The organism is Bacillus sp. FJAT-45066 (assembly GCF_002335755.1).
Classification (GTDB): domain Bacteria; phylum Bacillota; class Bacilli; order Bacillales; family Bacillaceae_I; genus Bacillus_CD; species Bacillus_CD alkalisoli.
Genome location: NZ_NISQ01000001.1, coordinates 2,997,815 through 3,055,485, shown reverse-complemented (window position 1 = coordinate 3,055,485; position 57,671 = coordinate 2,997,815). Strand labels below are relative to the sequence as shown.

Sequence of the window (57,671 nt, the reverse complement as noted above, 5' to 3'; positions counted from 1 at the left end):
CTATGTTCATATTCTTCCTATTTATAGGTGTAATAAGCTTTCTTATATCAAGTGTTTTTGCAGGCGCTTGGACTTCTGAACAACAAAAACAGAAATATTACACTGAAGCTGCAGAAAAAAGAAAGTTTAGGAATAAGATAGCTTTCATTTTTGGCACATTTGGAATAGTTTCATTTATTATGTGTGCAGTTTCTTTCTTCTTGTAATAGTAAGTTTATCGTGTAATATGGGGTAGCACATGCTGCCCTTTTTTTGCATGTGCATTTTATACATTACAAAAAATTCCTTCATTAATAAGAGTAATACAAGTTGAATGTTTGTAAAGGTAATACTTTACTTTCGTAAAGGCTGTGTTAAAGATAGCTGTTGATTTCCGTGCAAGGCTTCGCTTTCTGCGGGCGGTAAAAAAGAAGGTTATTTTCACACTGTCGTGAAAAAACCTACTCCTCGGCGCAAGCGCCTGTGGGGTCTCCCGTTCCCCGCTTCTCTCGCAGGAGTCTCAGCCTTGCACGGAAATCAACAGGTATTAGTATTTAATTATCAACACTAAGCTATAACATAGCTTTAGTAAACGGAGGGAATTTCACAATGAAATTCCTTATTTATTTAATCTTTACTATGCTATTTAGTTTCGTAACTTTTTTCGGATTGGGTCCAGTATTAATGGCAGATGGATTGACAGGCGAGCGAATGCTTACGCTGTTAATAGTTATCTTTATATATGTAGTACTAACTTTTGTGTTTATAAAATGTAGAAATAAAATCAAGCACAAGAATTAACGGAGAAGGTACAAAAGTCGGTTATCGACTATTGTACCTTTTTTTCAATGGTAACGTTAATATTTTTTTAACTTAACCATCATTGTGTCGTTCTCTCCTACAATCAGTTAGTTTACATAAATTATATATTTTTTCACTTCAAGACAAACACAGACTAGTAGGAGTTACATACACTAAGAATAAGACTTTTGACGAGAAGATGAAAATTTAAAATATTGTATACAAATTCAAATGTCAGGGCAAAATAGTGGATGGAGGTGGGGAAATGAAGTCAACCGTTCATTCATCAGTTGGGGAGATATGTATTGTCTGTGAGATTGAAAAACAGAGAGGGATTCATCTCTATACAGAGTTTATTTGCACAGACTGTGAGAAAGATATGATTAATACAAATACAGATGACCCAAAATATCATTATTACTTAAAGCAATTAAAGAAAATAACTATACCTAGAATATATTCGTAGAATGAGAGAATAACTATTGCCTTCGGCTCATAGAGGGTAGTTATTCTCTTTTTCTATTGAAAATTACATGATAATTCATTTAGACAGTAGGGTATTAGTTGTTATAACTTCTGGCACAACCGTCTTTATCTATGCCTGCCCTTTTGTTCTTTCATCTCTTGTTGAGGATTGGTAATATAGAGAAAGATATATACTATGTGTAAATAAGAAGGAAGAAAAAATGAGATCATTAAATCAGAAGGAAATACCTTTATATACAACATTATTAAACCACTTTTCGAAAAGTCCAATATCCGGTCATGTCCCAGGGCATAAATATGGGTCAAATCTTCCAAACAATAAGGAAATACGACACAGTTTTAGTGAAATCCTAAAACTAGACGTGACAGAAATTACAGGCTTAGACGATTTGCATGATCCAACAGGTGCCATTCAAGATGCACAAATATTGGCAGCGGAACTTTATAAGGCTGATGAAACATTTTTTTTAGTAAATGGGTCAACAGTAGGGAATTTAGCTATGATATTAGCTACATGCTCTTCTGGAGGCAAAGTATTAGTGCAACGTAATTGCCATAAATCTATCATGAACGGAATTGAGCTGGCTGGTGCCGATCCAATATTTTTATCACCGCAAGTCCATGAAGAGATTGGAGTACCTACTTCTATTAGTAAAGAACAAGTGAAGTTAGCTCTTCATCAATTCGAGGATGTTCAAGCAATAATCATTACGAATCCTAATTATTATGGAATATCCAGTTCCCTTGAAGCAATAATTCATTACGCACATAGCAAGAAAATACCTGTACTGGTTGATGAGGCTCACGGAGCACACTTCGTAGTAGGAGAACCTTTTCCAAAGTCTGCTTTATTGATGGAAGCAGATGTTGTTGTTCATTCCGCTCATAAAACATTGCCTGCGCTGACGATGGGGTCCTATTTACATGTGAAAAGTAATTTAGTAGATAAAGAAAAAGTAGCATATTATTTAAGGATGTTACAATCAAGTAGCCCTTCCTACCCGATAATGGCTTCTTTAGACATTGCAAGGTATTATTTAGCCAGTTTTTCAGAACAAGATATTAAAAATGTTAATCAGAATATAGAAAGATTAGTCTTGGAACTAGATACGATAGAGGAAATCGAAGTAGTTGGAAACGGAAAAAATAAAGACCCATTAAAGTTAATTTTACGATCTACAACCGGATTAAGTGGTTACGAACTTCAACAAAAATTAGAAGAGCAGAATGTTTTCGTCGAATTAGCAGACCCATTAAATGTACTTTTTATTTTGCCATTGAGTCATGATTATTCATTTCATGATATGATAAGTAGAATAAGAAAAGCAGTTCATAACAGCGCAATAAAACCAAATAATTTGAGGATAACAACTGAAATTTTGTTTCCTATGAATATAAATAAATTAACTCTAAATTTTTTAGAGCAAAATGTATATGAAGTAGAAGAAATACAAATAGACAAAGCAGTTGGTAAGATATCCGCAGAAACAATTGTACCATATCCACCTGGGATTCCAGTTTTAATAAAAGGAGAACGTATTTCACAAGAGGTAGTGGAATATATAGGGGGTTTGGCGGCTCTAGGAGCTCGTTTTCAAGGTGTGGATTTTACAAAAAAGAATACTATCCAAATTTTTAAGGTAGATACAGAAAAGGAGTTACAACATTGAGAGGTTTATTTATAACATTTGAAGGTCCTGAAGGGGCTGGGAAAACGACGGTAATTCAACAACTAGCTAAAGAGTTAAAAGACGAGGGAATAGATGTTGTCTTAACGCGAGAACCAGGAGGAATCCAAATAGCTGAACAAATCAGGTCAGTCATATTAGATTGTAATAATACGATGATGGACGCAAGAACAGAAGCACTACTGTATGCGGCAGCCAGAAGACAACATTTAGTGGAGAGAGTTATACCTGCGTTAGAATCGGGAAGTATCGTTCTTTGTGACCGTTTTATTGATAGTTCATTGGCTTACCAAGGCTATGCAAGACAAATCGGTGTGGAAGAAATCTTATCTATAAATGAGTTTGCAACCGAAAAGAGAATGCCTGACTTAACGGTGTATTTTGATATTGCTCCAGAAGAAGGACTTAAACGAATTACAGCGAATAATAAACGAGAAATTAACCGATTAGATCAAGAGGCGATTGATTTTCATCATCGTGTAAGAGAAGGTTATTTAAAGGTATTTGATCGTTTTCAAGATCGCTTTGTAAAGGTAAATGCAGAACGTGAACTAAAGGTTGTCTATAATGATGTAAAGCAGCAAGTACTATCGTTTATTGAGACAAATGTTTCCAATAGCGAAACAATGAAGTAATTATAAAAAAATGGTAAAATGGAGGAGAGGACAATGAAGTTAATTATGGCAGTTATTCAAGATAAAGATAGTAATCGATTATTGAATGCTTTAGTGGAGAATAATTTCAGAGCAACAAAGCTTGCTAGTACAGGTGGATTCTTAAAATCTGGTAATACAACATTCATGATTGGTACAGAGGATGTTCGTGTACCTAAAGCGTTAGAAATAATTAAAGAAAATTGCCAGCAAAGAGAACAACTAGTTGCTCCAGTATCACCGATGGGTGGTAATGCTGATTCATATGTTCCATATCCTGTAGAAGTAGAAGTAGGTGGAGCTACCGTATTTGTTCTACCAGTAGAAGGATTTCATCAATTTTAATAAGAATTAAACCAAATAACCTTATTAAAATGAAAGAAAGGGTAATCAAGGATGAAGATTACATCAGATATTCGCGCAAATTTAGAGAAAGCTCGTATGGATCAGGCAAATACAAAAAACTCAAAAGCTATATTTGGTGATATGGTTCAAAAACATTCCTCCAAATTACAATCACAGCAGTTACAGACTCTCCTAAAAGATATTGATGTTGCTGGAGAAAGGTTAGTAAACTCGAGAACCTTTAAAGATATCGCGAAGTATAAAACGCTAGTAAAGCGTTTTATGGAAGAGGCTGTTGAGTTTGGAATGGAACTAAATCAATCTCATCACTGGACGTATGATGGTCAATCACGCCATTTACAACTCGTTAAAGAAGTAGATGAATCTTTAATTAGTTTAACGGAAGATGTTATGAACAAAGAAAAAAGCAGGCTGGATATTTTAGGGAGTATAGGAGAAATAAAAGGTCTACTTATTAACTTATATACGTAGTAAGGAAGTGTGTGTGTTGAATAGTTGGTTAGAACTGGCAACGCTTCAACCGACAGTCTCAAAGATTGTAACGAATAGTTTAAATAGAAACAGAATTGCCCATGCTTATTTATTAGATGGAATGAAAGGAACTGGCAAAAAGGAAACTAGTCTTTTGTTTGCAAAGAGCTTATTATGTAAAAATAGACAGAGCGTTGAACCTTGCCAAACGTGTTCCAATTGTAAGAGAATTAGTTCAGGGAATCATCCAGATGTTCACTTAGTAGAGCCTGATGGCAATTCGATTAAAAAGCAACAAATTCAACAACTTCAAGAAGAGTTTTCTAAAACAGGACTAGAATCTAATAAAAAGATATATATCATTAATCATGCTGATAAAATGACAACGAATGCTGCAAATAGTCTTTTGAAGTTTTTAGAAGAACCAAGTAAAGGAACGTTTGCCTTTTTATTAACAGAAAATGTGTACCATATATTAGATACAATTGTTTCAAGGTGTCAACCACTTTCCTTCCAAACTTTAACACCTACCAGATTAATAGAAACATTACAAAACGAAGGACACTCAAGAGCTTTATCGCTATCTGTTTCTCAACTTACGAATAATGTCGAAGAAGCTCGAGAATTTTGTCAAAATGATTGGTTTGCAGAAGCGAGAGTTTTAGTGATAAAATTATATGAACTGTTACATGTAAGACCTCAACAAGTTCTATTATTTATTCAAGAAAAGTGGATGCCTCATTTCCAGGAAAGACAACAGTTAGAAATAGGCTTAGACTTATTATTATTTATATATAAAGACATGCTTTACGCACAATTAAATAAACAGGAAGAGCTCCTATTTATTGACGAAGTTACGTTGATTGAGAAATATGCTCTTCAAACAACACAACTTCGATTAATGGAGCATCTATCCTTTATACTACAGAGCAAGTCAAGGTTATCGTCTAACATGAATGCTCACTTGTTAATGGAGCAGTTAGTCCTACACTTGCAGGAGGGATAATAGTTTGTATGATGTAGTTGGAGTTCGCTTTAAAAAAGCGGGAAAAATATATTATTTCGACCCAAATGGGCTTGATATACAAGAAAATGAATTTGTTATTGTCGAAACTGTAAGAGGGATAGAGTTTGGGAAAGCGGTACTTGCACAGAAGCAAGTAGATGAGAACGATGTCGTTTTACCACTTAAGAAAGTAATCCGTATTGCAGATACGAAAGATAAATTGATTGTAGAAGAAAATAAAAAAGCGGCCAAAGAAGCTTTTTATACTTGTACACAAAAAGTAGAAGAACATTCTATTGAAATGAAGCTAGTCGATGTGGAGTATACGTTTGATCGTAACAAAGTAATCTTTTATTTCACAGCTGATGGGCGTGTCGACTTTAGAGAGCTAGTAAAAGACTTAGCTGCTATCTTTAGAACACGAATTGAATTAAGACAAATTGGTGTAAGAGACGAAGCGAAGCTTTTAGGTGGAATTGGACCTTGTGGAAGAATGTTATGTTGTTCAACGTTTTTAGGGGACTTTGAGCCAGTATCAATAAAAATGGCGAAAGATCAAAACTTATCTTTAAACCCTTCTAAAATCTCTGGACTTTGCGGACGTCTCATGTGTTGTTTAAAATACGAAAATGATGAATATGAGTCTGCAAAAGAACAACTTCCTGACTTAGAAGAAATTATTGAAACACCAAACGGTCGAGGGCGTGTAGTAGGCTTAAATATTTTAGAACGTGTTTTACAAGTACAGTTGTTAGAAATAGAAAAAGTAGTAGAATTTACACTAGAAGAGCTAGTTCAAGATGGAGCCGTTTCGATACAAGCCACAGATTAATGAGGTGGGGTTCATTGGATAAGAAACAAATATTCGACTCTGTAACGATTATGGAAGAGCAAATAGGTCATTTATACAAACAGTTAGGTGAACTAAAAGAGCAATTAGCTCTTTTAATAGAAGAAAATCATAATTTAAATGTAGAAAATGGCCATTTGCGCAACAGATTAGATGGACAAGTTTCAGAGAAGAAAAAAGGTAATAAGAAAAAAGTAAAAGATGAGAAAGACATAGCAGAAAAACAAGCAGATATTGGAGAAGGATACGACAACTTAGCACGCTTATATCAAGAAGGCTTCCATATTTGCAACCTTCATTTTGGTAGTCCGCGAAAAGAAGGCGATTGTTTATTCTGCTTGTCCTTCTTAAATAAGAAATGAAAAGTCGCCATATGAAACAAAATGGCGACTTTTTTACGTAAAAGAATATGATGGGCTAACGAGCAATAGAAAGTCAACTAGAGTATAATAAACGTAATCAAAGCTACATTAGAACGAAAGGACATTAAAATAATGGTTAAGTTATACGATGATGAGCGTCTAGATTATCTACTTGCAGAAGATTTACGAATTATTCAAAGCCCATCTGTTTTCTCTTTCTCATTAGATGCAGTATTATTAGCCCACTTTGCATATGTACCTATTCAAAAAGGCAAAATAATCGATTTATGTACAGGAAACGGTATCGTTCCTTTACTACTTAGTAAAAAAACAAATACCAATATTCAAGGCGTAGAAATTCAAGAAAGACTTCATGATATGGCGATAAGAAGTTTTGCCTATAATAAACTTGAACATAAATTACAATGTATTCACGGTGATATTAAAGATATGCCAACTATGTTAGGTCATGGAGAATTTGATGCTTTAACATGTAACCCTCCATATTTCCCTACGACACATATAACGAAACGAAATGAAAATGAACATTATGCTATTGCTAGGCATGAAATACATTGTACGTTAGACGATGTAATTAGGGTAAGTAGTCAATTGCTGCGCCAAGGTGGAAAAGCAGCATTTGTACACCGTCCAAATAGGCTGCTTGATATTGTAACGACTATGAGACAATATCGATTAGAGCCAAAAAGAATGCAATTAATCTATCCGAAAAAAGGCAAGGAAGCAAATACGTTATTAATAGAAGGAATAAAAGATGGACAACCTGATTTAAAAATATTATCCCCTCTTTACGTGTATGGTGAAGATGGAGAGTACACAGAAGAAACAAAAAAGATATTGTTTGGAGATAAGGCATAAACAACACAATATATTGAAAAGGAGGAATCTTTAACGATGGATTTATGGTTACAGAAAAGTTTTGCAGAAGATTACTCTTTTGGAAGATTGTACTTAGTGGCGACACCAATTGGTAACTTAGAAGATATTACGTTTCGCGCTTTACGCATTTTAAAAGAAGTGGATATGATAGCAGCAGAAGATACTAGACAGACAAAAAAACTTTGCAATTACTTTGAGATAAATACCCCCCTCTTTAGTTATCATGAACATAATAAAGAGCAAAGTGGTTGGAAGGTAATTGAATTATTAAGAGATGGAAAAGATGTTGCACTCGTTAGTGATGCAGGAATGCCTTGTATATCTGATCCTGGCTTTGAATTAGTAAGGATGGCATTAGATGAACATTTATATGTTATTCCTATTCCAGGAGCAAATGCAGCACTTTCTGCTTTAATACCTTCTGGATTAGTTCCACAGCCTTTCTACTTTTTTGGATTTTTAAATCGCTCCAAAAAAGAAAAAAAGAAAGAATTAGAGATGTTGAAAAAGATAAAAGATACATTTATTTTATACGAATCTCCGCATCGCTTAAAAGAAACGTTAGCTGTCATGGTTGAAGTATTAGGTGAACGTCAAATTGTAATGAGTAGAGAACTAACGAAGAAATTTGAAGAATTTATGAGAGGTTCCATTACACAAGTGCTATCTTATATAGAAGAAAACGGTGTAAAAGGAGAATGTTGCATTGTAGTAGAAGGTAGTGGCGTAGAAGAAGTAGAGGATGAGGTTTCTTGGTGGACCGATTTATCTGTAGAAGATCACGTTCAACATTATGTAGAGCAAGGACATTCTTCTAAAGATGCTATTAAGGAAGTTTCTAAAGAGAGAAACTTACCTAAACGAGAAGTGTATCAAGCATTTCATATCCATTAATTTTATCATGACGTAAATGAAAAGCGACTACTGTAATAGTAGTCGCTTTTAATATGGGTATATATTATTTTACAAGGTTAGATTGAATCTCAGCCATGATCTTTTCTGCGCCTTCACGACTTAAGATAATTTTTCCTTCTGCTAAAGTTAAGTTAGCATCAGAAACTTCACCAGTCACTTGGCAAGTCATGTTTGGCTTATATTTCTTTAAGATGATTTTCTCTTCGTCCACATAAATTTCTAAAGCATCTTTTTCTGCAATTCCTAAAGTTCTGCGTAACTCGATTGGAATAACTACACGACCTAATTCATCAACTTTACGTACAATACCTGTAGATTTCATTATTTGTTCTCCTCCTAGAATATCTATATATGTTATTTCTATCTTTTTCAGTCGTCAATATTCGACAAAATCACTGTGATTTCATCATATCAGCATTTACAAAATTCGTCAACTTTTTTAATTGATAAAAATTGTATTTTTATAAAAAAATGTTAAATGGAATTAATGTAAACCTAATGATATCAATGATTTACATTTATTGCGAGGTGGATAATTGGTTTTAATATTGGGATAATATTACTTTAAATTTCTGATTTTTTTAATAATTTTCATTTACTTTCGACAAGAAACGACAAGGTTATTATTAAATTTGTCGAATGGATATCTACTAAAAGATACATGTTTTAAATTTTGTAATAATGAAGGTTTTATGAATCAGAAACGCGCATTCCTTCCGCTTTTCTAATTAGTAAGAAACAATGTATAATAAAGGTGGAATTTAGGTTATGATGTTGCTATGATAAATGGATATTTTATTGTGAAAAACACATAAATCCTTATTGGAAATGAGAAATAGAAGGAATACGTTAAAACTATTCGTTTAAAAGGAGGTAATTTTGATGGTAGAAAATAAAAAAACATATTATATTACAACACCAATCTATTATCCAAGTGATAAATTACATATTGGCCATGCGTACACAACGGTAGCTGGAGATGCAATGGCGCGTTATAAAAGAATGCGTGGTTTTGACGTTATGTATTTAACAGGTACAGATGAACATGGTCAAAAGATACAACGTAAAGCAGAGGAGAAAGGGATTACTCCTCAAGAATACGTAGATGAAATTGTTGCTGGAATAAAAGAACTATGGGGCAAGATGGATATTTCCTATGACGATTTTATACGTACAACTGAACCTAGACATAAAGAAATTGTCGAAAAGATTTTTGCACGCTTAGTAGAGCAGGGTGATATATACCTAGATGAGTATGAAGGTTGGTACTCTGTACCAGATGAAACGTATTATCGTGAGCACCAGTTGGTAGACCCGATTATGGAAAATGGCAAGGTTGTAGGGGGGAAAAGTCCAGACAGTGGACACCCAGTTGAATTAGTAAGAGAACAATCCTACTTTTTCAGAATGGGTAAGTATGTAGACAGACTATTAAAGTTTTATGAGGACAATCCAGAATTTATCCAACCAGAGTCTCGAAAAAATGAGATGATTAATAATTTCATTAAACCAGGACTAGAAGACTTAGCGGTTTCCCGTACTTCTTTTGACTGGGGAGTTAAAGTACCTAATGATCCGAAACACGTTGTATATGTTTGGATTGACGCTTTATCTAACTACATTACAGCATTAGGCTACGGTACAGACAATGATGAAAACTACTTAAAATATTGGCCGGCGGATGTTCATTTAGTTGGGAAAGAGATTGTTCGATTCCATACTATTTATTGGCCGATTATGTTAATGGCATTAGACTTACCGTTACCTAAAAAGGTTTTTGCTCATGGTTGGTTATTGATGAAGGACGGGAAAATGTCCAAATCTAAAGGGAATGTTGTGGATCCTGTAACGTTAATTGATCGTTATGGATTAGATGCGCTTCGTTATTACTTATTACGCGAAGTACCATTTGGTTCTGATGGTGTATTTACTCCGGAAGGGTTCGTCGACAGAGTAAACTTCGATTTAGCAAATGACCTTGGAAATTTATTAAATAGAACAGTTGCGATGATAGATAAATACTTTGATGGAACAGTGCCAGCATATAGCGGGTCTGTAACAGAGTTTGATGCAACTTTAAGTAATTTAGCTAAAGAAACGGTAGAGAGATATGAAGAAGCGATGGAAAAAATGGAATTTTCTGTAGCTCTAACTTCTATTTGGCAATTAGTAAGCCGAACCAATAAGTATATTGATGAAACACAACCGTGGGTGTTAGCGAAAGATGAAGCAAAAAAGAATGAATTAGCATCTGTAATGGTTCATTTAGCGGAATCACTTCGTCAAATAGGTGTTTTACTAAAACCATTTTTAACACAAGCACCAAAGCACATCTTCGACCAACTTGGTGTTAAAGAAGAAGCATTAACAAACTGGGAAAGCTTGCAGCAATTTGGCCTTATTCCTGCAGGTGCACAGATTACAAAATCTTCCCCAATCTTCCCACGATTGGATGTGGCGGAAGAAGTAGAATACATTAAAACGGCAATGGCCCCTTCACAACCTAAAGTGGAAGAAGTAAGTGACGTTTCTCCTGTTGAAAAACCAGAAACAGAAGAAATAACAATCGACGACTTCATGAAAGTTGATTTACGCGTCGCTCAAGTTTTACACGCAGAACCAGTGAAAAAGGCTAACAAGCTGTTAAAGTTACAATTAGATTTAGGTTATGAAAAAAGGCAAGTAGTTTCTGGTATTGCCCAATTCTACAAGCCAGAAGAACTTATAGGTAAGAAAGTCATCTGTGTAACAAACTTAAAGCCAGTAACATTACGTGGAGAACTTTCTGAAGGAATGATTCTAGCAGGATCCCATGATGGAAAACTTGCCTTAGCGTCGGCTGCAGAAGGCTTGCCAAATGGAGCAAAAGTAAAATAAGTGAGAGAGTTTCATAATGTACAATTACTATACGAAAAACGAACAGTAATTATGAAATTGATTCAAGCTATAAAAAATGAAAAGGTGTTTCACGTGTAAAAGCGGGATACACCTTTTCTTTTAAATGTATCGGATTGACTTTTGTATTGGGTAACTGCCATGCTGTTGTATTATTAGCCATAATAAAAAGATAGTTAATAATATTAACTGCCATGATGGTTGATTTCAGTTGCAGGTGTGAGACTCCTGCGGGAAAGCGCGTCAAGGGAGACCCCACAGGCGCAAAGCGCCGAGGAGGCTTCCGCGACCGCCCGCGGAAAGCGAACACCTGCAACTGAAATCAACAATTAGTACCCTATTCAAAGCAACAAGATAAACAAATAATTAAGGAGTGCTTTCTATATGTTATTTGATACACATGCACATTTAAATGCGTTGCAATATGAAGAAGACTTACAAGAAGTAATTCAACGAGCACAAGAAGAAAAAGTAACAAACATCGTAGTAGTTGGCTTCGACCGAGAAACAATTGAAAAAGCAATGGAACTAACAAATAAATATGACTTTATTTATGCAGCAATAGGGTGGCATCCAGTTGATGCAATTGACTTAACTGATGAACACTTACATTGGATTGAAGAATTGGCATCACATCCTAAAGTAGTGGCAATTGGCGAAACTGGATTAGACTATTATTGGGACAAGTCTCCAAAAGAAGTACAAAAAGAAGCATTCCGAAAGCAAATTCATTTAGCGAAAAAAGTAAAATTGCCAATCATTATTCATAATCGTGATGCGACAGCAGATGTGGTGGAAATTTTGAAACAAGAAAAGGCAGAAGAAGTTGGAGGAATTATGCATTGCTTCACAGGTAGTGCAGAAGTAGCCCAACAATGTATGGAAATGAACTTTTACATATCATTTGGTGGACCCATTACATTTAAAAATGCAAAAAAACCAAAAGAAGTTGCAATGGAAATACCGTTAGATCGCATTTTAATTGAAACCGACTGTCCATACTTAACTCCCCATCCATTCCGTGGAAAGCGTAACGAACCTAGCTATGTAAAGTATGTAGCAGAACAAATTGCAGAACTTAAAGAGTTAAGTTATGAAGAAGTTGCAAAAGTAACAACTGACAATGCAAAAAGATTATTCGGGATAAAGTGACAAAGAATTTGTAACATTTACTAAAAACATGTCCTATTAGAATCAAATATTTAATAGTTCTACAAGTCTCTTTCTCCACATAGGATAAACTGTCGATAAGTTAGCCTTTACACTTTTCAAAAAATTCTGCATAATAGGCAATACGGTTGACTAAAATGCAAAAGGTTGACAAGTCGAAAAACACTCTATATAATTCCAACGAGGAGAAGGAGGCGTTTTTTACATGTTTCAATACATGAAAAAACTGTTTTCCGGTTCTATGGGAAAAAAGAAACTAGCAGTAATAATTACTAGTTTCATAGTCTTCCCAACCATACTAGGCTTCGGTATCTTTCACGGTACAAAAGCCTCAATAACAGTAAATGCAAACGGTGAAGTAGTAACACTTAACACGCATGCGAAAACCGTTGCAGATGTTTTAAATGATTTAGATATTACTGTTCGATCTGAGGATTATTTATTTCCCGCTAGCGATACAGAGATTAATGACGCTATGGAAATAGTATGGGAACCAGCCAAGCAAGTTCAACTTGTCATCAACGAGAAAGAACACATGGTGTGGACTACGGCGAAAACAGTCAAAGACTTACTTAACGAACAAAGCATTCATTTATCTGAACACGATAAAATTGAACCAGGACTTGATACAACTATTGCAGAGAATTTAACTATTTCTTTACTTGAGGCATTCCAATTAACGCTAGTTATTGGAGGAGAAGAAAAGGAAGTTTGGTCAACTTCGACTACGGTCGCTGACTTTTTAGAAATGCATGAGGTCACACTAAACAAACTTGACCGAGTTGAGCCAGGATTAGAAGAATTGGTTACAGATAGTACACTTGTAGAAGTAATACGAGTTGAAAAGGTCACCGATGTAGTGGAAGAACCTACTGATTTTAGTGTAGTAACAAGGAATGATGGTCAGTTAAATAGAGGTACAGAAAAAATTGTTCAACAAGGGTCACAAGGATTAATAGCTAAACATTATGAAGTTATAATTGAAAATGGCAAAGAAGTTTCCAGAGAGCTTATTAAAACGGAAACGATGAAAGAAAGTTTGGACCGCATTGTAGCTGTTGGTACAAAAGCGCCACAGCCACCACAACAAGTTTCGCGTAGCAATGCTACAACAGCCAAAGAATTTTATGTAAGTTCTACTGCCTACACGGCTAACTGTAACGGTTGCTCAGGAATTACGGCTACTGGCATTAACTTAAGAGCTAATCCAGATGCAAAAGTTATTGCTGTTGATCCGAATGTTATCCCTCTAGGTACAAGAGTTTATGTGGAAGGTTATGGATATGCAATTGCTGGTGATACGGGTGGAGCAATAGTTGGTAATAAAATTGATGTATTCTTCCCAGATAAATCAACTGCATTTCGATGGGGAAGAAAGCGTGTTAAAATCAAAATTCTTAATTAATACTTAAGCAGGGGTAAATGGCCTCTGCTTTTTTCTTTTTTGATTTAGACCGCAATATGTATTTGACTCGATTATAAGGTATAATAAAAATATTAGATTCAACTGATTAGACGTAAGAGGCGATATAAAGTTTCACTCTTTTGGAGGATAAAATGAAAATTAAAGAAATAATTGTAGTCGAAGGTAAAGACGATACAGTTGCTATCAAAAGAGCAGTAGATGCAGACACAATTGAAACAGGTGGTTCTGCTATAAACGATGATGTATTAACGCAAATTAAGCTTGCCCAGGATACAAGAGGTGTCATTGTCTTTACCGACCCTGACTTCCCTGGACATAAAATAAGAAATACAATTTCCGAGCATATACCTGGTTGTAAACATGCATTTATTTCTAAAGATAAAGCAAAACCGAAACGAGGTAAAGGTCTTGGGGTGGAGCATGCTTCTATCGAAGATATTAGAGAAGCTCTAACAGGATTACATCAAGAGTATGAACAGCCAACAGGTGAAATAACTACCGATGTGTTATTAGGGTACCAGCTTATTGGTCATACTACTTCTAAAAAGAAACGGGAAAAGCTTGGGGAAATATTAAAGTTTGGCTACACGAACGGAAAGCAATTGCAAAAGCGATTGCAAATGTATCATATATCTCTGGAGCAGTTGAGTGATGCAGTTGCTGAGATGAATTCGGAGGAACAATAAATGCAAAATGAACTAAAAGATATAGCTACCCCTATACGAACGAAGCAAATACTAGAAAAACATGGGTTTTCTTTTAAAAAGAGCCTTGGGCAAAACTTCTTAATAGATACCAATATATTGAGAAATATTGTAGAGTTTGCAGGGGTAACGGAAGGTACAGCAGCAATTGAAGTCGGTCCCGGTATTGGAGCGCTAACAGAGCAAGTTGCCAAACGTGCAGGGAAAGTTGTAGCCTTTGAAATTGACCAACGACTATTACCGATCTTAGAAGAAACATTAGCACCTTATGAAAATGTGCAAGTTATTCATCAAGATATATTAAAAGCGGATGTAAAAACAGTATTAGAACGTGAATTTGCTGATTTTAACGAAATTAAAGTAGTAGCTAATTTACCTTATTACGTGACCACACCGATTATAATGAAGTTATTAACGGAGCAGTTACCATTAACGAACATTACTGTAATGTTACAAAAAGAGGTAGCAGACCGAATGGCAGCAAAGCCAGGAACGAAAAATTATGGTTCATTATCGATTGCTGTACAATATTATACAAAAGCAGAAACCGTCATGATTGTTCCAAGAACTGTTTTTGTTCCACAACCAAACGTAGATTCGGCAGTGATTCGCCTAACTGTTCGTACAAGTCCAGCAGTTCTAGTGAAAGACGAGGACTTCTTCTTTGAAGTAGTACGTGCTAGCTTCGCGCAAAGAAGAAAAACGATACTTAATAATTTAACGAGCAACCTACCTTCTGGAAAAGAGAAGAAGGCAAATGTGGAACAAGCGCTCTCAGAAGCCAATATAGATCCGAAACGACGCGGAGAGACTTTATCTATCGAAGAGTTTGGATTGCTTAGTGACAAACTTTATAACGTAATTAAAAACTAAAAGGGAGGAACTTCTCTTTTAGTTTTTTTATTTGGCTGTGTTAATGGTTAGTGTTGATTTTTGATATCTATCTAGCAGTTGATTTCCGCGCAAGTCCCCCGCGGAAAACGGAGACTTGCGCGGAAATCAACAGCGGTCTTTAACAGAGTCTTTTATTTAAGGATTAACTTCCTCACATCATTCATTGTTGCTCTAACACATTCTCCTCCTCACCAATGTAATTGTTTTTGCATAATCTACTTTAGGGAAATAGATTGGGTGGATGTATACGTTACCCCTTGTTGGAGGGAAGAGCAATGAGAATATCAATAGGAGATGTTGTTGCACGAAAAAAATATAATTTTGACTTGTTATTTAGGGTGATCGATATTCAGCAACGAGAAAATGACTATCCACTAGTTCTTTTATACGGAGAAGATGTACGATTAATGGCAGATGCATCATACGACGATTTAGTAATCGTTACAGAAGAGAAACAAAAAGAAAGAAAGAAAAAGGAAGACTCTAAAATGCAAAGGTCACTTCACCTTTTTCGTCAAGATTACGCATTAATTCGTGAAAAGAGCGAATATGAAGCGACAGGGGGATATGAGACGAATCAAGATTACTTTCAGCTACCCGGAAAAGTGCTTCATATAGACGGCGATCCTTTATATTTACAAAAGTGTTTAGACTTATATGAAAAACTAGGAGTTCCTGTTTATGGTGTACATTGCCATGAAAAAGAAATGTCGACGAAAGTAGGACCGCTAATTGAGCGCTATCAACCAAACATATTAGTTATTACTGGACATGATGCGTATTCAAAATCAAAAGGAAAAGTATCTGACATTACAGCTTACCGTCATTCCAGACACTTTGTGCAAACGGTTAGGGAAGCAAGAAGGGTTGAACCTAACTTAGACGAATTAGTTATTTTTGCAGGGGCGTGTCAGTCGCATTTTGAGTCATTAATACGCGCTGGTGCTAATTTTGCAAGTTCACCATCAAGAGTAAACATACACGCGTTAGATCCAGTATATATCGTTGCTAGAATATGCTTTACCTCGTTTATGGAGAGAGTGAATGTTTGGGATGTTTTAAGAAATACGCTAACGGGAGACAAAGGCTTAGGCGGGATTGATACAAGAGGATTATTACGAACTGGAATGCCTTACAGACCATATACAGAAGACCAAGATGAGGATGACTCTTAATGAATACATTAGGAGTCTTTTTAAATTAGGTTGTATGAAAGAATATTGTTATTACTCACTCATCTACCTTTTTTAACAGAGCCAAAATTTAAAACAAATTTTTGATTGGTAGTTCTTCCAAATTATTCTCGTACGTAAAAAAAAACAACACATAAAAACCGCTAAAAAGCGCGTAAGAATAAAATAAAACGGTTTAATTTTAATTAATTTACATATATTTTACAGATTAGCGCAAAGTAATTGTAGACAAATGGTGATAATTGTTGAAGAAATTATATTGACGACACGAAAATTCGTTGTTATAATTTTAAGTTTTGCTTGTGAATTTTATCTGGTTGTGTTATACTCATAATAGTGAGGTGGAGTGAAATGGGAAAAACCTTAAATGATATTAAAAATTCGTTAGACGGCAATCTGGGTAAAAGATTGACCCTTCGTGCAAATGGAGGCCGTAGGAAAACCATTGAACGCGTCGGTATTTTAGCAGAAACATACCCTGCTGTATTTGTAATAGAACTAGATCAAGATGAGAATTCGTTTGAACGTGTGTCCTACAGCTATGCAGATGTCCTCACAGAGACGGTACAACTTACATTCTTCGAAGAACAAGGGAGTATGGCATAATCGAGCAGTGGACAATAGTTTACTGCTTTTTACTTTTCCTTAAATTACATATATTAACATATATTAAACAGGAACAACTATCTAATACTAATATTGCCGCTATTACATTAATAGCGGCAATAGCTATTCATAAAGGAGTTGGATTTTTATGGCGAGAAAACGTCGAGGTATCATGTCTTATCAACTCAAAGAAGAATTAGCTAAAGAACTAGGATTTTATGATGTTGTCCAAAAAGAAGGCTGGGGAGCTATCCGTGCTAAAGACGCTGGTAACATGGTGAAATTAGCAATTGAAATAGCCGAAAAACAGTTAGCAACGAAAAATAATCAATAATTATTTAAAGTCGAAGCGGAATTTTACGCTTCGACTTTTTTTATGGCAATATAGTGCATTAGCTTTTTCATCAGTTGGTAACAATAAATAAAAAAGGAAACGAATTTAACCATTTTCTACAATTTTTCAGATTCGTACAAAAATACAAAGATATTTATCAGCAAGAATATGGTACAATACATAAATAAATTGGAGACGACTAAAGTAGGTGAACAATAGTGAGAGTATTAGAAAAAGCACCAGCGAAAATTAATTTATCGCTAGACGTGCTACATAAAAGACCAGATGGCTATCACGAAGTAGAAATGGTCATGACAACGATTGACTTAGCTGACCGAGTAGAATTAACTTCTAGAAAAGATGGAGTGATTCATATCGTGTCTCACAATCGTTTTGTACCAGACGACAACCGCAACTTGGCATATCAAGCTGCACAGCTATTAAAGGATAAATTTTCTATCACAGATGGTGTATCCATTTCTATCACTAAAACAATTCCTGTTGCAGCAGGCTTAGCAGGAGGAAGTAGTGATGCAGCAGCTACGCTAAGGGGACTAAATAGGTTGTGGAAACTAGGTCTTTCTTTAGATGACTTAGCGGAGATTGGCGCACAAATAGGTTCAGATGTTTCCTTTTGTGTATATGGTGGAACAGCTTTAGCAACTGGACGCGGGGAAATAATTAAGCCGATACCAGCTCCACCGCATTGCTGGGTCGTTTTGGCAAAACCTACTATCGGTGTATCAACTTCAGAAATATATGGCAATCTAGACGTTGAAAAGGTTGAGCACCCAGATGTTGCTGGGATGGTACAAGCCATTCAAAATGAAGATTATGACCAAGTGACAAGTTTGTTAGGCAATGCGTTAGAAACTGTTACATTAAAGTTATATCCAGAAGTAGCTAATATTAAAGATCAAATGAAGAAATTCGGAGCCGATGCCGTGTTAATGAGTGGAAGTGGACCTACCGTGTTTGGTTTAGTTCAACATGACTCTAGGATGCACCGAATTTATAATGGTTTAAGAGGATTTTGTGATCAAGTTTTTGCAGTTAGATTGATGGGGGAACAGAATAAGCTTGATTAAATCCGTATGATAATGTTATATTTTATTAAAACATTCGGATTTTAGGAGGAAGAACGATGAAATTACGTCGGAGTGGACGTCTCGTTGATATGACTCATTATTTATTGCAACACCCTCAAGTACTTGTTCCACTATCTTTGTTCGCTGATAGATATGGATCCGCAAAGTCGTCTATAAGTGAAGACCTTGGCATAGTTAAACAGACGTTTGAAGCGCAAGGTGTCGGTACACTTGTAACGATCCCTGGAGCTGCAGGAGGGGTGAAATTTATCCCTTCTGTTTCAAAAGAAGAGGCAGCAGAGGTTGTCAATAGCTTATGTGAGGCCATTGCAAAACCAGAGAGGCTTTTACCTGGTGGTTATTTGTACATGACAGACATATTAGGGAATCCTCGCCTGTTGAATAAAATTGGGAAAGTCTTTGCTACGGCTTTTAACGATAAAAAGGTTGACGTCATTATGACAATGGCAACGAAAGGAATTCCACTTGCTCATGCAGTAGCAAGCTTTTTAGATGTACCGGTAGTTATTGTTAGAAGAGATAGTAGAGTGACAGAAGGTTCCACTGTAAGCATTAACTATGTTTCCGGATCTTCTAAACGAATTCAAACGATGGTGCTTGCAAAAAGAAGTTTAGAAACAGGTGCCAACGTGTTAATTATTGATGACTTTATGAAAGCTGGAGGCACAGTAAACGGCATGGTAAACCTGCTTGGTGAGTTTCAAGCGAATTTGGCAGGAATCGGAGTACTGGTAGAATCGGAAAATATGGAAGAAAAATTAATTCGTGACTACATTTCCCTTGTTCAACTTGATAACGTGAATGAACTAGAAAAAAGCATTGAAGTAAAGCCAGGGAATTTATTAACATACTTAAATCAAAAATAAAGATGAGACAGTAATCTATCTATGGGATTACTGTTTTGTACATAAAAATCCTATACGAGGTGTTCACATTGAAAATTATTAATACAAAACTTGCACCAGAGGCAATTGGACCATATTCACAAGGTATTGTTGTAAATAACTTGTTTTACAGTTCAGGACAAATACCTTTAAAAGCGAATGGAGAATTAGTAACGGGAGATGTTCAAGAACAAACACATCAAGTCTTTGTAAATTTAAAAGCAGTATTAGAGAGTGCTGGAGCATCGCTAGAAACAGTCGTGAAGGCAACTGTATTTATTAAGGATATGAATGACTTTGCATCCATTAACGAAGTTTACGGAGAGTATTTTAGTAAGCATAAACCTGCACGTTCATGTGTGGAAGTTGCTAGATTACCAAAAGACGTACTTGTAGAAATTGAAGTAATTGCATTAGTAAAATAGGTAAAAAAATAAAAATCACCATAAAGTCCTAAATTTTCTAAAAATTTTTTAGAAATAAGAAGGATATTTTCATTTTTCCGAGAATTTATACTATTAAGTTTTTGTATAAGGGAAAAGGTGGTGAACATAATGGAAGTAACTGACGTAAGATTACGCCGCGTTAATACCGATGGTCGTATGAGAGCGATCGCATCTATTACACTTGATCATGAATTTGTTGTTCATGATATTCGAGTAATTGATGGTAATAATGGATTATTTGTAGCGATGCCAAGTAAACGCACTCCTGATGGAGAGTTCCGTGATATCGCTCACCCAATTAACTCTGGTACTCGTGGGAAAATTCAAGATGCGGTGTTAGCTGAATATCACCGAGTTGGCGAGTTAGAAGTTGAATTCGAAGAGGCTGGTGCTTCATAATCAATAAAACAAGCTGTTAGCGACTTGCTAGCAGTTTTTTTATGTTTAAATTTCCTCCATTACTGACTCCTTGCATATATTCAAATCAGTACACACGTCGTCAAAAACTCAAAAAAAATATGTAAAATAAATGTACTTTCATTATGTTTCTTGAAATGCCCTGCTATTTAGGATATATTCGTAATGGATAATTAGGTGATTCAATAGTTACAATGAGTTAGTTTCGGCTAAATTAGAAAACGAATTAAAGACTTTGGAGAACTGAATAGATATTCTTAACGAACTTTATATATTCATGTATAATGGAGGCGTAATATGTCGAAAAAATATGCAGTCATTTTAGCGGCCGGTCAAGGTACGCGAATGAAATCTAAACTATACAAAGTACTACACCCTGTATGTGGAAAACCTATGGTAGAACATGTAGTCGATCATGTCGCATCATTAAATTTCTCCAGTGTCGTAACGGTTGTGGGGCATGGTGCAGAATTAGTTAAAACACAACTTGGTGAACAAAGTGAATACGTTTTACAAGAAGAGCAACTTGGAACAGCACATGCTGTAATGCAAGCGGCTCCAATCTTAGAAGGAAAACAAGGTATTACGCTTGTAATTTGTGGTGACACGCCACTTATTACTCCTGAAACAATGGAAAAACTATTGGCTGAACATGATCGAACAAAAGCGAAAGCTACCATTCTTACATCATATGCCGAAGACCCAACTGGTTATGGAAGAATTATTCGAAACAGCTCAGGGTTAGTCGAAAAAATTGTAGAACATAAAGATGCTTCTGATGATGAAAGAAAGATTACAGAAATCAACACAGGTACGTATTGCTTTGACAATGAAGCATTATTTACAGCGTTAAAAAATGTATCTAATGATAATGTTCAAGGAGAGTACTACTTACCGGATGTAATCGAAATATTAAAGAATGAAGGCGAAATTGTTTCTGCCTACCAAACAATGAATCTAGATGAAACATTAGGTGTGAATGACCGTGTTGCTTTAGCTCTAGCTGAAAAAATTATGCGTGCTCGTATTAACAAAAAGCATATGGTAAATGGAGTAACCATTATTGATTCAGAAAACACTTATATTTCAGCGGATACTCTTATCGGTCGTGACACAATTGTTTACCCAGGTACATCAATAGAAGGAAAAACAGTTATTGGTGAAGATAATGTTATTGGACCTAATACAGAAATTAAAAATAGCAAGATAGGTAACAATACGAACATTAAACAATCCGTTATTCATGAAAGTGAAGTAGGTAATGAAGTAAATATTGGTCCATTTGCACATGTACGTCCCGATTCTGTTATCGGCAATGAAGTAAAGCTTGGTAACTTTGTAGAAGTGAAAAAGGCGACATTTGGTGATGGAAGTAAAGCAAGTCATTTGAGTTATATTGGTGATGCCGAAGTTGGAAAAGATGTAAACATCGGTTGTGGTTCTATTACTGTTAACTATGATGGCAAGAAAAAGTACTTAACAAAAATAGAAGATGGAGTGTTTGTTGGATGTAACTCTAACCTTGTAGCTCCTGTAACGGTAGGAAAAGGTGCATATGTAGCAGCCGGTTCCACTATTACAGAAGATGTTCCAGGGAATGCACTTTCCATTGCAAGAGCACGCCAAGTCAATAAAGAAGACTATGTAACGAAGCTTCATTCTAAATAAAAATTAGTGGAGGATAACAATGCCTTATAAATATGCTGGATCTAATCTTAAAATTTTCACTTTAAATTCTAATATCGCTTTAGCAGAGGAAATCGCTACTCACATCGGTGTTCCGCTGGGGAAATGTTCTGTAGCGCGTTTTAGTGATGGAGAAGTACAAATCAACATTGAAGAAAGTATTCGTGGTTGCGATGTTTTCGTTATTCAATCAACTAGTGCACCTGTTAACGAACATATCATGGAAACGCTTATTATGATTGATGCATTAAAGCGTGCATCTGCTAAAACAATTAATATCGTTATGCCTTATTACGGCTATGGTAGACAAGACCGTAAAGCGCGTGCTCGTGAGCCAATTACAGCGAAATTAGTAGCAAACTTATTAGAAACTGCTGGTGCTACTCGTGTGATTACATTAGATTTACATGCTCCACAAATTCAAGGTTTCTTTGACATCTTAATTGACCACCTGATGGGTGTACCAATTTTAGCGGAGTACTTTGAAAGCAAAGGATTAGAAGATATTGTTATCGTTTCTCCAGACCACGGCGGTGTTACTCGTGCAAGAAAGCTTGCTGATCGCCTGAAAGCACCAATTGCTATTATTGATAAGCGCAGACCTCGTCCAAATGTTGCAGAAGTAATGAATATCGTAGGTCATATTGAAGGACGTACAGCTATTTTAATAGATGATATGATTGATACAGCTGGTACGATTACATTAGCGGCAAACGCACTCATAGAAAACGGTGCAAAAGAAGTGTATGCATGTTGTACACATCCAGTACTTTCTGGACCAGCTATTGAGCGTATTGATAGCTCGAAAATTAAAGAATTAGTCGTTACGAATACAATTGCACTTTCTGAAGAAAAGAAAAGCTCAAAGATTACAGAACTATCTGTAGCCAAACTTATTTCTGAAGCAATCGTACGTGTTTATGAACAGAAATCTGTAAGTACGTTATTTGATTAAACGTATCTAACATATATAGTTGCAAACTTGTATGTTTAAGCTTCCTACATTTAGGGAAAGTTTTATATAGGACAAATCTATATAATGCGTAGGAAGGTGAATAGTATGAGTGCAACGTTACAAGCGGTGGAAAGAACACAGTTCAATAAATCTGCTAGAACAAAAACGAGACAAGATGGACACGTTCCAGCAGTTGTGTATGGGAATAATACTGATAATAAAGCAATCAGTGTGGATGGAATGATGGAAAAGAGTTTCTTAAAACAATCCGAAATGTAGGTCGAAACGGTATTATTACGCTAGAAATTGGATCAGACAAGCGTAAAGTTATGCTTTCTGACTACCAAACAGATCCATTAAAAGCTAGTGAATTTGTTCATCTCGACTTCCAGGTTGTAAACTTTAAGCAAGAAATTGATGTAGATGTGAATGTTGTTTTAACAGGTGAAGCCCAAGGTGTTAAAGATGGTGGAGTATTGCAACATGTATTGCACCAAGTTTCTGTAAAAACTTTACCAAACAATGTTCCGGAAGCAGTAGAAGTAGATATTTCAAACTTAGCTGTTAACGAAACGATAACAGTTGGGGATGTCCAAAGTTCTGGTAAGTACACGCTAAATCATAATGATGAAGAGGTTATTGCTTCCATCCTTCCTCCGAAACAAGAAGAGGAAATTGATAGTGGTGAAGAGCAAGAGCCTGGTGAACCAGAACTAGTAGAAGGTAGAGAAAATAAAGAAGAGGCGTAACCTTTTAGGTTGCGTCTTTTGTCTATTTACAGTAATGTTTTCAATATGGAATAAAACCGATGCTTTTAAAGTACAAGGGAAAAAATAATAAGACTAAAGTAAACATGGAGGTCTTCTTTATGTTCCAAAAACTACGTACCCTTTTTGCCAAAAAGGAAGAAGAAGAAGTAGGAGGAGTAGGAATGAAGCTTTTTGTAGGACTAGGGAATCCAGGTCTACAATATGATCAAACACGCCATAATATTGGATTTATGGTAATAGATGAATTAGCAAAGCGCTGGAACATCCCTTTAACACAATCAAAGTTTAAAGGCGCGTTTGGACATGGAATGGTTCAAGGAGAAAAAGTATTATTAGTGAAACCATTAACGTATATGAACTTATCAGGAGAGTGTATAAGGCCGTTAATGGACTTTTATAAAGTAGATATAGAAGACATATATGTAATCTATGACGATCTCGATCTTCCAGTAGGAAAATTACGACTACGTCAAAAAGGAAGTGCTGGCGGACATAACGGTATTAAATCGCTTTTACAGCACCTACATACGCAAGAGTTTAATCGAATCCGAATGGGGATTTCACGTCCTCAAAACGGTCAATCTGTTTCTGATTATGTATTAGGAAAGTTTACTTCAGAAGAGTTAGCAGTCATGAAGGATTCTATGCAAAAGGCATCTGACGCATGTGAAGAATCACTGAAAACAGAATTTTTACAAGTCATGAACAACTTTAATAAGTGAGTGAATTTTATATTGTTGAAACACTTTTCGTATAACGAATAATAAAACGAATTTCAGTAAACGACCGTAATTATAATGTAATTACAGTAATACAATAACTAATAGCCGTATAACATTGGCTCCTCCTGTTTATACTAATCTTAAAAAGTGCGGGAGGACTAAGATGGCTATTCATTATCATTGTAGACATTGTAGTTGTAAGGTTGGCTCAATTGAAAACTCAAGTATTTATGCAGAAACATTAGGATTTCATCAACTGTCAGCGGATGAAAGAAAAGAAATGATCAATTACCAACAAAATGGTGATATACATGTACAAACAATTTGTGAAGATTGTCAGGAGGCACTCGATAGATATCCTGAGTTCCACGAATACGAATCTTTTATACAGTAAACATTTGCTTTGGTTGAAGCCAAAGCCTTTTTGTGTATCAGCATGTACAAGGTAAGAGAGGGGGAAGAAGCTAAATGAATAATATAATTTCTTATTTTACAGAAAATGATGACTTTCAATCTGTCGTTGTAGGGTTAGAAGAAGGATTAAGAGAGCAACTAATATCCGGTCTATCAGGCTCTGCACGAACGTTGTTTGCTGCATCTATTTATGAGAAAACGGATAAACCGATGTTAATAGTGACTCATAACTTATTTCATGCTCAAAAAATATATGAAGACTTATCTAATTTAATTGAAGATGACAGGCTTTTCCTTTTTCCAGTAAACGATGTGTTAGCTGCTGAAATTAGTATAGCTAGTCCTGAACTGAAAGCGCAAAGAATAGACGCGCTAAACCATTTAGCTTCACGTAAGCGAGGGGTTGTCATTGCACCTATTGCGGGTTTGAAGAGAATACTACCTACAGTGGAACGTTGGAATTCTTCTATTATTAAGTTTGAAGTCGGAAAAGTAATTGATATTGAGAAGTTAACAAATGAGTTAGTTAACCTTGGATATGAGCGAGTATCCTTGGTTGCAACTCCAGGAAACTTCAGTATACGTGGAGGAATCATTGATATATATCCACTAACAGAAGAAAATCCTATTCGAATAGAGCTGTTTGATGACGAAATAGATTCCATTCGTTTTTTTTCTGCAGAAGATCAACGTTCTTTAAAGAGCATAACCTCCATCCAGGTGGGACCAGCTGAGGAAATTTTATTTACACCTGGTGAAATTCAAAATGGAGCGGAAAAATTAAAAGAGTGCTTAGCATCTACATTAAAAAAAGTAAAGAATGAGAAAGTTAAACAACTTTTGTCAGAAAACATTTCCTACGAAATCGAAATGTTCCAAAGTGGCAATGTCATTAAAGAAGTATATAAATATATGTCGTTTTTCTATGAAAAACCAAGTAGTTTACTAGATTACTTATCGACTGGTGGAATTGTTTTATATGACGAAATTGCCAGAATTCAAGAAAGCGCGGATAGTTTAGATAAGGAAGAAGCAGAGTGGCTTGTTGAATTATTAGCAGAAGGAAAAGTAGTACAGGATATTACGTTTTCCCATTCTTTTTCAAAGTTGTTGCAAAATAAATCAACGTTTGCCATTTATTTATCGTTATTTTTACGTCATGTTGCACATACACACCCAGAAAATCTTGTGAATTTCTCTTCTAAGTCGATGCAGCATTTTCATGGTCAAATGCATTTGTTAAAAAGTGAAGTAGATCGGTGGAAAAAATCAAATTATGCGATTCTCGTACTTGGACCTAATTCGGATCGTTTAGAGAAATTATCTACAACTTTAACAGATTATGGATTAGATATGCGAATCATCTCAGCAGATTCTTCTTTTGCACATGGCCAAATTCAGTTGGTAGAGGGAGATTTACAATCTGGTTTTGAACTTCCAATGCAAAAGTTAGCTGTTATTACAGAAGAAGAACTATTTAAGAAAAAAGCTAAAAAACCTCAAAAACGACAAAAGCTATCGAATGCAGAACGAATTAAAACGTATTCGGAATTAAATGTCGGGGACCACGTTGTTCACGTGAATCATGGTATAGGTAAGTATTTAGGTATTGAAACACTTGTCATAAACGGCATTCATAAAGATTACATGCATCTTAAGTATCAAGGTACAGATAAGTTGTATGTACCAGTTGAGCAAATTGACCAAGTCCAGAAATTTGTAGGATCAGAAGGAAAAGAGCCGAAAGTTTATAAACTAGGTGGTAACGATTGGAAAAAAGTAAAGAGAAAAGTTGAGTCTTCTGTACAAGATATTGCAGATGATTTAATTAAACTGTATGCCGAAAGAGAAGCTAGTATTGGATTTGCTTTTTCACCGGATAGCGAACAACAGCGTGAATTTGAAGAAAGCTTTGCATATAAAGAAACAGACGACCAAATGCGTTCCATTATTGAAATCAAAAAAGACATGGAAAATGAACGACCGATGGACCGCTTATTATGTGGTGACGTTGGATACGGGAAAACGGAAGTTGCTATTCGCGCTGCGTTTAAAGCAATTATTGATGAAAAACAGGTGGCAATCTTAGTGCCAACGACTATTCTTGCCCAACAACATTATGAAACAATCCGTGAACGCTTCCAAGACCATGCGATTAATATTGGATTATTAAGCCGATTCCGTTCCCGAAAACAACAAACGGAAACGATGAAAGGCCTAGAACGAGGCACGATAGATATCGTAGTAGGAACACACCGATTATTATCAAAAGACATTAAGTATAAAGACCTAGGCTTGTTAATTGTAGATGAAGAACAGCGCTTTGGTGTGACGCATAAAGAAAAGATAAAAAAAATGAAGGCTAATATTGATGTATTAACCTTAACGGCAACACCAATTCCGAGAACATTGCATATGTCTATGCTTGGAGTGCGTGATTTATCTGTTATTGAAACACCACCAGAAAACCGCTTCCCAGTTCAAACATATGTAATGGAGTATAACGGCTCTTTAGTTAAAGAATCGATAGAACGTGAACTTGCTCGTGATGGCCAAGTGTATTTTCTCTACAATCGAGTAGAAGACATTGAGAGAAAAGCAGAAGAAATATCGATGCTTGTACCTGAAGCGCGCGTTATTGCGGCTCACGGCAGGATGACCGAAAATGAATTAGAATCGGTTATGTTGCAGTTTTTAGAAGGAGAAGCGGATGTATTAGTAAGTACAACTATTATTGAAACAGGCGTAGACATTCCAAATGTAAATACATTAATCGTTTTCGATGCAGATCGAATGGGTCTTTCCCAATTGTATCAGTTGCGTGGAAGAGTAGGGCGCTCGAACCGTGTTGCATATGCCTACTTTACCTATCGTAAAGATAAAGTATTAACAGAAGTTGCAGAAAAAAGATTACAAGCGATTAAAGAATTTACGGAGCTTGGATCAGGATTTAAAATTGCCATGCGAGATTTGTCCATTCGAGGCGCAGGAAACTTATTAGGATCTCAGCAACACGGATTTATTGATTCAGTTGGTTTTGACTTGTACTCTCAAATGTTAAAAGAAGCAATTGACCAACGAAAAGGCATAGACACAGCGGATACTAGACGCCATATAGAAATAGATGTAGAAGTCGATGCTTACTTACCTGATAAATATATTTCCGATAGTCGTCAAAAAATTGATATGTATAAACGATTCCGAGGGGTAAACTCAGTAGAAGATGTGGCTGAGTTAAAAGAAGAGTTAGTGGACCGCTTCGGTGACTATCCGGATGAAGTGGCATATTTACTTGCGATCGCTGAAATAAAAATGCTTGGTCTAGCTGAACAGGTAGACCAAGTGAAGCAAATAAAAGACGATGTTCATATTCTTTTCTCAGAAGAAGTGTCCACACAATTAAATCCATTCATTCGTGAAATCGTCGCTTTAATGGACAAATTTGGTAGAGGTGTTAATCCGAGTTCTGATGGAGCAAAATTTAAAATCGTTATCCAAATAAAAGGGAAAACAACCGGTGAATGGCTTTCTATTGTAAGAGGGTTGCTTGAAGGGGTTGCAAACATTAAGCGTAGGAAAGTTAGTGTTTCTTAAGATAAAAATGTTTAAGTATGTCTAATATTGTCTATATAAATACTGGGGGATTTTACAATTAGAAAAAAACTTTTCCAACATGTATATAAACATTTACTTGTAAGATACTAACTTCAAACAAAGGTGAATTCTTCAATAAAAGGGCAAGTTGATCAATTCCACCAAATTTTACTCATCTCTTTTTATCATCAGATGAAGGAGGCAACCGAAGACAAATGAAAGCAACTGGTATTGTTCGACGTATTGATGATTTAGGTAGGGTTGTAATTCCAAAAGAAATTAGAAGAACATTGCGAATCCGTGAGGGAGACCCTCTTGAAATTTTTGTGGATCGTGATGGCGAAGTAATCTTGAAGAAGTACTCACCAATTAGTGAATTAGGTGATTTTGCTAAAGAGTACGCTGAAGCATTGTACGATAGTTTAGGACAACCTGTTCTAATCTGTGATCGTGATACTTTTATAGCAGTAGCTGGTAGCTCAAAAAAGGAATATTTAAATAAAAGTGTCAGTGACATCATCGAACGTGCTATGGAAGAAAGAAGTTCAATTATAAAAACAGATGAACAGCAAGCAGCAATAGTAGATGGACATGTTGAGACGATTGCATCTTACACAATTGGCCCAATTGTTGCAAATGGAGATCCTATCGGTGCAGTAGTGATTATGTCAAAAGACAAATCACTTGGCGAGGTAGAGCAAAAAGCAGTCGAAACAGCAGCAGGATTTTTAGCAAGGCAAATGGAATCATAGAAATAAAAGCAAAAAAAGATAGCATCCGGTAACCAATAGCCGTGTTGCTATCTTTTTTTGTGGCGAGAAAGTGTTTGGAAATCAACAGAAACCTTTAACACAGCCACAATATTATATCTGCCGAAAAAAATTTATATAAGACTCCACATTTTTCTTAGCCTATAAATATGTAACTTACCTGCTCTTATCTAGGAATGATATAATGAATAAATTGTAAGCTATAAACATCAAGGTTAGGCGGGGAATTTATGGGGAGCATTCAATCCCAGAACGATTTAAAAAATGCATGGCGAGGAGCCATGATTCTAACTGTAGCGGGAATAATAACGAAAATATTAAGTGCCGGTTACCGTATTCCTTTTCAAAATATTGTCGGCGATGTAGGATTTTATATATACCAGCAAGTCTATCCTTTTTATGGAGTCGCCTTAATTCTTTCTATATATGGATTTCCAGTAGTCATCTCTAAATTAGTTGCAGAACAACCTTTAGCAGAAAGAAGAGCAGCCATACATAAAATAATGAATGTATCCTTTATTTTGCTCTCTTTCTTAGGTCTCCTATTGTTTATTAGCCTATACGTTGGGGCACGTGAAATAGCTATCCTAATGGGAGATGTTAGACTAACATCCATCATAAAAGTTACATCCTTTACTTTTTTAATTTTACCGATTGTATCAACGTTACGAGGTGCTTTTCAAGGCGAAAACAATATGACACCTACCGCCGTTTCACAAGTGTCAGAACAGTTTTTTCGGGTGTTGTTTATTATTGGTGCTTCATATTTCTTACTAGTAAAAGGTGAGAGTTTGTATACTATCGGAGCGGGGGCAATGCTCGGATCTGTAGTAGGTGGAATCGTCGCACTGGTTCTTCTGTTATTTTTATGGAGAAAATATAAAAGGAACGAAGAAGGGAAAGAGAAAACGACTCTTACAACGCTAGAAATAAGCAAAGTATTATTCATACAAGGGTTTACCATTTGTATTAGTAGTTTGTTGTTAATATTGCTACAAATGATAGATGCATTTACGATATATGCCATACTCATTCAAACAGGAATCGAAGAAGAGCTGGCGAAACAGTTAAAAGGAAGTTACGACAGAGGGCAACCACTTATCCAGTTAGGTACTGTCGTAGCGACAGCTTTCTCGTTATCACTTGTTCCTTTAATTACCATCGCTAAAGGGAAAAACGATCAACAACTGATAAAGGATAAAGTATCTTTATCTATACGTGTATCCATACTTATTGGCTTAGGTGCCTCTTTTGGTTTAGCGTTGTTAATTGGTCCAATTAACACGATGCTGTTTAAAAATAGCTTTAGTTCGGATGTTTTATTCGTCTTAAGCTTTTCTATCCTTTTTAGCAGTATAGCTCTAACAGCAGCGGCTATTTTACATGGTTTGAACAAACCACTGTTACCAGCAGGTTTTGTATTAATAGGGGTAGGGGCGAAATGGATAATGAATGTAGGGCTTGTTCCAGTCTACGGAACGCTAGGGGCTGCGTTTAGTACGGTTTTGGCCTTGGCGGTTGTTGCCTTCTTATTAATAATGTCGGTTAAAAAGAGGACAGGTGTAGCGATTTGGAACACCTCACATGTTTATACTTTAGGAAAAGCCGTTATACTAATGACTATTCTATTAGTGGCTTACATGCAAGTAACAAGCCTCCTACAATGGGATGGTAGACTTAGTGCAACCATTATTGCATTTATCGGTGTATTCCTTGGTGGAGCAATATATTTAGTTACCATACTAAGAAGTTCATTTTTCCAGGAAAAAGAACTATCACTACTACCACTAGGAAACAAAATCACATTCTTGTTAAAAAAATAAAGAGGGTGTCATAAATGAAACAAATTACAGTCATTGGACTAGGTGCAGGAGACTTAGAACAGCTCCCACTCGGAATATATAAGATATTAAAAGCAAGCACACGACTATTTTTAAGAACAAAGGATCACCCTGTTGTACGTACCTTAGAAGAAGAAGGTATTACATATGAATCATTTGATTCTATTTACGAAATGCATGACTCTTTTGAAAAAGTTTACGATAACATTGTAAACTTATTACTAGATCTAAGCGCTCAAGGACCGCTTATCTATGCTGTACCAGGACATCCACTTGTAGCAGAAAAAACAGTTCAACTACTCCTAGAATTAGAAAGGAATGGAAGAGTTGAACTAGAAATAAAAGGCGGACAAAGCTTTTTGGATCCATTATTTACTGCTGTCGGTCTGGATCCAATAGATGGATTTCAGTTATTAGATGGAACTAGTTTATTAAAAGAAGAAATTCAACCAACACAAGCTTTAATTATCGGACAAGTGTATGATGCATTTATTGCTTCAGAGGTAAAGTTAACACTAATGGAGATCTATCCAGATGACTTTGAAGTAAAGCTTGTTACTGCAGCTGGAACGAAAGAAGAAGCGGTACAATCTGTGCCTCTTTATGAATTAGATAGGGTAACATCTTTAAATAATTTAACAAGCGTTTATGTACCAAGGGTGGAAGATGAAAAGATTCTTTATAAACAATTCTCTTCTTTCCGTCAGACAATAGCTACATTAAGAGGTCCAAATGGCTGTCCTTGGGACCAAAAACAAACACATGAATCATTAAAGCGCTATCTAATTGAAGAAACATATGAGTTGTTAGATGCTATTAACAATGAAGATGTCGATGGTATGATGGAGGAACTAGGCGACGTACTTTTACAAGTACTGTTACATGCCCAAATCGGAGAAGATGAAGGGTACTTCAGTATCGATGATGTAATTGAAACCATTAATGAAAAGATGGTAAGGCGCCATCCGCATGTTTTTGGAGATATTACTGTTGAAAATGACGAAGAGGTCGTTTCTAATTGGGAAGAAATAAAAAAAGTAGAAAAGGCAGAAAGACAAGATGAGTCACTATTAGATAGTGTTGCAAGAAGCTTACCCGCTTTATCTAGAGCACTACATTTACAAAAGAAAGCGGGAAAAGTTGGCTTTGATTGGCAGGATGATGCCCCAATGTGGGCGAAGATAGAAGAGGAGATCTTAGAGCTTAAAGAAGAGCTGAAGAATAATAGTGATGAGAAATTAGTGATGGTAGAGTTTGGAGATTTACTATTTGCATTTGTAAATATTGCAAGGTTTTATGCTATTGAGCCAGAAGATGCATTACATGCAACAAACGAAAAATTTTACAAAAGGTTTTGTTATATAGAAGATAAGGTAAGAAATAAAGGAAAAGTAATGACAGATTTATCATTAGAAGAGCTAGATGCAATTTGGGAAGAAGCAAAAAGAGAAGGCTTGTAAGGGGGAATATTAAATGAGATTAGATAAATTTTTAAAAGTTTCAAGGATTATTAAAAGAAGGACACTAGCAAAAGAAGTAGCGGAAAAAGGAAGAATCTACATTAATGGAAATCAAGCGAAAGCTAGTAGTTCCGTTAAAGGTGGAGATGAATTAACGATCCATTTTGGCCAAAAAGTTGTAACCGCAAGGATCGAAACTATTAAAGAAAATGCCAAGAAAGAAGAAGCTTCCATGATGTATACAATTCTAAAAGAAGAGCGAGTTAGTTTAGACGAACAACAATTGTAAGGGCTTGTTCTAAATATTTATCCCTCTCATATATATGTACTATTAATGTTTAATAGTGAGGGATGAATATGAACCAATATTATGAAGCGAATAACGCAAACAAAAGTGTTCAAGAACAAGACATCATTATGCGCAGTAGAAGACTTCTAGATATTACAGGTGTTAAGCAAGTAGAAAGCTTTGATAACGAAGAATTTTTACTTGAAACAGTTATGGGCTTTTTAGCGGTGAGAGGTCAAAATTTACAGATGAAAAATTTAGATGTAGATAAAGGGGTAGTTTCCATTAAAGGAAAAATTATGGAGATTATTTACTTAGACGATGCTCACGCGGAGAAAGCTAAAGGATTCTTTAGTAAGTTGTTCAAATGAGTTTAACGGTTCAATTTTATACGATGATCGCGATGATTGGTGTCGGTGTTTGGCTTGGAATAGCCATTGATACTTACAACCGATTTTTAAAGCGGGAAAATAGAGCCAAATGGATTGTTTTTGCTAACGACATTTTATTTTGGCTCTTGCAAGGTTTAGTTGCCTTTTATGTTTTGTTGCTAGTCAACGAAGGAGAATTGAGATTTTATATATTAATTGCCTTAGTTTGTGGATTTGCAGCCTATCAAGCTTTATTGAAATACGTATATTTAAGCTTATTAGAGACGGTTATCCAGATTACAATAGCTATCTACCAATTCATATACAAGCTAGTTATGACAGTAATAGTTAAGCCAATAAAATGGATCGTACAAGCTATAATAGCCACTTTACTATTCCTTTTGCACGTACTGTATTCTATTGGGAAGTTTTTAGTAAAATTTATCTGGAAAACTTTCATCCTATTGACTCTTCCAATAAAATGGCTTTTCGTGTTAATATGGAAGTTGTTACCGAGAAAAATGACAGATTTTCTACTAAAAACGAGAAAACAATTTGCAGGATATTTAGTTCGTGGAAAGAACTTTTTAATAAAGCTAGTAAAACATGCAAAGAAGATTTGGAAGCGCTAGGAAGGAGCTGAGGATACATGAGCGCGACTAACAAAGAAAAGGTTACTAGATTTCAATCAACCTACTCACAAGAAAAAGAAGAACAACAACGAAAACAAGCTAAAAAGCGAAAAGGGCTAATGATGAGACTAGCATTTTTTTTCGCAGTCGTGCTAATGACTACAGGCTTCTTGGGGAAATCTTATTTAGATCAGCGTGTCTTACTCAATGAAAAGTTAGAGCAAAAAGTCGCGTTGCAAAAAGAGTTAGCCCAACTAGAAAAAGAACAACAATTTTTAGAAGAAGAAATTGTAAAACTAAATGATGACGAGTATATCGCAAAAATTTTGCGACGAGATTATTTTATGTCAGAAGAGGGCGAAATCATCTTTAGAGTCACAGAAGATTCAACAGATGGGTCTTCGTCTTATTGACACATTAAAATTAGTCTAGTTATAATGTAGTATAAGAGTCTTATTTTTTATGATTTTAAGGAGGAGCATTTTTTTTATGTCAATCGAAGTAGGCAGCAAGTTACAAGGTAAAGTAACAGGAATAACTAATTTTGGGGCGTTTGTGGAGCTGCCAGGTGGTATCACTGGTCTTGTTCACATTAGTGAAGTCGCAGATAATTATGTAAAAGATATTAATGAACACCTTAAAGTAGGCGATGAGGTGAAAGTAAAAGTCATTAATGTCGAAAAAGACGGCAAGATCGGCTTATCCATTAAAAAGGCAAGCGATACGTACCGTGAACCAGAAAAGCGCTCTCACCAACCGCGCCCGAAAAAACGCGAAGAAGTTCGTCCTAAAGAGAATTTCGAACAAAAAATGGCACGATTCCTTAAGGATAGCGAAGATCGTCTTACTACTTTAAAGCGCAGCACAGAATCTAAACGTGGTGGCCGCGGAGCAAGAAGAGGGTAACTTGCTGCTGAACTAACTATATATAGCAAGAATTTCTGAACGTACTCATTCATTGGGTGCGTTTTTTGTTTTATGGGATAAATAATATGACAACAAAAAACCCCCTCAAAGATAGAGGGGGTTTTACATTATATTATGACCCATACGGGATTCGAACCCGTGTTACCGCCGTGAAAGGGCGGTGTCTTAACCGCTTGACCAATGGGCCTAAAAATTATGGTAGCGGCGGAGGGAGTCGAACCCACGACCTCACGGGTATGAACCGTACGCTCTAGCCAGCTGAGCTACACCGCCATAATCATTAAGCATGTCATTTTTAAAAAGATTTATTAGACACAAGAAATATAGTACTAAGATATTAAGTATATGTCAACAGAAAATAAAAATGTTAGAAAATTTTATACAATTTATCTGTATTTGCGTATGTATTTTACATAAATACCTCTAAAAATTTACCAATTCCCCACCTATTCTGCCACCTTTTCCGTGAAATACAAGAATTAAGTCGAACGTTTTATGTTTATCTCTTTGTTTGTTTGACAAAACTTTTTAAAATCGGCTTGTATAATGAACACAATGATTATAACGGGAGTGGATGAATGTGGAAAGGATCGAAAAGAATATGTCAGAGCCGGCATCGGAAGTACAATTTGAAAAAGTTCAAAAGAAACTATCTTTATTCTCTAAAAAGATAAGATCCATGTTCATGTCGGTATTTCTTCATCAAGGTTTTTTACTTATATTTATTGGTTTTCTTTTAGGACGAGCTTTAATACTTGGAGAACTTACACCTTTTGCCTTACCGTTTTTCGCAGCGGTCTACTTATTAAAGGCTAAACGGGCAGGCCTTACTTTCTTGGCACTTATAATAGGTGCTCTAACCGTATCAGGTGTAACTGCCGTATATATTACAGTTGGAATGTTTCTGTTTATGCTGACATTCAAGTTAGTTCGCAAGCTCGGGTACGATACGTTAAAGTTCCTACCATTTCTTGTATTTGGTTCTGTGTTTTTAGCTAAAACCGCGATACTATACGTTTCTTCTACCATACTCTTATACGATTGGATGATGATTGGAGTTGAAGCTGGATTAGGTTTTATTTTAACAATGATTTTCTTACAAAGTATTCCATTGCTTACGATGAAGAAGAAAAAACAAACATTTAAAACTGAGGAAATCATTTGTTTAATTATCTTACTAGCTTCTGTACTAACGGGAACGATAGGTTGGACTTACTATGATATGTCGATGGAACATGTTTTTTCTAGATATTTAGTTTTAATGTTTGCGTTTGTAGCAGGTGCCACAGTAGGTGCCACGGTTGGGGTTGTTACAGGATTAATATTAAGTTTAGCGACAGTTACTAGTTTGTATCAAATGAGTTTACTGGCTTTTGCAGGTTTATTAGGAGGTCTATTAAAAGAGGGGAGAAAGCTTGGAGTATCTGTCGGGTTGCTGCTAGGGACTTTGTTAATTGGTATTTATGGAGACGGGTATCAGCATTTATTACCTACATTGATGGAATCTTTAATGGCTATTACTTTATTTTTATTAACTCCACAAAGAGCTATATCATCATTAGCAAAACATATACCTGGTACAGCAGAACATACGCAAGAGCAACAACAATATATGAGAAAAATTCGTGATGTTACCGCTAACAGAGTGGAACAATTCTCTCACGTGTTTGAAGCTCTATCTAGCAGTTTCTCCAAGCTTCATGCTGACCAAGACACAGAAGAAAGAGGAAAAGATTTATTCTTAAGTAACGTAACAGAAAAAACATGCCAAAATTGCTTTAAAAAAGAACAATGTTGGTCGAAAAATTTCGATACAACCTATCAACATATGTCTAATTTGATGGACGCTATGGAAGATGGTTCGCTTATCACGAACATAAAGCTTCAAAGAGAATTTGAAAAACATTGTTCCAAATCAGATAAAGTGAAGCAAGCTATATCGCAAGAACTCCTGCACTTTCAAGCTAGTGAAAAATTAAAAAGACAACTTAAAGAAAGTAGAAGACTTGTAGCTGACCAATTGTTGGGTGTTTCACAAGTTATGGATGACTTTGCCAAAGAAATTCAAAGAGAGCGTGAAAATCATTATGCACAAGAAGAGCAAATACTAGAAGCACTGCAAGCTTTTGGAATCGAAATTGAACATGTAGAAATATATTGTCTTGAACAAGGAAACGTTGATATAGAAATGACCATTCCTTATTGTTCAGAAACAGGTGAAGCAGAAAAATTAATTGCCCCTATGTTATCCGATATTTTACAAGAAAATATTATGGTGAAAAAAGAAGACTCTAGTCCATACAGTGAAGGTTACTCCCACGTTTCATTTGGTTCGGCGAAAGCGTTTGTCATAGATACAGGTGTTGCTCATGCTGCAAAAGGGGGAGGGTTCATCTCAGGGGATAGTTATTCTACGATAGAGTTAGGATTAGGGAAATATGCGATAGCAATTAGTGATGGAATGGGGAATGGAGAGCGGGCTCATTTTGAGAGCAATGAAACATTAAAGTTATTACAAAAAATATTACAGTCTGGTATAGAGGAAAAGGTTGCTATTAAAAGTGTAAACTCTGTATTGACGTTACGAACGACAGACGAAATATTTACAACGCTAGACTTAGCAATGATAGATTTACAAGATGGCTCTGCCAAGTTTTTAAAAGTTGGTTCTACACCAAGTTTTATAAAACGAGGGGATCGTGTCATTAAGGTGGAAGCAAGCAATTTACCAATGGGGATTATTCAAGAGTTTGATGTTGATGTAGTTAGTGAACAATTAAAAGCTGGTGACCTTCTAATCATGATGAGTGATGGCATTTTTGAAGGGCCTAAGCATGTGGAAAACTACGAAATGTGGATGAAGCGAAAAATAAGTGAGATTCAAAGTGTTAACCCTCAAGAGATAGCAGATGTACTGATGGAGGAAGTAATTAGAACCCGATCTGGCCAAATCCAAGATGACATGACAGTTATTGTTGCAAAGGTAAATCGAAACACACCTAAATGGGCGGCAATTCCAGCCTATCACTATATAACAAAATCAGAAGGAGTAAAAGTAGCCTTTTAAAAGAAAGCTATATTATAGAATGTTGTTGTCTTTAGTTAATTACGGTTGATTTCCGCAGAAATCAACAGCGGTATTTAACGCAATTAAAAGAAAAAATCTAGTAAAATACGTATAAAAATCTATTCATTCGACCAAGATGCTAATGGATTACTAGCATTGGGAGGGGATAGAAGATGTATAAAGGAACGTTAAAGCAAATTTTACTAATTACAGATGGTTGTTCTAACTCAGGAGAAGATCCAATAGCGATGGCAGCCTTAGCAAGAGAGCACGGTATGACAGTTAATGTTATTGGTGTAATGGATAAGGACATCATTGATGATAAAGGTATGCGAGAAATCGAGAATATTGCGTTATCAGGTGGTGGGGTTAGTCAAGTTGTGTATGCCACCCAGCTATCCCATACGGTTCAAATGGTAACACGAAAAGCGATGACACAAACATTACAAGGAGTTATCAATAAAGAATTACAACAAATCCTAGGTTCGAAATCTTCTATGGAAGACTTGCCGCCCGAAAAACGTGGAGAGGTTATGGAAGTGGTAGACGAGTTAGGAGAAACAGTCTCTTTAGAAGTATTAATATTAGTCGATACAAGTGCGAGTATGAAAATGAAGCTCCCGACAGTAAAAGAAGCATTGTTTGATTTGTCTCTTAGTTTAAATGCGAGAATGGGAAATAATAGTTTCGCGGTGTTTGTTTTCCCAGGAAAGCGTCAAGAAGTAGAGAATATACTAGATTGGACACCAAAATTAGAGTCCTTGTCTACCATATTTCCTAAGTTAACAACAGGCGGAATTACTCCAACGGGACCAGCCATTAGAGAAGCAATCTCACACTTTAGTAAAAATCGTTCCTCAAGGAGATTCATAGAAGATGATGAACAATACTTTGAAGAATCCGGATATTAATTTATCAAGGGGAGATATAGTTTTCGGAAAGTGGCATAAACATCATTATACGATTATCGACACACTTGGATATGGCGCCAATGGGTATGTGTACTTAGCGCTTGATAAAAATGCTAAGCATGTTGCCCTTAAACTAAGTGATAATAGTTTATCTATTACATCTGAAGTGAATGTATTAAAACACTTTTCCAAGGTCCAAGGGTTTGCCCTGGGGCCTTCTTTAATAGATGTCGATGATTGGGAAAAAACGAAAGGAAAGCAACCTATTTCATTTTATGTAATGGAATATTTAAAGGGGGAAAATTTTCTAGCGTTTGTTTCCCAAAGAGGAAACGAGTGGATTGGAGTACTAATTCTCCAGCTACTAACAGATTTAGAAGTTTTACATAATGAGGGATGGGTATTTGGTGATTTAAAGCCGGATAATTTAATTGTATCAAATGCTCCAGCTAAAGTTAGAATGTTAGATGTTGGGGGTACTACAATAAAAGGTAGAGCGATTAAAGAGTTCACGGAGTTTTTTGACAGAGGATATTGGGGCTTAGGTTCAAGAAAAGCAGAGCCAACGTACGATCTTTTTTCTGTCGCAATGATTATGGTTAACGCTTGTTATCCAAGGAGATTTCAAAAAGATGGTACAGGAATGAAACAACTAAAAAACGCCATACTTCGTCATCCTTGGTTAAGTAAACATCAACGCGTAGTAACCCGTGCTCTAGAGGGAAAGTATTCGACCGCAAAAGAGATGAAACTAGATTTAACAAAGTCATTAAGCAAAACGATTAGTAGTGATAAAACCCCTGTATCTGCCGATAGCGGGTCAAATAGATCAGCCAGTAGAATGGCAAGAAAGCAATCAAACCAGAAAAGAAGAGGAAAAAGGTATAAATGTATAGTAGAAACGCTTGTGCTAGCATCCATTGTTTTTCTCGTTTACTTTATTTATGTATACGGTAATCTTCTATAATTGTATCCATTTCATAATTACTGTTCTTTAGTAATTGTATATTATGAAACTTACTCAGTTGGTTATTCGTAAATCCATCTCATAAAATCGGTTCGTTAAATTAAATACGAATAATTTTATTTAACAAAGAAAATAATCTTTGTTTATAAAGATGTTTCCAATACAGAAGAAATGTAAATATTCGTTTTTCGTATAGTAGTCATATACTATATAATGGACTCAATGCGCTTCTTTTTTGCAGGACCTTTATCTCCAGTGGTACGATAGAAGTAGATTAAAAATGGCTAGCGATAGGAAGAGCGATAAATGAAGCGAAAAGTATTGCAATTCATTAACAAGCACCAATTGATTGAAGATAATTCTACCATCGTAGTTGGAGTAAGTGGGGGACCGGATTCCGTTTGTTTGCTTCACCTTTTATTAGGATTACAAGAGGAAAGAAAAATAAAAATTGTAGTAACCCATGTGGACCATATGTTTCGTGGTAAAGAATCAGAAGATGATATGGAGTTTGTGAAAAAGCTATGTAGCAAACTAAATGTCCTAGTTGAAACGAAACAAATAGATGTATCTGCATATAAACAAAAAAACAAAGTAAGTGCTCAAGTTGCAGCGAGAGATTGTCGTTATTCCTTTTTTAAAGAAGTGATGTTAAAGCATAATGCAACCTCACTTGCTCTTGGTCAACACGGTGATGATCAAGTGGAGACGATCTTAATGAAAATAAGCCGTGGTTCTTCTATTCCGGGTTACGCCGGAATTTTGCCTAAACGGGCCTTTGAGTTAGGGTATGTCATTCGCCCATTGCTATCCGTTGGAAAAGAAGAAGTGTATCGTTATTTGCAAGAGAATGGTATAGAATATAGAACAGACCCTAGCAATGAGAAAACTGTTTATACAAGAAATAAAATTAGGCACGGGGTTATTCCAGCATTAAGAGAACTGTATCCAGGTCTACATGAAAAATTTCAGCTATTTAGCGAGCAAATGACAGAAGATAATATGTTATTAGAGGAATTAACTAAAAAGGAATTGAATAAAGTAGTGGAAAGTAAAAGGGAAGGTAATATGGTTATTCATAGAAATGCGTTGCTTTTATTGCCTAATCCTTTACAAAGAAGAGCTATTCAACTAATATTAAAATATCTCTATAATAACGAAGTTCCTCTAGCTCTATCCTCTATACATATTAAAGATTTGCAATCCATATTAGCTAGTGAGCAGCCTTCTGGTATATTGAATTTTCCAAACGGTTTAATCGTGGAGATTTCCTATAATAAATGTATCTTTTCATTTGAATCGGACAAAACGGTACAACCATACTGCATAGAAGTGGATGTTCCCGGAAAGACAATATTACCTACAAAAGATGAAATCATTTTCACAGTTTGGACACACTACAAAAGAGCAAGTACATACGAGCCAAATAGTGCAATTCTCGATTTATCGAAAGTGAAGCTGCCACTATATATTCGCACAAGGAAAACAGGCGACCGAATAAAGCTAAAAGGAATGCAAGGTTCAAAAAAAGTTAAAAGCATCTTTATTGATAGTAAAATACCAATAAAGAAAAGGGAACACTGGCCGATTATTGTGGATGCGGAGGATAATCTATTATGGATTCCCTACTTAAAACGTTCATCGTTTGAAGCATCAGAAGAAACCAAGGGACCAGTTCTAGTTATTACAACTAAGTCGAGTTACAGTCTAGGAGGAAAATAACAAAATGAATCAAAATAACGACATCGAAAAAATTCTCTACAGCGAAGAAGAAATACAAGCAAAAGTAAGAGAGCTAGGGCAACAATTGACAGAAGAGTACCAAGATAGTTTTCCATTAGCAATTGGAGTTTTAAAAGGTGCAATGCCTTTCATGGCTGACCTTATTAAGAGAGTGGATGCATATTTAGAAATAGACTTTATGGATGTTTCGAGTTATGGCAACTCTACTGTTTCTTCTGGAGAAGTAAAAATTTTAAAAGACCTGGATACATCTGTAGAAGGAAGAGACATATTAATTATTGAAGATATTATTGACAGTGGGTTAACATTAAGCTACTTAGTAGAACTTTTCCGTTATCGAAAAGCAAAATCCATTAAGATTGTTACACTTCTTGATAAACCAACAGGTCGTAAAGCAGCCATAAAAGCAGATTATGTAGGTTTTATCGTTCCAGATGAATTTGTAGTTGGATATGGATTAGACTACACACAAAAATATAGAAACTTACCATACATTGGTGTGTTAAAACCTGAAGTATACACAAAATAATAAACAAATAGCAGTCATTTCTTGAATTGGATTTATTTTCTATGATAATATTTTGTATAGTTTGTTTTTTGTGGGAGGAGGTAAGGAATGAGCAGAATATTTCGTAATACAATCTTTTATTTATTAATATTCTTAGTAGTTATCGGTGTGGTTAGTATTTTCAATAACCCTGGTACGAAAGAAGAGCCGATGACTCAAAATAAATTTATTCAGCATTTAGAGAATGACCAAGTGAAAAATTTCTCAATGCAACCAAAACGTTCTGTTTATGAAGTGAGAGGTACGTTAATTGGAGAAGATGGTAAACCGTTTATTGTAAACGTACTAAATGACCCAGGTGTTGTACAACGTATCAATGATTACTCACTTGCAAACCCTGGTGTAGAAATTAGTGTTGAGTTTGCAGAAGAGACAAGTGGTTGGGTGACCTTCTTCACCTCTATCATTCCGTTTGTAATCATCTTTATTTTATTCTTCTTCTTACTAAACCAAGCCCAAGGTGGCGGCGGTAGAGTGATGAACTTCGGTAAAAGTAAAGCGAAGTTATATAGTGAAGAAAAGAAAAAAGTGAAGTTTACAGACGTTGCTGGTGCAGATGAAGAAAAGCAAGAGTTAGTAGAAATTGTCGAGTTCTTAAAAGATCCTCGCAAGTTCTCTGAATTAGGCGCACGAATTCCAAAAGGTGTTTTATTAAATGGACCTCCGGGAACAGGTAAAACATTATTAGCTCGTGCAGTAGCTGGAGAGGCTGGAGTACCATTCTTCTCTATTAGTGGTTCTGACTTCGTAGAGATGTTCGTAGGGGTCGGTGCATCCCGTGTTCGTGATCTTTTCGAAAATGCTAAAAAGAATGCACCATGTATTATCTTCATTGATGAAATTGATGCAGTAGGTCGTCAACGTGGAGCAGGTTTAGGTGGAGGTCACGATGAGCGTGAGCAAACATTAAACCAATTACTAGTTGAGATGGATGGATTCGGAGCAAACGAAGGTATTATTATCGTAGCAGCAACTAACCGTCCTGACATACTAGACCCTGCATTATTACGTCCAGGTCGATTCGACCGTCAAATTACAGTAGACCGTCCTGATTTAAAAGGTCGTGAAGCAGTATTAGGTGTTCATGCTCGTAATAAGCCGTTAGACCCTAATATCAATTTGAAAACAATTGCAATGCGTACTCCAGGATTCTCTGGTGCGGATTTAGAAAACTTGTTAAACGAAGCAGCTCTTGTTGCGGCTCGTCATAGCAAGAAGCACATTGAAATGGAAGACTTGGATGAAGCGATCGACCGTGTCATTGCTGGACCTGCGAAAAAAGGTCGCGTTATTTCTGAAAAAGAGCGCAACATTGTTGCTTATCATGAAGCCGGTCATACGATCATTGGTGTCGTGTTAGATGAGGCTGATATGGTTCATAAAGTAACGATCGTACCTCGTGGTCAAGCTGGTGGATATGCTGTCATGTTACCAAGGGAAGACCGTTATTTTATGACAAAACCAGAGCTGCAAGCTAAGATTACAGGTCTCCTTGGTGGTCGTGTGGCGGAAGAAGTTACTTTTAATGAAGTGAGTACTGGCGCACACAATGACTTCCAACGTGCTACAGCTATTGCCCGTAAGATGGTTACAGAGTACGGAATGAGCGACAAACTTGGACCGCTTCAATTCGGTCAGGCTTCAGGTGGTCAAGTGTTCTTAGGTCGTGACATCCAAAACGAGCAAAACTACAGCGATCAAATCGCTTATGAAATTGATGTGGAAATTCAAACAATCATCAAAGATTGTTACGAGCGTGCTCGTAAGATCTTAACGGATAACCAAGATAAACTAGAGTTAATAGCCCAAACTTTATTAGAAGTGGAAACATTAGATGCGGAACAAATCAAACATCTAGTGGAAAAAGGAACATTACCACCACCTGTTGAAAAGGCTAAAGAAGAAGTGAAATCTTCTGAAGATGTAAAAGTCAACATTCACTCTAAAAAAGATGCTGAAGTAGCGAAAGAAGACAAGAAAGAAGATAAATAACAAAAAAGATGCCATCACTGGCATCTTTTTTTGTATGGATAAACGTCAAAAAGGTATGAATTTCCTGAGAAATAATAGTTTTATACATTAAAACGAGATTCCAGTGGATTTACGTTTTATATGCAAATATAGTTGATTTCAGCTGCAGGTGTGAGACTCCTGCGACCGCCCGCGGAAAGCGAACACCTGCAGCTGAAATCAACATTTAACACCCTAAATAAATTTAAAATATATTTCTCTGTTCAATTTATAGGATGTACAGGGTAAAATAGTGTAATATGATGTTGCCAAGTAATATTCTTACGTTAAAGTGGGGGTTTATATGATATTTGTTTTAGATGTTGGAAATACGAATACTGTAATCGGGGTTTATAAAGGTGAAGAACTAAAACACCATTGGAGAATAGAAACTAGCCGTAACAAAACAGAAGACGAGTACGGTATGGTTATAAAAGCATTGCTAGGTCATGTTGGCCTTACGTTTACCGATTTTGAAGGAATTATTATTTCTTCCGTCGTACCGCCTATCATGTTCTCTTTAGAAAGAATGTGTCATAAATACTTCAATCTAAAGCCTTTAGTAGTTGGGCCTGGCATAAAGACTGGTTTAAATATTAAATATGAGAACCCAAGAGAAGTAGGAGCGGACAGAATTGTAAATGCGGTTGCAGCTATCCATCTATATGGAAGTCCTTTAATTATTGTTGACTTTGGAACTGCTACAACGTATTGCTATATAAACGAAAATAAACAATATATGGGTGGTGCGATTGCTCCTGGCATAACTATTTCAACAGAAGCGTTATATTCTCGTGCAGCTAAACTACCGAGAATTGAAATTGCAAGACCAGATGGAATTGTCGGTAAAAATACCGTAAGTGCCATGCAAGCTGGAATATTGTATGGGTATGTGGGACAAGTAGAAGGAATCGTAGCTAGAATGAAAAGAGAAAGCAAAGTAGAAGCTAAAGTAATAGCTACTGGTGGATTAGCAACATTAATTTCAAAAGAATCAAACGTAATCGACCATGTCGATCCTTTTTTAACATTAAAAGGTTTACAGTTAATATACGAGAAAAACATGAAGGAAGCATATTAATAGGAAGGGGCAAAAAGATGTCAGACTATCTAGTAAAGGCATTGGCCTTTAACGGACAAGTACGTGCTTACGCAGCAAAAACAACCGAAACAATTTCTGAGGCACAACGTAAACATGGAACGTGGCCAACTGCCTCCGCAGCTTTAGGGAGAGCAATGACTGCTACTGTCATGATGGGTGCTATGTTAAAAGGAGAAAATAAACTAACAGTAAAGATAGATGGTGGTGGCCCAATCGGTGTCATTTTAGTTGATAGTAACGCTAAAGGGCAAGTGCGTGGCTATGTAACAAACCCGCAAACACATTTTGATTTAAACCAGTTTGGAAAGTTAGATGTGGCAAGAGCCGTTGGTACGAATGGCACGCTTTCTGTTGTCAAAGATATTGGGATGAGAGAGCATTTTTCTGGCCAAACGGAACTCGTTTCTGGGGAACTTGGAGAAGACTTTACGTATTATTTAGTTTCTTCTGAGCAAGTACCTTCTGCTGTAGGTGTAGGGGTATTAGTTAACCCTGATAATACAATATTAGCTGCAGGAGGCTTTATTATTCAGTTACTACCAGGTACTGATGATGAAACGATTACGGAGATAGAGAAAAAAATTACAAACATGACACCTGTCTCTAAATTAATTGAAAAAGGTTTAAGCCCTGAAGGATTATTAGAAGAAATACTAGGAAAAGACAATGTCAAAGTATTAGAAAAGATGCCGGTGGAATTTAAGTGTAAATGTTCTAAGGAACGCTTTGAAAGTGCAATCATTTCACTCGGTAAAGAAGAAATAAAAGATATTATTGAAGAAGATGGACAAGCGGAAACAAGTTGTCATTTCTGTAATACTTCATATACTTTCAAGAAGCAAGAGTTGAATGATATGTTAGAGCAAGCGAAGGGGTAGGGTGACCTTAGTGCAAAAATTATCTAATATGAAAAAAGAAGCTTTATGGCTCCTTATTTTTGGACTAATTATAATAAATTGCTTAACTATCGCATTCTTAACAAAACCCTTTTCTTTTAACAAAACGTCCGAAGCAGTTGCAATAGCGACCAATTACAGTGAAGTAGTCGCTCTAGTCGGTGATAAGCCTATATCCAAAATGGACTTACTACTTCAATTAGAAAATAGATACGGGAATGAAGAGCTTGAAGATTTAATTAATAAAGAAGTAATAAATCAAATGGCTGATAAATACGATGTAACGATACCTAATTCCGTAATAAATCTCGAATGGAAGATGTACAAAACTATGACTGCCTCTCAACATAATACAAACTATTCAGAGGGTGCATTGAAAGAAGATTTTAAAACTAACGTGTTACTTGAAGAACTATTAGTTAAAGATGTACAGATCTCAGATGAAGCATTACGAGCTTATTATGAAGAGAATAAATTTTTGTTTCAGTTTAATGATAACTACCTACTGTCACATATTGTTCTAGATAGTAGAGAGGAAGCAGAAAGAGTGTTAGGTGAGTTAAATAATGGCTCTAGCTTCCAAGCTTTAGCGATGGAAGTATCCTTAGATGACTTTACTGCATATCAAGGTGGGAATATAGGCTTTATTAATACAGATGATACGTTATTTCCTAAAATGTATTTTCAACAAGCAGAAGCTCTCGAAGTTGGTCAATGGAGTGAAATCTTAGAGGTGAAAGAATCGTTTATGTGGGGGAACCCTAATAACAATTCAGGTCCGCAATACGTTATTTTATATTTGACTGATAAGTTGGATGCTTTTCACTATTCTTATGAAGAAGTAAAAGGTCATATTAGAAGAAAAGTTGCTTTAGAACAAATGCCACATGCCGTATCGGCAACGGTATTCTGGGATGAAGTTGGGGTTGAATGGAATACAGAAAACTAGTGTAATTATTTGACAATCCCTTCTATTCCGTTGTTTAATGATAATAAATCCGATAAGTATAGTGAGTATTTAAGGGGGAAGCGGAATGGTGAGAGTAGCAAATTCAATTGATGAGCTTGTTGGAAATACACCAATAGTAAAACTAAACCGTATTGTCGAAGAGGATATGGCGGAAGTTTATGTAAAGCTAGAATTTATGAACCCTGGAAGTAGTGTTAAAGACAGAATAGCTTTAGCGATGATTAATGCTGCTTTAGCTGAAGGTCTAATTAAAGAAGGAGATACAATCATTGAGCCTACAAGTGGAAATACTGGTATAGGACTCGCGATGATAGCTGCTGCAAAAGGATTAAAGACAATTTTAGTTATGCCAGAGACGATGAGTTTAGAACGCCGGAACCTTTTAAGAGCATACGGAGCAGAGTTAATCTTAACGCCTGGTCCTGAGGGTATGGGTGGCGCAATTAGAAAAGCAGAAGAAATAGCAAAAGAAAAAGATATATTCATGCCACAACAATTTAAAAATGAAGCAAATCCTGAGGTACACCGTAAAACAACAGGTTTAGAAATAGTGGAACAAATGGGAGACCAATTGGATGCCTTCATTTCTGGAATTGGTACAGGTGGAACAATTACGGGAGCTGGGGAAGTTCTGAAAAAGAACTATCCAAACATTAAAATTGTTGCAGTTGAACCTAATGATTCTCCAGTGCTTTCTGGCGGAAAGCCAGGTCCTCATAAAATACAAGGAATTGGCGCAGGTTTCATTCCGGAGATATTAAATACGAAGATTTATGATGAAGTAATAAAAGTACAAAATGAAGAAGCATTTGAATACGCAAGACTAACTGCAAAAAAAGAAGGTCTTCTTGGAGGAATATCCTCAGGAGCGGCTATCTATGCGGCGCTTCAAGTAGCGAAAAGATTAGGTAAAGGGAAAAAAGTACTTGCGATTATCCCGAGTAACGGCGAACGATATTTAAGCACACCTTTATATCAATTTGAAGAATAGGGCACATTAAAGAAAAACGGCATAGCTTGCTGCTTTTCTTTTTTTTACGACAAAATTCGGGTGGTGCCTGGCACTCATTAGGCACTTTTTGAGTGACAGGTACTAATTCCTAAATGTACAATGTGAGTAAGTATGCAATTTAGGAGCGTGACAGCTTGTGAAAAAATTTCCAGTAGGAACGAAGTTGGCTTATGATCAAGAACAATTTTTTCAACAATATAAAAGTTTAGCCAAAGATAAACCGTATCATGTCATTTTAGAGAGCGGAAGAGGCGGTCGATACTGTATCGCTGGTTTAGACCCTATTGCAATCGTAAAAGGCAAAGGATCTACCCTACATATTCAGTATATGGATGGTAACAAAGAAGAAATATTAGGCAATCCTTTAGATAACATGAAAGTATGGATGCAACAACATGAAGGAGAGGCACTAGAGGGATATCCTAGCTTTAACGGTGGGGCAATTGGATATGTTTCTTATGATAGTGTGCGTTACATTGAGAACATACCCGTTCTAGCCGAAGATGACTTACATATTCCAGACTTGTATTTTTTATTGTTTGACGATGTTTTTATTTATGATAAAGAGTTAAAGGTGTTAAATATAATAGTACAAGGTAATAAAGGAGATACAACTATATTAAACGAAAGGTTAACTGAATATGTGAGTATGTGGAGCGAAAATGCAGATTCTGTTTCTTACCCTTTTGAAGGCCAAATACAAAGTGCTGAAAATATAAACAGAGAAGTGTCCTTTACAGAACATTCTTTCGTAAAAGCAGTTGAAAAGGTGCAAAACTATATTTCCCAAGGAGATGTTTTCCAAGTAAATTTATCTGTTCGACAAGCAGAAGCACTAAAAACGCACCCAATGGATATTTATACGGAACTTCGAGAAGTAAACCCTTCACCTTACATGGGGTATTTGCAACTACCAGAATTTCAACTTATAAGTGCCTCACCTGAACTTTTAGTGAAAAGAGAAGGGACGGAAATTAGCACAAGACCAATTGCCGGGACACGTTCTAGAGGTAAAGATGAAAAGGAAGATATGGATCTTGCAAAAGAGTTAATAGAAAACGAAAAAGAGCGTGCGGAACATGTCATGTTAGTGGATTTAGAACGTAATGACCTTGGAAGGGTTGCCGAATTTGGTTCTGTTGAAGTGAATGAATTCATGGTAATAGAAAAATACTCCCATGTCATGCACATCGTATCCAACGTAAGAGGAACCTTGCAACAAGGTAAAGATGCATTTGACTTAATAAAAGCAACGTTTCCAGGTGGAACTATTACAGGTGCTCCAAAAATAAGAACAATGGAAATTATTGAAGAATTAGAGCCAGTTAGAAGGTCTGTCTACACAGGTTCACTAGGCTGGATTGGATACAATGGAGATATGGAATTAAACATTACTATCCGCACGATGCTCGCAAAGGACGGAAGAGCATACGTACAAGCGGGGGCTGGAATTGTTATTGATTCTGTACCGGAACGAGAATATAAAGAGTCTCTTAAAAAGGCTGCAGCTCTATGGAGAGCGAAAGAACTAAGTGAACAAGAGAAGAAATGAGAAATGAGGGAAGTATATGATATTAATGATAGATAACTACGATTCTTTTACGTATAACTTAGTTCAATATTTAGGAGAACTTGGGGAAGATTTATTAGTAAAAAGAAATGATGAAGTAACGATTGAAGATATAGAAGAGCTAAACCCGGAATTTTTAATGATATCACCTGGACCGTGCTCGCCTAATGAGGCTGGGATTAGTATGAAAGTTATTAAGCACTTCGCCGGGAAAATCCCAATCTTTGGCGTATGCTTAGGGCACCAGTCGATCGCACAAGTATTTGGAGGAGATGTTGTTCGGGCAGAAAGACTTATGCACGGAAAAACATCTGAAATGTTTCATACCGAAGAAACCATTTTTAAAGGGTTACCAAACCCATTCATCGCAACTAGGTATCATTCTTTAATTGTAAAAAAAGAAACGTTGCCTGCTTGTTTTGACATTACCGCTTGGACAAGTGAGGATGAGATTATGGCCATTCGCCATAAAGAGCTTCCGATTGAAGGGGTGCAATTTCATCCAGAGTCAATCATGACGAATGTCGGCAAAGAAATATTGCAGAATTTTATTGCCACATACAAAAGGAAAAATACACATGCGAGTGTTTAAAGACGGAGAGATATTATCGGTTGATAAAGCAACTGTTTCTGTTATGGATCACGGATTTATGTATGGAGTTGGCTTATTTGAGACGATAAAAGTAATACAAAATAACCCTATTTTATTAGAAGAACATCTCGTTAGACTAAAAGATAGTCTGGATAGTGTATTTGTTCAATGGGATTACTCTGAAAGCGAAGTAAGAGATGCTATAAAGAAAACATTAAGGGCAAATCAGTTAACGGATGCGGTCATTCGCTTAAATGTAACGGCGGGTGTAGCAGAGTGGGGGCTGCCTACGGAACATTATGAACAACCTAGTACTATTATTTATGCCCGGCCATTGCCTCCTATGACGCAGGAATCCAAAGAAGCTTGTATTCTTAAGATAAAACGAAATACTCCAGAAGGACCATTTAGATTAAAATCACACCATTACTTAAATAACCTTCTTGCAAAACGAGAATTGGTAAGTAGGCCTAGTAATACAGAGGGCATCTTCCTTACTGAGGAAGGGTATGTAGCAGAAGGTATTATCTCAAATATATTTTGGGTAAAGAATGGCAAAGTATTTACACCATGTATTTCCACGGGAATATTAAATGGGATAACGAGACAGTTGGTAATCCACCTATTAAAATTACTAAACATTGAAGTAGAAGAGGGGTTCTTCAAAAAAGAGTCACTATTAAATAGTGATGAAGTGTTTTTTACGAACTCTGTTCAAGATGTAACGCCTGTAAAAAAACTTGAATCAAAAATGTTTGATGCATCGAATTTTTCGATTGTTCAAAAACTACAAGGGATTTTAAAAGAATGTCCATCATCGATCGCTTACGTTAAAGATATAAAGGAGATTAAAATAGATGGCAACGCGTACAAAGTCATTATCTAATATAAAATGCCACTCCCATGAATTGTCGTTTAAAGAAAAAACGTTAATTATGGGAATCTTGAATGTCACTCCAGATTCATTCTCTGATGGAGGGCGTTATAATGAGATAGAAGCAGCAGTCCACCATGCTAAGCAACTAATAAAAGATGGTGCTCATATTATTGATGTTGGCGGTGAATCTACTCGACCGGGTGCAACTATTGTTTCAGAAGAGGAAGAGTTGAAAAGAGTCATCCCAATTATCGAAGCACTAGCAAAAGAAATAGATGTGCCTGTTTCTATTGATACGTACAAAGCTGAAGTGGCGAAAAAGGCGGTTGAAGCTGGAGCGAGTATCATAAATGATGTTTGGGGGGCAAAGGCCGATCCAAACATGGCCAAAGTAGCAGCGGAATTAAACGTGCCAATCATTTTAATGCACAATCGCGATAATAGCCAATATGATGATTTAATCTCTGACATGATAAGTGATTTATTTGAAAGCGTACAATTAGTAAAGGATGCTGGGGTTAAGGATGAGATGATTATTTTAGACCCTGGTATCGGTTTTGCTAAATCAATGGATGATAATTTGGCAGTAATGCGTGAATTGGACCGTTTTACTAGTCTCGGATACCCATTACTGTTAGGTACTTCTAGAAAACGATTTATAGGACATGTATTAGATCTTCCTGCTGATGCAAGAATGGAAGGAACAGGGGCAACGGTCTGTTTGGGTATAGAAAGAGGTTGTCACATCGTTCGAGTGCACGACGTAAAAGAAATAGCGAGAATGGCCAAAATGATGGATGCAATGTTAGAGAAAGGGGGAGATGACGATCGATAAAATTTTTGTAAGTGGAATGAAATTTTATGGATATCATGGAGTTTTTCCTGAAGAAACAAAATTAGGTCAAAGATTTAACGTAGACTTAGAAGTCGAACTAGATCTATCTAAAGCGGGCGAGTCAGACGATCTAACACAATCAGTCAATTATGGTGAGTTATATAATACGTGCAAAAAAGTAGTTGAGAACGAAACTTACAAACTTGTGGAATCTGTAGCAGAAAGAATTGCAGAGGAAATATTGACTAGTTATCATTTAGTAGAAAAATGTAAAGTAAAAGTGATTAAGCCAGACCCACCAATACCAGGACATTATAACTCTGTTGGTGTAGAAATATCACGAGGTAGATTATGAGAAATGTAGTTTATATTGCATTAGGCTCCAATATAGGGGAAAGGCACGAGACTTTAAAGAGTACGATCGAGCTCATTGATTCCCATCTAGACATAGAGTTATTGAAATGTTCTTCTATTTATGAAACGGAACCTGTAGGGTATGTAGAACAGCCTTCATTTTTAAACATGGTAATTAAAGTAAAAACAAACCTATCAGCAATTGATACATTAACATTTCTACAGCATGTAGAACATAATTTTGGAAGAAAAAGAGAAGAAAAGTGGGGTCCGAGGACTTTAGACCTTGACATTTTACTGTATAACCAAGAAAATATTGAAACGGATGTGCTTATTGTGCCACACCCTCGAATGTGGGAAAGGTCATTTGTTTTAGTACCTTTGATTGAAATAGCGGATGAACAAGATATCCCTAAATATATAGATAAAAAGACTTTACTTGAATTACAAGATAGAGAAGGGGTACAAGTATGGAAGCCGAAAAGTGGGGAAGACGAATTCGGGCATACCGAAAATTAAAAGGTTATACACAGGAAACGTTTGCGAAAAACCTAGGTGTATCTGTTTCTGTTTTAGGTGAAGTAGAACGAGGTAATCGAAACCCGTCAGAAGACTTCATTCTTTCCGTTGCGAAAGAGCTAAAAGTTACAATTGAAGAATTAACACCACCAGATTTAAGTTGAAAGGAGGGAACAAAATGTTGAAAATTGGCGATATTACAATGAAAAATCAAGTAGTTCTTGCACCGATGGCTGGAGTTTGTAATGCAGCATTCCGCTTGACGGTAAAAGAATTCGGAGCAGGTTTAGTTTGTGCAGAAATGGTAAGTGACAAAGCAATCCTTTATAAAAACGCTAAAACGATGGGAATGTTATATATCGATGAGCGTGAAAAGCCTTTAAGCTTACAAATATTCGGCGGTGAAAAGGATACACTAGTGGAAGCGGCCAAATTTGTAGATAAAAACACTACAGCTGATATTATTGATATAAATATGGGGTGCCCAGTACCTAAAATCACAAAATGTGATGCAGGTGCAAAATGGCTATTAGACCCTAAAAAAGTATATGAGATGGTAGCGGCAGTTGTTGATGCAGTAGACAAACCAGTAACAGTTAAAATGCGTACAGGTTGGGATGAGGAACATATATTTGCAATCGAAAATGCCCAAGCGATTGAACATGCAGGAGGCCAAGCGGTAGCTGTCCACGGACGTACTCGTGCACAAATGTATGAAGGACATGCCGATTGGAACATCATTCGAGATGTAAAGCAAGCTGTAAACATCCCTGTTATTGGAAATGGCGACGTGCAAACACCTCAAGATGCAAAACGTATGATAGAAGAAACTGGTGTAGATGGTGTAATGATCGGTCGTGCCGCACTTGGTAACCCATGGATGATTTATCGTACGGTCAAATATTTAGAAACTGGCGAACTTCTTGGCGAACCATCGGTGCGTGAGAAAATGGACGTGTGTAAGTTACACATGGATCGCTTAGTTGACCTGAAAGGGGAAAATGTAGCGATTCGTGAAATGCGTAAACACGCGGCTTGGTACCTAAAAGGTATCCGAGGCAACGCAATAGTCCGAAATGCTATTAATGAAATGAACACAAGAGCGGAAATGGCTAGTTTATTAGATCAACTAGTTGAAGAAATGGAAGAGAAAGAAGCAGCTAATGCACAAGTAGTTTGACATCATAATTCGGCTATCCTATAATACCTCTAGATTTACTTGTAAAACTGCCAGTATTTTTACTGGCAGTTTTAGCTTTATTAATAAGTGGAAAAAATATATAGTAGTTAATAGAAGAAATCATTGAATTTACATAAAGGTAAAGAACCTATAAGTTTGGAGTTGAGGAAAATGAGTCATGAAGAATTAAATGACCAATTGCTTGTCCGCAGAGAGAAGCTTGCAAAGTTAAGAGAAATAGGAATGGATCCTTTCGGAGGGAAATTCGAACGTACAAACCAATCAAGTGAATTATTCGAGCAATACGGTGAGATTTCAAAAGAAGAGCTTTCTGAAAAGAATCTTTCCGTTACAATTGCTGGACGTATTATGACAAAGCGTGGCAAAGGTAAAGCTGGCTTCACACATATCCAAGATTTAACTGGTCAAATTCAACTTTATGTTCGTAAAGATGCTGTTGGCGATGAAGCGTATGAAATCTTTAACACAGCTGATATTGGAGATATCGTAGGGGTTACTGGTGAAGTCTTTAAAACAAATGTTGGAGAGCTTTCTATTAAAGCTACTTCATTTGAACTATTAACAAAGGCTCTTAGACCTCTTCCTGAAAAGTACCACGGACTAAAAGATGTAGAACAAAGGTACCGTCAACGTTATCTAGATCTAATTACAAATCCAGAAAGTAAACAAACTTTTATTGCTCGCAGTAAAATCATCCAAGCGATGCGTCGTTATTTAGATGATCACGGTTATTTAGAAGTAGAAACTCCGATGATGCACTCTATCGCTGGTGGAGCATCAGCAAGACCGTTTGTGACACACCACAATACGCTAGATATGACTCTTTATATGCGTATAGCTATCGAGCTTCACTTAAAGCGACTAATTGTAGGTGGACTTGAAAAGGTATACGAAATTGGACGAGTATTCCGTAACGAGGGTGTTTCTACTAGGCACAATCCAGAATTCACGATGATTGAACTTTATGAAGCGTATGCAGACTATAAAGATATCATGAGCTTAACAGAAAACTTAGTTGCACATATTGCAAAAGAAGTAAATGGCAAGACGGTAGTGCAGTACGGTGAATATGAAGTAGACTTAACTCCTGAGTGGAAGAGGCTACACATGGTCGATGCAGTTAAAGAGGCCACAGGTGTAGACTTCTGGCAACAAATGAGTGATGAAGAAGCTCGTCAACATGCAAAAGACCACGGAGTAGATGTAACAGAACATATGCAATTTGGTCACATTTTAAATGAATTCTTTGAGCAAAAAGTAGAAGAAACACTGATTCAGCCTACTTTTATTTACGGACACCCAGTGGAGATTTCTCCTTTAGCTAAGAAAAATGCAGAAGACCCAAGATTTACAGACCGTTTCGAATTATTCATAGTAGGTCGTGAACATGCGAATGCATTTACAGAGCTTAACGATCCAATTGATCAAAAGGAACGTTTTGAAGCTCAATTAGTAGAGAAAGAACAAGGGAATGATGAAGCTCACGAAATGGATCACGACTTTATTGAAGCGTTAGAATACGGTATGCCACCAACAGGTGGACTAGGTATTGGGATTGACCGTCTAGTAATGTTATTAACAAACGCTCCATCTATCAGGGACGTATTATTATTCCCGCAGATGAGACATAAATAAAAAGAAAAAGCTGTTCCCTATAACAAGGGAGCGGCTTTTTTCTTTTTAAAGTATGTATAGAATTTAGATTTAGTTTTTAAGAGTTCGAAGGAACAAAATATTTAAAAATAACAATCTATTTTAAATAAGAAAGAAAGTGAAAAAAAGTATTGCATTAGTATTTGTATGATGATATATTAATATTCGTTGTCACAAAACGACACGAAAAAACAAAATTCAACAACGAAAAAGTAATTAAAAAAGTTGTTGACTTAGTTTGATGGATTTGTTAAGATTATAAAGTCGCTCAAGAGCGGTGAATGAAAAAATCGTAAAAATGTTCTTTGAAAACTAAACAAAACAACAGCGTGTAAGTTAATCTTTAAGATTAACAACAAACAATTAATTGACATTAGTCAGCAAACATTATGAGCATAAGCTCAAACACTCTTCGGAGAGTTTGATCCTGGCTCAGGACGAACGCTGGCGGCGTGCCTAATACATGCAAGTCGAGCGAATCTGATAAAAGCTTGCTTTTTGAAGATTAGCGGCGGACGGGTGAGTAACACGTGGGCAACCTGCCTGTAAGACTGGGATAACTTCGGGAAACCGGAGCTAATACCGGATAATATAAAGAACCTCCTGGTTCTTTATTGAAAGATGGTTTCGGCTATCACTTACAGATGGGCCCGCGGCGCATTAGCTAGTTGGTGAGGTAACGGCTCACCAAGGCAACGATGCGTAGCCGACCTGAGAGGGTGATCGGCCACACTGGGACTGAGACACGGCCCAGACTCCTACGGGAGGCAGCAGTAGGGAATCTTCCACAATGGACGAAAGTCTGATGGAGCAACGCCGCGTGAGCGATGAAGGCCTTCGGGTCGTAAAGCTCTGTTGTTAGGGAAGAACAAGTACCGGAGTAACTGCCGGTACCTTGACGGTACCTAACCAGAAAGCCACGGCTAACTACGTGCCAGCAGCCGCGGTAATACGTAGGTGGCAAGCGTTGTCCGGAATTATTGGGCGTAAAGCGCGCGCAGGCGGTTTCTTAAGTCTGATGTGAAAGCCCACGGCTCAACCGTGGAGGGTCATTGGAAACTGGGAAACTTGAGTGCAGAAGAGGAAAGTGGAATTCCACGTGTAGCGGTGAAATGCGTAGAGATGTGGAGGAACACCAGTGGCGAAGGCGACTTTCTGGTCTGTAACTGACGCTGAGGCGCGAAAGCGTGGGGAGCAAACAGGATTAGATACCCTGGTAGTCCACGCCGTAAACGATGAGTGCTAAGTGTTAGGGGGTTTCCGCCCCTTAGTGCTGCAGCTAACGCATTAAGCACTCCGCCTGGGGAGTACGGTCGCAAGACTGAAACTCAAAGGAATTGACGGGGGCCCGCACAAGCGGTGGAGCATGTGGTTTAATTCGAAGCAACGCGAAGAACCTTACCAGGTCTTGACATCCTTTTGCCTTCCCTAGAGATAGGGCGTTCCCCTTCGGGGGACAAAAGTGACAGGTGGTGCATGGTTGTCGTCAGCTCGTGTCGTGAGATGTTGGGTTAAGTCCCGCAACGAGCGCAACCCTTGATCTTAGTTGCCAGCATTAAGTTGGGCACTCTAAGATGACTGCCGGTGACAAACCGGAGGAAGGTGGGGATGACGTCAAATCATCATGCCCCTTATGACCTGGGCTACACACGTGCTACAATGGACGGTACAAAGGGCAGCAAAACCGCGAGGTCGAGCCAATCCCATAAAACCGTTCTCAGTTCGGATTGTAGGCTGCAACTCGCCTACATGAAGCTGGAATCGCTAGTAATCGCGGATCAGCATGCCGCGGTGAATACGTTCCCGGGCCTTGTACACACCGCCCGTCACACCACGAG

At 36.6% G+C, this 57,671-nt stretch carries 57 protein-coding genes, 2 tRNA genes, 1 rRNA gene and 1 pseudogene (1 of these 61 cut by a window edge); 58 read left to right on the top strand and 3 right to left on the bottom strand.

Features of this window, described 5'->3' with window-relative positions:
- Nucleotides 1–2: 2 nt before the first annotated feature.
- The 12 genes from CDZ92_RS20540 to rsmI all read left to right on the top strand — a co-directional run bounded on the left by CDZ92_RS20540 (nt 3) and on the right by rsmI (nt 8,456).
- Nucleotides 3–206 (top strand): DUF5316 family protein, encoded by a 204-nt coding sequence (locus CDZ92_RS20540; RefSeq protein WP_096156115.1) that lies wholly within the window; start codon nt 3–5, stop codon nt 204–206.
- Between the two features lie 382 nt (nt 207–588).
- Entirely contained in the window at nt 589–780 is a 192-nt protein-coding gene (locus CDZ92_RS20625; protein ID WP_096156114.1) for a DUF6954 family protein, read from the top strand.
- Nucleotides 781–1,045: 265 nt separating this feature from the next.
- Nucleotides 1,046–1,246, top strand: coding sequence for a sigma factor G inhibitor Gin (locus CDZ92_RS15520; protein WP_096156112.1), 201 nt, complete (start codon nt 1,046–1,048; stop codon nt 1,244–1,246).
- Nucleotides 1,247–1,466: 220 nt separating this feature from the next.
- Nucleotides 1,467–2,936, top strand: a complete 1,470-nt coding sequence (locus CDZ92_RS15515) for an aminotransferase class I/II-fold pyridoxal phosphate-dependent enzyme (RefSeq protein WP_096156110.1) — start codon at nt 1,467–1,469, stop codon at nt 2,934–2,936.
- The gene (tmk, locus tag CDZ92_RS15510) at nt 2,933–3,589 is read left to right on the top strand and encodes a dTMP kinase (RefSeq protein ID WP_096156108.1); all 657 of its coding nucleotides are present in this window, start codon (nt 2,933–2,935) and stop codon (nt 3,587–3,589) included. Before CDZ92_RS15515 ends, tmk begins: the two co-directional genes overlap by 4 nt.
- Before the next feature lie 33 nt (nt 3,590–3,622).
- Nucleotides 3,623–3,952, top strand: coding sequence for a cyclic-di-AMP receptor (locus tag CDZ92_RS15505; protein WP_096156107.1), 330 nt, complete (start codon nt 3,623–3,625; stop codon nt 3,950–3,952).
- Between the two features lie 51 nt (nt 3,953–4,003).
- Nucleotides 4,004–4,444 (top strand): YaaR family protein, encoded by a 441-nt coding sequence (locus CDZ92_RS15500; RefSeq protein WP_096156105.1) that lies wholly within the window; start codon nt 4,004–4,006, stop codon nt 4,442–4,444.
- A 13-nt stretch (nt 4,445–4,457) separates the two neighbouring features.
- Nucleotides 4,458–5,450, top strand: coding sequence for a DNA polymerase III subunit delta' (gene holB, locus CDZ92_RS15495; RefSeq protein WP_096156103.1), 993 nt, complete (start codon nt 4,458–4,460; stop codon nt 5,448–5,450).
- 4 nt (nt 5,451–5,454) lie between these two features.
- The gene (locus tag CDZ92_RS15490; protein ID WP_096156102.1) at nt 5,455–6,282 is read left to right on the top strand and encodes a PSP1 domain-containing protein; all 828 of its coding nucleotides are present in this window, start codon (nt 5,455–5,457) and stop codon (nt 6,280–6,282) included.
- Nucleotides 6,283–6,296: 14 nt separating this feature from the next.
- Nucleotides 6,297–6,662 (top strand): DNA replication initiation control protein YabA, encoded by a 366-nt coding sequence (gene yabA / locus CDZ92_RS15485; RefSeq protein WP_096156100.1) that lies wholly within the window; start codon nt 6,297–6,299, stop codon nt 6,660–6,662.
- A gap of 132 nt (nt 6,663–6,794) precedes the next feature.
- Complete coding sequence (locus CDZ92_RS15480; protein WP_096156099.1) at nt 6,795–7,541, top strand: tRNA1(Val) (adenine(37)-N6)-methyltransferase; 747 nt, start codon at nt 6,795–6,797, stop codon at nt 7,539–7,541.
- Nucleotides 7,542–7,577: 36 nt separating this feature from the next.
- Nucleotides 7,578–8,456: a 16S rRNA (cytidine(1402)-2'-O)-methyltransferase gene (rsmI, locus tag CDZ92_RS15475; protein WP_096156097.1), complete on the top strand. Its 879-nt coding sequence runs from the start codon at nt 7,578–7,580 to the stop codon at nt 8,454–8,456.
- A 64-nt stretch (nt 8,457–8,520) separates the two neighbouring features.
- On the opposite strand, the gene CDZ92_RS15470 is transcribed toward rsmI, so the two are convergent.
- On the bottom strand, nt 8,521–8,799 hold the full coding sequence (locus CDZ92_RS15470; protein ID WP_096156096.1) for an AbrB/MazE/SpoVT family DNA-binding domain-containing protein: 279 nt from the start codon (nt 8,797–8,799) through the stop codon (nt 8,521–8,523).
- Nucleotides 8,800–9,359: 560 nt separating this feature from the next.
- Here CDZ92_RS15470 and metG point away from each other — a divergent pair.
- From metG to CDZ92_RS15340, 26 genes and pseudogenes are all read left to right on the top strand, one after another.
- The gene (gene metG / locus CDZ92_RS15465; protein ID WP_096156093.1) at nt 9,360–11,354 is read left to right on the top strand and encodes a methionine--tRNA ligase; all 1,995 of its coding nucleotides are present in this window, start codon (nt 9,360–9,362) and stop codon (nt 11,352–11,354) included.
- Nucleotides 11,355–11,756: 402 nt separating this feature from the next.
- Entirely contained in the window at nt 11,757–12,524 is a 768-nt protein-coding gene (locus tag CDZ92_RS15460) for a TatD family hydrolase (RefSeq protein WP_096156091.1), read from the top strand.
- 223 nt (nt 12,525–12,747) lie between these two features.
- Nucleotides 12,748–13,947, top strand: a complete 1,200-nt coding sequence (locus tag CDZ92_RS15455; RefSeq protein WP_096156089.1) for a G5 and 3D domain-containing protein — start codon at nt 12,748–12,750, stop codon at nt 13,945–13,947.
- A gap of 152 nt (nt 13,948–14,099) precedes the next feature.
- Nucleotides 14,100–14,654 (top strand): ribonuclease M5, encoded by a 555-nt coding sequence (gene rnmV / locus CDZ92_RS15450; RefSeq protein ID WP_096156088.1) that lies wholly within the window; start codon nt 14,100–14,102, stop codon nt 14,652–14,654.
- Nucleotides 14,655–15,545, top strand: a complete 891-nt coding sequence (gene rsmA / locus CDZ92_RS15445) for a 16S rRNA (adenine(1518)-N(6)/adenine(1519)-N(6))-dimethyltransferase RsmA (protein ID WP_096156086.1) — start codon at nt 14,655–14,657, stop codon at nt 15,543–15,545. It abuts the gene before it with no gap.
- A gap of 296 nt (nt 15,546–15,841) precedes the next feature.
- Entirely contained in the window at nt 15,842–16,741 is a 900-nt protein-coding gene (gene yabG, locus CDZ92_RS15440; RefSeq protein ID WP_096156084.1) for a sporulation peptidase YabG, read from the top strand.
- A 369-nt stretch (nt 16,742–17,110) separates the two neighbouring features.
- Complete coding sequence (gene veg, locus CDZ92_RS15435; RefSeq protein ID WP_096156083.1) at nt 17,111–17,365, top strand: biofilm formation stimulator Veg; 255 nt, start codon at nt 17,111–17,113, stop codon at nt 17,363–17,365.
- A 148-nt stretch (nt 17,366–17,513) separates the two neighbouring features.
- Nucleotides 17,514–17,699 carry a small, acid-soluble spore protein, alpha/beta type gene (locus tag CDZ92_RS15430; RefSeq protein ID WP_096156081.1) on the top strand — a complete coding sequence of 62 codons (186 nt, stop codon included), beginning with the start codon at nt 17,514–17,516 and terminating at the stop codon, nt 17,697–17,699.
- Between the two features lie 218 nt (nt 17,700–17,917).
- Nucleotides 17,918–18,787, top strand: coding sequence for a 4-(cytidine 5'-diphospho)-2-C-methyl-D-erythritol kinase (gene ispE, locus CDZ92_RS15425; RefSeq protein ID WP_096156079.1), 870 nt, complete (start codon nt 17,918–17,920; stop codon nt 18,785–18,787).
- Between the two features lie 56 nt (nt 18,788–18,843).
- On the top strand, nt 18,844–19,674 hold the full coding sequence (gene purR, locus CDZ92_RS15420) for a pur operon repressor (protein ID WP_096156078.1): 831 nt from the start codon (nt 18,844–18,846) through the stop codon (nt 19,672–19,674).
- Nucleotides 19,675–19,742: 68 nt separating this feature from the next.
- The gene (locus CDZ92_RS15415) at nt 19,743–20,117 is read left to right on the top strand and encodes a RidA family protein (RefSeq protein ID WP_096156076.1); all 375 of its coding nucleotides are present in this window, start codon (nt 19,743–19,745) and stop codon (nt 20,115–20,117) included.
- Between the two features lie 129 nt (nt 20,118–20,246).
- Entirely contained in the window at nt 20,247–20,537 is a 291-nt protein-coding gene (gene spoVG / locus CDZ92_RS15410; protein WP_096156075.1) for a septation regulator SpoVG, read from the top strand.
- Nucleotides 20,538–20,852: 315 nt separating this feature from the next.
- A complete protein-coding gene (glmU, locus tag CDZ92_RS15405) occupies nt 20,853–22,223 on the top strand; it encodes a bifunctional UDP-N-acetylglucosamine diphosphorylase/glucosamine-1-phosphate N-acetyltransferase GlmU (RefSeq protein ID WP_096156073.1) in 1,371 nt (456 codons plus the stop codon).
- Nucleotides 22,224–22,242: 19 nt separating this feature from the next.
- Nucleotides 22,243–23,196 carry a ribose-phosphate diphosphokinase gene (locus CDZ92_RS15400; protein ID WP_096156072.1) on the top strand — a complete coding sequence of 318 codons (954 nt, stop codon included), beginning with the start codon at nt 22,243–22,245 and terminating at the stop codon, nt 23,194–23,196.
- 105 nt (nt 23,197–23,301) lie between these two features.
- Nucleotides 23,302–23,945 (top strand): annotated as a pseudogene (locus CDZ92_RS15395) (50S ribosomal protein L25/general stress protein Ctc).
- A gap of 182 nt (nt 23,946–24,127) precedes the next feature.
- Nucleotides 24,128–24,688, top strand: a complete 561-nt coding sequence (gene pth, locus CDZ92_RS15390) for an aminoacyl-tRNA hydrolase (protein ID WP_096157025.1) — start codon at nt 24,128–24,130, stop codon at nt 24,686–24,688.
- A gap of 163 nt (nt 24,689–24,851) precedes the next feature.
- Nucleotides 24,852–25,082, top strand: coding sequence for an anti-sigma-F factor Fin family protein (locus CDZ92_RS15385; RefSeq protein WP_096156070.1), 231 nt, complete (start codon nt 24,852–24,854; stop codon nt 25,080–25,082).
- Between the two features lie 74 nt (nt 25,083–25,156).
- Nucleotides 25,157–28,696 (top strand): transcription-repair coupling factor, encoded by a 3,540-nt coding sequence (mfd, locus tag CDZ92_RS15380; RefSeq protein WP_096156068.1) that lies wholly within the window; start codon nt 25,157–25,159, stop codon nt 28,694–28,696.
- 215 nt (nt 28,697–28,911) lie between these two features.
- Complete coding sequence (gene spoVT, locus CDZ92_RS15375) at nt 28,912–29,448, top strand: stage V sporulation protein T (protein ID WP_096156067.1); 537 nt, start codon at nt 28,912–28,914, stop codon at nt 29,446–29,448.
- Between the two features lie 248 nt (nt 29,449–29,696).
- Nucleotides 29,697–31,289, top strand: coding sequence for a putative polysaccharide biosynthesis protein (locus CDZ92_RS15370; RefSeq protein ID WP_096156065.1), 1,593 nt, complete (start codon nt 29,697–29,699; stop codon nt 31,287–31,289).
- A 14-nt stretch (nt 31,290–31,303) separates the two neighbouring features.
- Nucleotides 31,304–32,767: a nucleoside triphosphate pyrophosphohydrolase gene (gene mazG / locus CDZ92_RS15365; RefSeq protein ID WP_096156063.1), complete on the top strand. Its 1,464-nt coding sequence runs from the start codon at nt 31,304–31,306 to the stop codon at nt 32,765–32,767.
- 13 nt (nt 32,768–32,780) lie between these two features.
- Entirely contained in the window at nt 32,781–33,056 is a 276-nt protein-coding gene (locus CDZ92_RS15360) for an RNA-binding S4 domain-containing protein (protein WP_096156061.1), read from the top strand.
- Between the two features lie 68 nt (nt 33,057–33,124).
- On the top strand, nt 33,125–33,427 hold the full coding sequence (yabP, locus tag CDZ92_RS15355) for a sporulation protein YabP (RefSeq protein ID WP_096156059.1): 303 nt from the start codon (nt 33,125–33,127) through the stop codon (nt 33,425–33,427).
- A complete protein-coding gene (gene yabQ, locus CDZ92_RS15350; RefSeq protein ID WP_096156058.1) occupies nt 33,424–34,059 on the top strand; it encodes a spore cortex biosynthesis protein YabQ in 636 nt (211 codons plus the stop codon). The genes yabP and yabQ overlap by 4 nt, the downstream gene beginning before the upstream one ends.
- Before the next feature lie 17 nt (nt 34,060–34,076).
- Nucleotides 34,077–34,472, top strand: a complete 396-nt coding sequence (locus tag CDZ92_RS15345; RefSeq protein WP_096156056.1) for an FtsB family cell division protein — start codon at nt 34,077–34,079, stop codon at nt 34,470–34,472.
- A gap of 76 nt (nt 34,473–34,548) precedes the next feature.
- Complete coding sequence (locus CDZ92_RS15340) at nt 34,549–34,965, top strand: S1 domain-containing RNA-binding protein (protein ID WP_096156054.1); 417 nt, start codon at nt 34,549–34,551, stop codon at nt 34,963–34,965.
- 136 nt (nt 34,966–35,101) lie between these two features.
- Here the strand turns inward: CDZ92_RS15340 and CDZ92_RS15335 are convergent.
- Both CDZ92_RS15335 and CDZ92_RS15330 read right to left on the bottom strand, forming a co-directional pair.
- Nucleotides 35,102–35,173, bottom strand: a tRNA-Glu gene (locus tag CDZ92_RS15335).
- Between the two features lie 9 nt (nt 35,174–35,182).
- Nucleotides 35,183–35,259 (bottom strand) — tRNA-Met (locus CDZ92_RS15330).
- A 307-nt stretch (nt 35,260–35,566) separates the two neighbouring features.
- On the opposite strand from CDZ92_RS15330, the gene spoIIE reads away from it, so the two are divergent.
- The 20 genes from spoIIE to CDZ92_RS15230 form a co-directional block, all read left to right on the top strand.
- Nucleotides 35,567–38,053, top strand: a complete 2,487-nt coding sequence (gene spoIIE / locus CDZ92_RS15325; protein ID WP_176483788.1) for a stage II sporulation protein E — start codon at nt 35,567–35,569, stop codon at nt 38,051–38,053.
- A gap of 173 nt (nt 38,054–38,226) precedes the next feature.
- On the top strand, nt 38,227–38,964 hold the full coding sequence (locus CDZ92_RS15320; protein WP_096156053.1) for a VWA domain-containing protein: 738 nt from the start codon (nt 38,227–38,229) through the stop codon (nt 38,962–38,964).
- The gene (locus CDZ92_RS15315) at nt 38,930–39,931 is read left to right on the top strand and encodes a protein kinase domain-containing protein (RefSeq protein ID WP_096156051.1); all 1,002 of its coding nucleotides are present in this window, start codon (nt 38,930–38,932) and stop codon (nt 39,929–39,931) included. Before CDZ92_RS15320 ends, CDZ92_RS15315 begins: the two co-directional genes overlap by 35 nt.
- Before the next feature lie 306 nt (nt 39,932–40,237).
- Entirely contained in the window at nt 40,238–41,653 is a 1,416-nt protein-coding gene (gene tilS, locus CDZ92_RS15310; protein ID WP_096156050.1) for a tRNA lysidine(34) synthetase TilS, read from the top strand.
- 4 nt (nt 41,654–41,657) lie between these two features.
- Complete coding sequence (hpt, locus tag CDZ92_RS15305; protein ID WP_096156048.1) at nt 41,658–42,203, top strand: hypoxanthine phosphoribosyltransferase; 546 nt, start codon at nt 41,658–41,660, stop codon at nt 42,201–42,203.
- Nucleotides 42,204–42,290: 87 nt separating this feature from the next.
- Complete coding sequence (gene ftsH / locus CDZ92_RS15300; protein WP_096156046.1) at nt 42,291–44,234, top strand: ATP-dependent zinc metalloprotease FtsH; 1,944 nt, start codon at nt 42,291–42,293, stop codon at nt 44,232–44,234.
- A 322-nt stretch (nt 44,235–44,556) separates the two neighbouring features.
- Nucleotides 44,557–45,333 (top strand): type III pantothenate kinase, encoded by a 777-nt coding sequence (locus tag CDZ92_RS15295; RefSeq protein ID WP_096156045.1) that lies wholly within the window; start codon nt 44,557–44,559, stop codon nt 45,331–45,333.
- A gap of 17 nt (nt 45,334–45,350) precedes the next feature.
- Nucleotides 45,351–46,232 carry an Hsp33 family molecular chaperone HslO gene (hslO, locus tag CDZ92_RS15290; RefSeq protein ID WP_096156044.1) on the top strand — a complete coding sequence of 294 codons (882 nt, stop codon included), beginning with the start codon at nt 45,351–45,353 and terminating at the stop codon, nt 46,230–46,232.
- Between the two features lie 10 nt (nt 46,233–46,242).
- Entirely contained in the window at nt 46,243–47,199 is a 957-nt protein-coding gene (locus CDZ92_RS15285; protein WP_096156042.1) for a peptidyl-prolyl cis-trans isomerase, read from the top strand.
- Between the two features lie 85 nt (nt 47,200–47,284).
- A complete protein-coding gene (gene cysK / locus CDZ92_RS15280) occupies nt 47,285–48,211 on the top strand; it encodes a cysteine synthase A (protein ID WP_096156041.1) in 927 nt (308 codons plus the stop codon).
- Between the two features lie 157 nt (nt 48,212–48,368).
- Nucleotides 48,369–49,784, top strand: coding sequence for an anthranilate synthase component I family protein (locus CDZ92_RS15275; protein ID WP_096156040.1), 1,416 nt, complete (start codon nt 48,369–48,371; stop codon nt 49,782–49,784).
- Between the two features lie 16 nt (nt 49,785–49,800).
- On the top strand, nt 49,801–50,394 hold the full coding sequence (gene pabA, locus CDZ92_RS15270) for an aminodeoxychorismate/anthranilate synthase component II (protein WP_096156038.1): 594 nt from the start codon (nt 49,801–49,803) through the stop codon (nt 50,392–50,394).
- Nucleotides 50,381–51,280, top strand: a complete 900-nt coding sequence (gene pabC, locus CDZ92_RS15265) for an aminodeoxychorismate lyase (RefSeq protein ID WP_096156036.1) — start codon at nt 50,381–50,383, stop codon at nt 51,278–51,280. The genes pabA and pabC overlap by 14 nt, the downstream gene beginning before the upstream one ends.
- The gene (gene folP, locus CDZ92_RS15260; RefSeq protein ID WP_096156034.1) at nt 51,252–52,106 is read left to right on the top strand and encodes a dihydropteroate synthase; all 855 of its coding nucleotides are present in this window, start codon (nt 51,252–51,254) and stop codon (nt 52,104–52,106) included. The genes pabC and folP overlap by 29 nt, the downstream gene beginning before the upstream one ends.
- Nucleotides 52,099–52,461, top strand: a complete 363-nt coding sequence (gene folB / locus CDZ92_RS15255; protein ID WP_096157023.1) for a dihydroneopterin aldolase — start codon at nt 52,099–52,101, stop codon at nt 52,459–52,461. The genes folP and folB overlap by 8 nt, the downstream gene beginning before the upstream one ends.
- Complete coding sequence (gene folK / locus CDZ92_RS15250) at nt 52,458–52,979, top strand: 2-amino-4-hydroxy-6-hydroxymethyldihydropteridine diphosphokinase (protein ID WP_096156033.1); 522 nt, start codon at nt 52,458–52,460, stop codon at nt 52,977–52,979. Before folB ends, folK begins: the two co-directional genes overlap by 4 nt.
- Nucleotides 52,931–53,143: a helix-turn-helix domain-containing protein gene (locus tag CDZ92_RS15245; RefSeq protein WP_096156031.1), complete on the top strand. Its 213-nt coding sequence runs from the start codon at nt 52,931–52,933 to the stop codon at nt 53,141–53,143. Before folK ends, CDZ92_RS15245 begins: the two co-directional genes overlap by 49 nt.
- 14 nt (nt 53,144–53,157) lie before the next feature.
- Entirely contained in the window at nt 53,158–54,159 is a 1,002-nt protein-coding gene (dusB, locus tag CDZ92_RS15240) for a tRNA dihydrouridine synthase DusB (RefSeq protein WP_096156030.1), read from the top strand.
- Between the two features lie 171 nt (nt 54,160–54,330).
- Nucleotides 54,331–55,815: a lysine--tRNA ligase gene (gene lysS, locus CDZ92_RS15235; protein ID WP_096156028.1), complete on the top strand. Its 1,485-nt coding sequence runs from the start codon at nt 54,331–54,333 to the stop codon at nt 55,813–55,815.
- A gap of 427 nt (nt 55,816–56,242) precedes the next feature.
- Nucleotides 56,243–57,671: ribosomal RNA gene (locus CDZ92_RS15230) — 16S ribosomal RNA — on the top strand (it continues 172 nt past the right edge of the window).

Excerpts from the sequence above, each read along its gene's own strand:
- CDZ92_RS20540 (WP_096156115.1), top strand. The coding sequence starts at position 3 with ATGTTCATATTCTTCCTATTTATAGGTGTAATAAGCTTTCTTATATCA.
- CDZ92_RS20625 (WP_096156114.1), top strand. The coding sequence starts at position 589 with ATGAAATTCCTTATTTATTTAATCTTTACTATGCTATTTAGTTTCGTA.
- CDZ92_RS15520 (WP_096156112.1), top strand. The coding sequence starts at position 1,046 with ATGAAGTCAACCGTTCATTCATCAGTTGGGGAGATATGTATTGTCTGT.
- CDZ92_RS15515 (WP_096156110.1), top strand. The coding sequence starts at position 1,467 with ATGAGATCATTAAATCAGAAGGAAATACCTTTATATACAACATTATTA.
- CDZ92_RS15505 (WP_096156107.1), top strand. The coding sequence starts at position 3,623 with ATGAAGTTAATTATGGCAGTTATTCAAGATAAAGATAGTAATCGATTA.
- CDZ92_RS15500 (WP_096156105.1), top strand. The coding sequence starts at position 4,004 with ATGAAGATTACATCAGATATTCGCGCAAATTTAGAGAAAGCTCGTATG.
- CDZ92_RS15480 (WP_096156099.1), top strand. The coding sequence starts at position 6,795 with ATGGTTAAGTTATACGATGATGAGCGTCTAGATTATCTACTTGCAGAA.
- rsmI (WP_096156097.1), top strand. The coding sequence starts at position 7,578 with ATGGATTTATGGTTACAGAAAAGTTTTGCAGAAGATTACTCTTTTGGA.
- CDZ92_RS15470 (WP_096156096.1), bottom strand. The coding sequence starts at position 8,799 with ATGAAATCTACAGGTATTGTACGTAAAGTTGATGAATTAGGTCGTGTA.
- metG (WP_096156093.1), top strand. The coding sequence starts at position 9,360 with ATGGTAGAAAATAAAAAAACATATTATATTACAACACCAATCTATTAT.
- CDZ92_RS15460 (WP_096156091.1), top strand. The coding sequence starts at position 11,757 with ATGTTATTTGATACACATGCACATTTAAATGCGTTGCAATATGAAGAA.
- CDZ92_RS15455 (WP_096156089.1), top strand. The coding sequence starts at position 12,748 with ATGTTTCAATACATGAAAAAACTGTTTTCCGGTTCTATGGGAAAAAAG.
- rnmV (WP_096156088.1), top strand. The coding sequence starts at position 14,100 with ATGAAAATTAAAGAAATAATTGTAGTCGAAGGTAAAGACGATACAGTT.
- rsmA (WP_096156086.1), top strand. The coding sequence starts at position 14,655 with ATGCAAAATGAACTAAAAGATATAGCTACCCCTATACGAACGAAGCAA.
- yabG (WP_096156084.1), top strand. The coding sequence starts at position 15,842 with ATGAGAATATCAATAGGAGATGTTGTTGCACGAAAAAAATATAATTTT.
- veg (WP_096156083.1), top strand. The coding sequence starts at position 17,111 with ATGGGAAAAACCTTAAATGATATTAAAAATTCGTTAGACGGCAATCTG.
- CDZ92_RS15430 (WP_096156081.1), top strand. The coding sequence starts at position 17,514 with ATGGCGAGAAAACGTCGAGGTATCATGTCTTATCAACTCAAAGAAGAA.
- purR (WP_096156078.1), top strand. The coding sequence starts at position 18,844 with ATGAAATTACGTCGGAGTGGACGTCTCGTTGATATGACTCATTATTTA.
- spoVG (WP_096156075.1), top strand. The coding sequence starts at position 20,247 with ATGGAAGTAACTGACGTAAGATTACGCCGCGTTAATACCGATGGTCGT.
- glmU (WP_096156073.1), top strand. The coding sequence starts at position 20,853 with ATGTCGAAAAAATATGCAGTCATTTTAGCGGCCGGTCAAGGTACGCGA.
- CDZ92_RS15400 (WP_096156072.1), top strand. The coding sequence starts at position 22,243 with ATGCCTTATAAATATGCTGGATCTAATCTTAAAATTTTCACTTTAAAT.
- pth (WP_096157025.1), top strand. The coding sequence starts at position 24,128 with ATGAAGCTTTTTGTAGGACTAGGGAATCCAGGTCTACAATATGATCAA.
- CDZ92_RS15385 (WP_096156070.1), top strand. The coding sequence starts at position 24,852 with ATGGCTATTCATTATCATTGTAGACATTGTAGTTGTAAGGTTGGCTCA.
- mfd (WP_096156068.1), top strand. The coding sequence starts at position 25,157 with ATGAATAATATAATTTCTTATTTTACAGAAAATGATGACTTTCAATCT.
- spoVT (WP_096156067.1), top strand. The coding sequence starts at position 28,912 with ATGAAAGCAACTGGTATTGTTCGACGTATTGATGATTTAGGTAGGGTT.
- CDZ92_RS15370 (WP_096156065.1), top strand. The coding sequence starts at position 29,697 with ATGGGGAGCATTCAATCCCAGAACGATTTAAAAAATGCATGGCGAGGA.
- mazG (WP_096156063.1), top strand. The coding sequence starts at position 31,304 with ATGAAACAAATTACAGTCATTGGACTAGGTGCAGGAGACTTAGAACAG.
- CDZ92_RS15360 (WP_096156061.1), top strand. The coding sequence starts at position 32,781 with ATGAGATTAGATAAATTTTTAAAAGTTTCAAGGATTATTAAAAGAAGG.
- yabP (WP_096156059.1), top strand. The coding sequence starts at position 33,125 with ATGAACCAATATTATGAAGCGAATAACGCAAACAAAAGTGTTCAAGAA.
- yabQ (WP_096156058.1), top strand. The coding sequence starts at position 33,424 with ATGAGTTTAACGGTTCAATTTTATACGATGATCGCGATGATTGGTGTC.
- CDZ92_RS15345 (WP_096156056.1), top strand. The coding sequence starts at position 34,077 with ATGAGCGCGACTAACAAAGAAAAGGTTACTAGATTTCAATCAACCTAC.
- CDZ92_RS15340 (WP_096156054.1), top strand. The coding sequence starts at position 34,549 with ATGTCAATCGAAGTAGGCAGCAAGTTACAAGGTAAAGTAACAGGAATA.
- CDZ92_RS15320 (WP_096156053.1), top strand. The coding sequence starts at position 38,227 with ATGTATAAAGGAACGTTAAAGCAAATTTTACTAATTACAGATGGTTGT.
- CDZ92_RS15315 (WP_096156051.1), top strand. The coding sequence starts at position 38,930 with ATGATGAACAATACTTTGAAGAATCCGGATATTAATTTATCAAGGGGA.
- tilS (WP_096156050.1), top strand. The coding sequence starts at position 40,238 with ATGAAGCGAAAAGTATTGCAATTCATTAACAAGCACCAATTGATTGAA.
- hpt (WP_096156048.1), top strand. The coding sequence starts at position 41,658 with ATGAATCAAAATAACGACATCGAAAAAATTCTCTACAGCGAAGAAGAA.
- ftsH (WP_096156046.1), top strand. The coding sequence starts at position 42,291 with ATGAGCAGAATATTTCGTAATACAATCTTTTATTTATTAATATTCTTA.
- CDZ92_RS15295 (WP_096156045.1), top strand. The coding sequence starts at position 44,557 with ATGATATTTGTTTTAGATGTTGGAAATACGAATACTGTAATCGGGGTT.
- hslO (WP_096156044.1), top strand. The coding sequence starts at position 45,351 with ATGTCAGACTATCTAGTAAAGGCATTGGCCTTTAACGGACAAGTACGT.
- cysK (WP_096156041.1), top strand. The coding sequence starts at position 47,285 with ATGGTGAGAGTAGCAAATTCAATTGATGAGCTTGTTGGAAATACACCA.
- pabA (WP_096156038.1), top strand. The coding sequence starts at position 49,801 with ATGATATTAATGATAGATAACTACGATTCTTTTACGTATAACTTAGTT.
- pabC (WP_096156036.1), top strand. The coding sequence starts at position 50,381 with ATGCGAGTGTTTAAAGACGGAGAGATATTATCGGTTGATAAAGCAACT.
- folP (WP_096156034.1), top strand. The coding sequence starts at position 51,252 with ATGGCAACGCGTACAAAGTCATTATCTAATATAAAATGCCACTCCCAT.
- folK (WP_096156033.1), top strand. The coding sequence starts at position 52,458 with ATGAGAAATGTAGTTTATATTGCATTAGGCTCCAATATAGGGGAAAGG.
- CDZ92_RS15245 (WP_096156031.1), top strand. The coding sequence starts at position 52,931 with ATGGAAGCCGAAAAGTGGGGAAGACGAATTCGGGCATACCGAAAATTA.
- dusB (WP_096156030.1), top strand. The coding sequence starts at position 53,158 with ATGTTGAAAATTGGCGATATTACAATGAAAAATCAAGTAGTTCTTGCA.
- lysS (WP_096156028.1), top strand. The coding sequence starts at position 54,331 with ATGAGTCATGAAGAATTAAATGACCAATTGCTTGTCCGCAGAGAGAAG.